The 57,671-nt window shown below is 43.0% G+C and carries 44 protein-coding genes and 1 pseudogene (2 of these 45 only partly in view); 27 read left to right on the forward strand and 18 right to left on the reverse strand.

Going from position 1 to position 57,671, the window contains the following annotated elements:
• The 9 genes from JMW90_RS00850 to mtnP form a co-directional block, all read left to right on the forward strand.
• Positions 1–542: the 3' end of an IucA/IucC family protein gene (locus JMW90_RS00850; protein ID WP_201561228.1), read on the forward strand. Its footprint begins 1,558 nt before the window's first position; the window shows 542 of its 2,100 coding nt (coding positions 1,559–2,100); the start codon falls outside the window, past its left edge; the stop codon is at positions 540–542.
• Entirely contained in the window at positions 539–1,804 is a 1,266-nt protein-coding gene (locus JMW90_RS00855) for a type III PLP-dependent enzyme (protein WP_201561229.1), read from the forward strand. Before JMW90_RS00850 ends, JMW90_RS00855 begins: the two co-directional genes overlap by 4 nt.
• Before the next feature lie 401 nt (positions 1,805–2,205).
• Entirely contained in the window at positions 2,206–3,513 is a 1,308-nt protein-coding gene (gene urtA / locus JMW90_RS00860; protein WP_201561296.1) for an urea ABC transporter substrate-binding protein, read from the forward strand.
• A gap of 132 nt (positions 3,514–3,645) precedes the next feature.
• Complete coding sequence (gene urtB, locus JMW90_RS00865) at positions 3,646–5,448, forward strand: urea ABC transporter permease subunit UrtB (RefSeq protein ID WP_201561230.1); 1,803 nt, start codon at positions 3,646–3,648, stop codon at positions 5,446–5,448.
• A 10-nt stretch (positions 5,449–5,458) separates the two neighbouring features.
• Positions 5,459–6,529: an urea ABC transporter permease subunit UrtC gene (gene urtC / locus JMW90_RS00870; protein WP_201561231.1), complete on the forward strand. Its 1,071-nt coding sequence runs from the start codon at positions 5,459–5,461 to the stop codon at positions 6,527–6,529.
• A complete protein-coding gene (urtD, locus tag JMW90_RS00875; RefSeq protein WP_201561232.1) occupies positions 6,529–7,449 on the forward strand; it encodes an urea ABC transporter ATP-binding protein UrtD in 921 nt (306 codons plus the stop codon). The genes urtC and urtD overlap by 1 nt, the downstream gene beginning before the upstream one ends.
• Positions 7,450–7,514: 65 nt before the next feature.
• Positions 7,515–8,213, forward strand: coding sequence for an urea ABC transporter ATP-binding subunit UrtE (gene urtE, locus JMW90_RS00880; protein ID WP_201561233.1), 699 nt, complete (start codon positions 7,515–7,517; stop codon positions 8,211–8,213).
• A 233-nt stretch (positions 8,214–8,446) separates the two neighbouring features.
• A complete protein-coding gene (locus tag JMW90_RS00885; RefSeq protein WP_201561234.1) occupies positions 8,447–8,920 on the forward strand; it encodes a GFA family protein in 474 nt (157 codons plus the stop codon).
• 186 nt (positions 8,921–9,106) lie between these two features.
• Positions 9,107–10,000, forward strand: a complete 894-nt coding sequence (mtnP, locus tag JMW90_RS00890) for an S-methyl-5'-thioadenosine phosphorylase (protein ID WP_201561235.1) — start codon at positions 9,107–9,109, stop codon at positions 9,998–10,000.
• A gap of 131 nt (positions 10,001–10,131) precedes the next feature.
• Here mtnP and JMW90_RS00895 read toward each other — a convergent pair whose 3' ends face one another.
• The 5 genes from JMW90_RS00895 to arsS all read right to left on the reverse strand — a co-directional run bounded on the left by JMW90_RS00895 (position 10,132) and on the right by arsS (position 14,846).
• Positions 10,132–11,199, reverse strand: a complete 1,068-nt coding sequence (locus tag JMW90_RS00895) for a methyltransferase domain-containing protein (RefSeq protein WP_201561236.1) — start codon at positions 11,197–11,199, stop codon at positions 10,132–10,134.
• Between the two features lie 244 nt (positions 11,200–11,443).
• Complete coding sequence (locus JMW90_RS00900; RefSeq protein WP_227691809.1) at positions 11,444–12,082, reverse strand: TIGR04282 family arsenosugar biosynthesis glycosyltransferase; 639 nt, start codon at positions 12,080–12,082, stop codon at positions 11,444–11,446.
• Positions 12,083–12,168: 86 nt separating this feature from the next.
• The gene (locus tag JMW90_RS00905) at positions 12,169–12,927 is read right to left on the reverse strand and encodes a TIGR04283 family arsenosugar biosynthesis glycosyltransferase (RefSeq protein WP_201561237.1); all 759 of its coding nucleotides are present in this window, start codon (positions 12,925–12,927) and stop codon (positions 12,169–12,171) included.
• Positions 12,928–12,944: 17 nt separating this feature from the next.
• On the reverse strand, positions 12,945–13,784 hold the full coding sequence (locus tag JMW90_RS00910; RefSeq protein ID WP_201561238.1) for a DUF547 domain-containing protein: 840 nt from the start codon (positions 13,782–13,784) through the stop codon (positions 12,945–12,947).
• Between the two features lie 93 nt (positions 13,785–13,877).
• Complete coding sequence (gene arsS, locus JMW90_RS00915; RefSeq protein ID WP_201561239.1) at positions 13,878–14,846, reverse strand: arsenosugar biosynthesis radical SAM (seleno)protein ArsS; 969 nt, start codon at positions 14,844–14,846, stop codon at positions 13,878–13,880.
• 704 nt (positions 14,847–15,550) lie between these two features.
• On the opposite strand from arsS, the pseudogene JMW90_RS00920 reads away from it, so the two are divergent.
• From JMW90_RS00920 to JMW90_RS00935, 4 genes and pseudogenes are all read left to right on the forward strand, one after another.
• A pseudogene (locus JMW90_RS00920) lies at positions 15,551–17,002 on the forward strand (DUF4331 domain-containing protein).
• Positions 17,003–17,029: 27 nt separating this feature from the next.
• Positions 17,030–17,311, forward strand: a complete 282-nt coding sequence (locus JMW90_RS00925) for a hypothetical protein (RefSeq protein ID WP_201561240.1) — start codon at positions 17,030–17,032, stop codon at positions 17,309–17,311.
• Between the two features lie 89 nt (positions 17,312–17,400).
• Entirely contained in the window at positions 17,401–18,597 is a 1,197-nt protein-coding gene (locus JMW90_RS00930; RefSeq protein WP_201561241.1) for a tetratricopeptide repeat protein, read from the forward strand.
• Positions 18,594–19,739, forward strand: a complete 1,146-nt coding sequence (locus tag JMW90_RS00935) for a HupE/UreJ family protein (RefSeq protein ID WP_201561242.1) — start codon at positions 18,594–18,596, stop codon at positions 19,737–19,739. Before JMW90_RS00930 ends, JMW90_RS00935 begins: the two co-directional genes overlap by 4 nt.
• Positions 19,740–19,913: 174 nt before the next feature.
• Here the strand turns inward: JMW90_RS00935 and JMW90_RS00940 are convergent, their stop codons facing one another.
• Positions 19,914–20,921 (reverse strand): TonB family protein, encoded by a 1,008-nt coding sequence (locus JMW90_RS00940; RefSeq protein ID WP_227691810.1) that lies wholly within the window; start codon positions 20,919–20,921, stop codon positions 19,914–19,916.
• Positions 20,922–21,177: 256 nt separating this feature from the next.
• Positions 21,178–22,173, reverse strand: coding sequence for a phosphatase PAP2 family protein (locus JMW90_RS00945; protein ID WP_201561244.1), 996 nt, complete (start codon positions 22,171–22,173; stop codon positions 21,178–21,180).
• A 181-nt stretch (positions 22,174–22,354) separates the two neighbouring features.
• Between JMW90_RS00945 and JMW90_RS00950 the strand changes: the two genes are divergently transcribed.
• From JMW90_RS00950 to JMW90_RS00970, 5 genes are all read left to right on the forward strand, one after another.
• Entirely contained in the window at positions 22,355–24,070 is a 1,716-nt protein-coding gene (locus tag JMW90_RS00950) for a phosphoethanolamine transferase (RefSeq protein ID WP_201561245.1), read from the forward strand.
• A gap of 44 nt (positions 24,071–24,114) precedes the next feature.
• Positions 24,115–24,801: a response regulator transcription factor gene (locus JMW90_RS00955; protein ID WP_201561246.1), complete on the forward strand. Its 687-nt coding sequence runs from the start codon at positions 24,115–24,117 to the stop codon at positions 24,799–24,801.
• Between the two features lie 100 nt (positions 24,802–24,901).
• The gene (locus JMW90_RS00960) at positions 24,902–26,209 is read left to right on the forward strand and encodes a sensor histidine kinase (RefSeq protein WP_201561247.1); all 1,308 of its coding nucleotides are present in this window, start codon (positions 24,902–24,904) and stop codon (positions 26,207–26,209) included.
• 181 nt (positions 26,210–26,390) lie between these two features.
• A complete protein-coding gene (locus tag JMW90_RS00965) occupies positions 26,391–26,834 on the forward strand; it encodes a diacylglycerol kinase (RefSeq protein WP_201561248.1) in 444 nt (147 codons plus the stop codon).
• A gap of 47 nt (positions 26,835–26,881) precedes the next feature.
• On the forward strand, positions 26,882–27,601 hold the full coding sequence (locus JMW90_RS00970; protein ID WP_201561249.1) for a PAP2 family lipid A phosphatase: 720 nt from the start codon (positions 26,882–26,884) through the stop codon (positions 27,599–27,601).
• Between the two features lie 594 nt (positions 27,602–28,195).
• Here the strand turns inward: JMW90_RS00970 and JMW90_RS00975 are convergent.
• The 6 genes from JMW90_RS00975 to JMW90_RS01000 form a co-directional block, all read right to left on the reverse strand.
• On the reverse strand, positions 28,196–29,227 hold the full coding sequence (locus JMW90_RS00975; RefSeq protein WP_201561250.1) for a porin: 1,032 nt from the start codon (positions 29,225–29,227) through the stop codon (positions 28,196–28,198).
• Between the two features lie 116 nt (positions 29,228–29,343).
• Positions 29,344–29,814, reverse strand: coding sequence for an acyl-CoA thioesterase (locus JMW90_RS00980; protein WP_201561251.1), 471 nt, complete (start codon positions 29,812–29,814; stop codon positions 29,344–29,346).
• Between the two features lie 96 nt (positions 29,815–29,910).
• On the reverse strand, positions 29,911–31,623 hold the full coding sequence (locus JMW90_RS00985; RefSeq protein ID WP_201561252.1) for a fatty acid--CoA ligase: 1,713 nt from the start codon (positions 31,621–31,623) through the stop codon (positions 29,911–29,913).
• Positions 31,624–31,730: 107 nt separating this feature from the next.
• Positions 31,731–32,933, reverse strand: coding sequence for a 3-oxoadipyl-CoA thiolase (locus JMW90_RS00990; RefSeq protein ID WP_201561253.1), 1,203 nt, complete (start codon positions 32,931–32,933; stop codon positions 31,731–31,733).
• A gap of 84 nt (positions 32,934–33,017) precedes the next feature.
• Complete coding sequence (locus tag JMW90_RS00995; protein ID WP_201561254.1) at positions 33,018–34,604, reverse strand: 3-hydroxyacyl-CoA dehydrogenase; 1,587 nt, start codon at positions 34,602–34,604, stop codon at positions 33,018–33,020.
• 66 nt (positions 34,605–34,670) lie between these two features.
• Positions 34,671–35,447 (reverse strand): enoyl-CoA hydratase, encoded by a 777-nt coding sequence (locus tag JMW90_RS01000; RefSeq protein ID WP_201561255.1) that lies wholly within the window; start codon positions 35,445–35,447, stop codon positions 34,671–34,673.
• A 329-nt stretch (positions 35,448–35,776) separates the two neighbouring features.
• On the opposite strand from JMW90_RS01000, the gene JMW90_RS01005 reads away from it, so the two are divergent.
• From JMW90_RS01005 to JMW90_RS01020, 4 genes are all read left to right on the forward strand, one after another.
• Positions 35,777–36,931 (forward strand): acyl-CoA dehydrogenase family protein, encoded by a 1,155-nt coding sequence (locus JMW90_RS01005; protein ID WP_201561256.1) that lies wholly within the window; start codon positions 35,777–35,779, stop codon positions 36,929–36,931.
• Between the two features lie 109 nt (positions 36,932–37,040).
• Complete coding sequence (locus tag JMW90_RS01010; protein WP_201561257.1) at positions 37,041–38,306, forward strand: MFS transporter; 1,266 nt, start codon at positions 37,041–37,043, stop codon at positions 38,304–38,306.
• Between the two features lie 349 nt (positions 38,307–38,655).
• Complete coding sequence (locus JMW90_RS01015) at positions 38,656–39,501, forward strand: IclR family transcriptional regulator (protein WP_201561258.1); 846 nt, start codon at positions 38,656–38,658, stop codon at positions 39,499–39,501.
• 454 nt (positions 39,502–39,955) lie between these two features.
• The gene (locus JMW90_RS01020; RefSeq protein WP_201561259.1) at positions 39,956–41,632 is read left to right on the forward strand and encodes an RCC1 domain-containing protein; all 1,677 of its coding nucleotides are present in this window, start codon (positions 39,956–39,958) and stop codon (positions 41,630–41,632) included.
• Between the two features lie 268 nt (positions 41,633–41,900).
• Here JMW90_RS01020 and JMW90_RS01025 read toward each other — a convergent pair whose 3' ends face one another.
• Both JMW90_RS01025 and JMW90_RS01030 read right to left on the reverse strand, forming a co-directional pair.
• The gene (locus tag JMW90_RS01025) at positions 41,901–42,863 is read right to left on the reverse strand and encodes an IS30 family transposase (RefSeq protein WP_201561260.1); all 963 of its coding nucleotides are present in this window, start codon (positions 42,861–42,863) and stop codon (positions 41,901–41,903) included.
• Between the two features lie 161 nt (positions 42,864–43,024).
• Complete coding sequence (locus JMW90_RS01030) at positions 43,025–43,951, reverse strand: bestrophin family protein (protein ID WP_201561261.1); 927 nt, start codon at positions 43,949–43,951, stop codon at positions 43,025–43,027.
• Between the two features lie 308 nt (positions 43,952–44,259).
• Here JMW90_RS01030 and JMW90_RS01035 point away from each other — a divergent pair, with 308 nt between their 5' ends.
• Positions 44,260–44,964: a hypothetical protein gene (locus tag JMW90_RS01035; protein ID WP_201561262.1), complete on the forward strand. Its 705-nt coding sequence runs from the start codon at positions 44,260–44,262 to the stop codon at positions 44,962–44,964.
• 68 nt (positions 44,965–45,032) lie between these two features.
• Entirely contained in the window at positions 45,033–45,164 is a 132-nt protein-coding gene (locus JMW90_RS13865; RefSeq protein ID WP_265089207.1) for a hypothetical protein, read from the forward strand.
• A gap of 47 nt (positions 45,165–45,211) precedes the next feature.
• On the opposite strand, the gene JMW90_RS01040 is transcribed toward JMW90_RS13865, so the two are convergent.
• Complete coding sequence (locus JMW90_RS01040; RefSeq protein WP_201561263.1) at positions 45,212–46,762, reverse strand: acetyl-CoA hydrolase/transferase family protein; 1,551 nt, start codon at positions 46,760–46,762, stop codon at positions 45,212–45,214.
• A 427-nt stretch (positions 46,763–47,189) separates the two neighbouring features.
• Here JMW90_RS01040 and JMW90_RS01045 point away from each other — a divergent pair, with 427 nt between their 5' ends.
• Positions 47,190–48,053 carry a universal stress protein gene (locus JMW90_RS01045; RefSeq protein WP_201561264.1) on the forward strand — a complete coding sequence of 288 codons (864 nt, stop codon included), beginning with the start codon at positions 47,190–47,192 and terminating at the stop codon, positions 48,051–48,053.
• A gap of 256 nt (positions 48,054–48,309) precedes the next feature.
• Here the strand turns inward: JMW90_RS01045 and JMW90_RS01050 are convergent, their stop codons facing one another.
• Both JMW90_RS01050 and JMW90_RS01055 read right to left on the reverse strand, forming a co-directional pair.
• Positions 48,310–52,470 (reverse strand): YadA-like family protein, encoded by a 4,161-nt coding sequence (locus JMW90_RS01050; protein WP_201561265.1) that lies wholly within the window; start codon positions 52,468–52,470, stop codon positions 48,310–48,312.
• 494 nt (positions 52,471–52,964) lie between these two features.
• Positions 52,965–53,237 (reverse strand): hypothetical protein, encoded by a 273-nt coding sequence (locus JMW90_RS01055; RefSeq protein WP_201561266.1) that lies wholly within the window; start codon positions 53,235–53,237, stop codon positions 52,965–52,967.
• A gap of 168 nt (positions 53,238–53,405) precedes the next feature.
• Here JMW90_RS01055 and ggt point away from each other — a divergent pair, with 168 nt between their 5' ends.
• Positions 53,406–55,358 carry a gamma-glutamyltransferase gene (gene ggt / locus JMW90_RS01060; protein WP_201561267.1) on the forward strand — a complete coding sequence of 651 codons (1,953 nt, stop codon included), beginning with the start codon at positions 53,406–53,408 and terminating at the stop codon, positions 55,356–55,358.
• Positions 55,359–55,676: 318 nt separating this feature from the next.
• A protein-coding gene (gene dnaE / locus JMW90_RS01065) for a DNA polymerase III subunit alpha (RefSeq protein ID WP_201561268.1) crosses the window boundary here: on the forward strand, positions 55,677–57,671 show its 5' portion. It continues 1,749 nt past the right edge of the window; only the first 1,995 of its 3,744 coding nucleotides appear in the window; it begins with the start codon at positions 55,677–55,679; the stop codon falls past the right edge of the window.

The following is a 57,671-nucleotide window of genomic DNA, read 5'->3' on the forward strand; positions in this document are numbered from 1 at the left end:
TTGGTTTCAATCAGGGACTGCCTTCGTGTGTTTGGGTTCGTGATCTTGAAGGGACCAAACTTGTGGATACCCTGTGGTCACTTGACAAGGCTACTGGCTTATCTGCGCGTAGCAAACAATCGATCCTCTACTCCAAAGAAGAGGGATGGTCACGCATTGCCTATTGCGTTTTTGTTAATAATCTAAGTGAAGCTATCTTTTATTTATGTCGAGGCTCAAGCTCAGCGGAGGCTTTGGAGAGTCTACTCTGGCAGACTGTCAAAAATATATTGATTAACTGGCAGCTAGTATATGGCGCTCAGCCTGAGATTCAGGCGCTAATAGAGGGTGGCAGTATGCCCAGTAAAACCAATTATAAAACCCGATTACTAAAGCTTGCTGATAAATATTCCGCCTACGTCATGATTCCGTGCCCATGGCAACCTTCTGCACTCAAGCCTAATAAAGGCAGTAATCATAGCTTAACTACTCATAGCTTAACCACTCATAGCTTAACCACTCATAGCTCATCTAAGTCAAACTCAAAGGAATGCCTAAAATGATGACAGACGCATCGATAGAACCCTCAATCGAGACATTAGATAAGCACCCGCTTCCTCCAAAAATTATTGATTGCATTCATGAATTTGGTGCTCAACCGTCACCACTCTGTGCGTATATTTATGACTTAAACGCTCTAGAAGAACGAATAAAGACGATGACACGTTGTTTACCAGATCGTACAGAGTTGTTTTATGCCATCAAGGCCAACGCAGAGCCTGAGATATTAGCAGTTTTAGCGGACCATGTAGATGGCTTTGAAGCTGCTTCTGGTGGCGAGCTTAATTGGCTACAAACCCATCAACCTAACAACCCTATTATCTTCGGTGGACCAGGAAAGCTTATAGAAGACCTTAACCAAGCCATTCAGCAACAAATCGATACCATCCATGTAGAAAGTCTGGTCGAGCTGTCTAGAATTCAAACCCTCAGTCACTCCTTGCAGCTTCCCGTACGTGTATTTTTGAGGATGAACATCAATATCGGTGATATCGGTAGCAGTAAATTGGTCATGGGCGGCAAGCCTACACCGTTCGGATTGGATGAAAGCAGTCTTAGCCAAGCATTGGATATTATTGACTCAAGCCCACTCATTCATTTATGCGGGTTTCATTTTCATTTAATGTCGCACCAGCTCTCTGTAGAGCGCCATTTGCTGTTAATGCAGCGATATATTGACATGGTCAAGAAGTGGCAGCACGACTACTCATCATTGCCGTCGTCACTGACCATCAATGTCGGTGGTGGTCTAGGTATTCACTATGATTATAATCCGCAACATTTTGATTGGGAAAAGTTCTGCCAACAGCTTTCAATGATTGTAGAGGCCAATCCTGAGTTCAATTTAAGGTTTGAGATTGGACGTTTTATCACAGCGCCTTGTGGTTACTATGTGATGGAGGTATTGGACATCAAACAAAATCTTGGCGAGACATTCGTGATTGGTCATGGCGGTACTCACCATTTTAGAACACCCGCCGCGCAGCAGCACAACCATCCCTTCTTCATCGTACCTTGCAGCACGATAAAAACCATAGAAACTGAACATCAAGAAAGCCTGACAGATAAAGCGGCCATCACTAACACCAATGCCACTATTGTCGGTCAACTGTGCACACCTAAAGACGTGCTGGCACAAAACCAATGGATTGAAGAGCTGCGTATTGGAGACTACCTTGTCTTCACTCTAGCCGGCGCTTACGCTTGGAATATCTCCCATCAGAACTTCTTAATGCATGAGCCACCCAAAATGGTTTTTTTATAAAAAAGTAAGGCTGATTTGATTTATAAAGAAAAAGTATTCATTTTTGGTGCTGTATTGCCCCCTGCCGTCAAATCCGTTCACACTTTTTAACCTTAATAGCACATTGCTTTCCCTCTAATCGTTTTTTATGCACAGCTTTAGCTCTTTAAACCAGATACTTATGGTGCATAAAAAACCATAAAGCCATGATGGTGCATAAATAAGAATAATATTCTCCAATTCAGAACAATTTTGGTGCAAATTCTTATACTTTAGGTTGGCACAAATATTGATGTATTAAGGGTAGTTAGGAATGGGCTGTTCATTCAGCCCAATCAGGCTGCTACTTTATCTTTTTGGAGAAATATATGTCTTTGTTGCCCACTCTTATCACTGCTACTCCTATCAATACAAGCTATCGTATCGACTCAAAATTGACATCACGTTTATCTGTATTAGCAGTCGCCATTGTAGGAAGTTTGAGTCTTATTGGTTGTCAAAAACCTGCTGAAAACAATACTGAAACCAACTCTACAGCAACAAAAACTGAAACAACTGAGACTGCGACACCTGCGGCAAATGGCGATACGATCAAAGTGGGTATCTTGCATTCTTTGTCTGGAACGATGGCTATCTCTGAAACGTCATTAAAAGATACTGCCCTCATGACCATTGATGAAATTAATGCCAATGGCGGCGTGTTGGGTAAGCAGCTAGAGCCCGTCGTTGTAGACCCCGCTTCTGATTGGCCGTTATTCGCTGAAAAAGCTCGTCAGCTATTAACCCAAGACAAAGTTGATGTGATATTTGGTGGCTGGACATCGGTGTCACGTAAGTCAGTGCTGCCTGTCGTTGAAGAGTTAAATGGCCTCATGTTCTACCCTGTGCAGTACGAGGGTCAAGAGCAGTCAGAAAACATTTTTTACACTGGTGCGGCGCCTAACCAGCAAGCCATTCCTGCCGTTGAATACTTGATGAGTCCAGAAGGCGGTAGTGCAGAACGCTTTGTACTGCTTGGGACAGACTATGTCTACCCCCGTACTACCAATCAGATTTTACGGGCTTTCTTAAAGTCTAAAGGCGTCGCTGAAAAAGACATCATGGAAGAATATACTCCATTTGGCTTTAGCAACTATCAGACTATCGTAGGTGATATCAAGAACTTCTCTACTGGTAAAAAAACGGCGGTTATCTCTACCATTAATGGGGATTCAAACGTGCCATTTTATCGTGAGCTTGCCAACCAAGGTATTAAAGCCTCTGATATTCCAGTCATGGCATTCTCAGTAGGAGAAGAAGAGCTTCGTGGTATCGATACCAGCTTGCTACAAGGGCATTTGGCGGCATGGAATTACTTTATGTCAGTTAAGAATCCAGCAAATAGTGCCTTCACCAAAAAGTATAAGAAATATGCGCTAGATCATAAGCTACCGAATGCTGAAAAGGTTGTGACCAACGATCCTATGGAAGCCACTTACGTCGGTATCAATATGTGGAAACAAGCGGTTGAAAAAGCAGGTACTACTGATGTCGATAAAGTGCGTATTAGTATGGGAGGTCAGACTTTTGACGCGCCATCAGGATATACCTTGAAAATGGATGAAGAAAATCATCACTTATGGAAGCCTGTCATGATCGGTCAAATCCGCGCCGATGGTCAGTTCGATGTGATCAGCAAAACGCCAAAAGTCATTCGTGCTGAGCCATGGAGTCAGTATATTCCTAAATAAGTTTATGGTCACCTAAACCTTAAACCTTAGTCCCTTAATGATATCAATACCAGCAACCCTTTAGCGCCTCTACTGATAAAACATTTTTTTAGTAGAGGTTAGAGGAGTGTTGACTGCAAAAAAGGAATTATCATGTCACATTATCCTTCCTATTATAAAAGTGACGCGCCAGCCAATTATTCTAATAAGACTTTTATCATTACCCTATTATCTTTAGCACTATTACTGATTACTACCACATCGTCTGTTTATGCTCACGAGACGCTAATAGCACACAGTCATGACGAGGCAATATCCATCAATACTGTGGCTGCGACATCCAATGCTGTTAATGATAAGACTTTGCTTGCTCAAGACGATAGCTTGCTTGCTCAAAACAAGCAGTCTCTAACTACGCCAGCTGATCTGACGATAAGTAAAGGGGATGCTATTGAACAATTTGTCGCCGCAGACTTTGGCAAGCGCCAAACCATGCTCAATCAGTGGCCAGGATCGGTTGAGAGTCTAGATACTTTGGTTGAGCTGATAAAAAATGATGAGCTCTACCAAGGTAATGGTGGGCAAACTTACCTACTTAATAGCGAAGATGAGCTATTTACTTACCCTGCTAAGCAGCTAACCACCGAGTGGCCCAGCGACTTGGCGCAAGTGACTTTGACCAATGCGCTACGCTCAGCTTTGGTGTTTGGACAAGCCAAAGTTAAGCTTGAATCAGACGATCCTAAGCAACGTGTGCAGGCAGTTGCTATTTTAGCAGACAATATCGAACAGCTAGATCCAGCACTCATTAGCGCTGCCGCTACGCATGAGGAAGACGACGACGTCAAAACGGCGTTGAGTACTTTACAAGCAAGAATTGATTTTAGAGATGGCGACGTCGCTAAGCAAATTGCAGCGCTTACCGTGCTTGCCGATAGCGATAGCCCGCAAGTCTTAGTTGATATCAAACGGGCATTGGCGGCAGATGATATCGATCCTATGCTCAAATCTGCCCTGTTAGACGCTGAGGATAGTATTGAGCAGCGCATTACCATCAGTACTTGGATAGGACATCTCTTTACTGGTATGAGTACCGCCAGTATCTTGTTATTAGCAGCGCTTGGTCTTGCCATCACTTTTGGACTACTGGGTGTCATCAATATGGCGCACGGTGAGCTGATTATGATTGGTGCTTACGCCACTTATATGGTGCAAAATCTATTTCAAGCGTATTTTCCCGGTATGGCAGGTTGGTATCTGGTTGCCGCTATACCCGTCGCTTTTTTAGTCAGTGCCATTATCGGCATGATTATCGAACGGATCGTTATTCGACCGCTTTATGGCCGTGAGCTTGAAACCTTACTGGCCACCTTCGGTGTCAGTCTGATTCTTATGCAGTTGGTAAGGATGATATTTGGCGCGCAAAACGTTGAAGTCAGCAATGTCGACTGGTTAAGCGGTGCCTATCAAGTGTCCTCCAGCCTTGTACTCCCTTTCAACCGTATCGCTATTATCGGCTTTACTATCATTATTCTTATGCTACTGGTGTACTTACTTAAAAAGACTCGCTTCGGGCTATTTGTGCGCGCTGTGACTCAAAACCGGCAAATGGCGCGCGCGGTTGGTATCTCATCTGCCCGTATCGATATGTTAGCTTTTGGTCTTGGTTCAGGACTAGCAGGTCTCGCAGGCTGTGCGTTAGCGCAAGTAGGCAACGTCGGACCCGACTTAGGTCAAACTTATATTATTGATGCGTTCTTAGTCGTCGTGGTTGGCGGTGTTGGGCAAGTATGGGGCGCGGTATTGGCATCTTTAGGTCTTGGTGTCAGTGGTACGGTGCTTGAGATTGGCATTGGTGCTGTGATGGCTAAGATTGTATTACTGGTTCTTGTGATTTTGTTTATTCAAAAACGTCCACAAGGTTTGTTCGCCCTCAAAGGCCGTTTTGTGGATTAAGGAGAACCTAATGCGTTTGACTCAATTATTATCTGATTCCCCACGTAATGCCATTTTGATTGGTTTATGTTTTTTAGTGCTACTGATATTGCCTTGGTTACATCTACTACCTGAAACCTCTAGTTTTCACCTGTCTGCTTACTGGATAACGCTCATCGGTAAAATAATGGCACTGGCTATGGTAGCACTGGCGCTAGATCTCGTCTGGGGCTACGTTGGTATCTTAAGCTTAGGACATGGTCTTTATTTTGCTTTGGGCGGTTATGCCTTTGGTATGTACTTGACACGTGAAACGGCTGGCGCTGGTATCCCAGACTTTATGCGCTTCTTGAGTTGGACCGAGCTGCCGTGGTATTGGGCAGGCACTCAACACTTTTGGTGGGCGATGGCTCTAGTGGTGTTAGTTCCCGGTCTGGTCGCTTTTATCTTTGGCTATTTTGCTTTTCGCTCAAAAATCAAAGGGGTCTATTTTTCGATTATCACTCAAGCCATGACCTACGCTGCCGCCGTACTGTTTTTCCGTAACGAAACAGGCTTCGGTGGTAACAATGGCTTCACAGGTTTTACCACGCTATTGGGCTATGACATCACTGCTGCTTCAACGAGGGCTGTGCTGTGCTTTACGACCGCTTTGGCGTTGTTACTGTCATATCTTGGCCTACGCTATCTGATGAGCCAGCCTTATGGGCGCGTGCTCGGTGCCATCCGTGATAGTGAAAATCGCTTGCAATATCTAGGCTATCGCACGCTTTGGTACAAGCTTTCTGCTTGGGTGTTGTCTGCAGTCATTGCTGGTATCGCTGGTGCCCTATATGTACCGCAAGTTGGCATCATTAACCCAGGTGAGATGAACCCTGTCAACTCTATCGAGATGGCAGTATGGGTAGCTGCCGGAGGAAGAGGGTCACTCATTGGGGCTATCGTAGGCGCAGGTGCCGTGAATGTTATTAAAACTTACTTTACGGTGGCCTACCCTGAGTTTTGGTTGCTTATTCTAGGTGGACTATTCGTGGTCGTTACTATATTTCTACCTAACGGGATCATTGGCGTACTCGATCGTTTTAAGAAGGAAAAAGAATAATGTCAAAAGTACCTAATAAAACTGACCGTAGTATCAATACCCCAGCTAGGACTCTTAAATCTGCTAACAGCGTAGCGACTGCAGAAACCACGCCTACCCGACCAGTCACTACTTTGGCTGAAGACTATGGAGATAGTGCTGGCTTAGCGCATCCTGTTCCCAAATCAGGTCCAGATATGAGACATGGTATTGCGCTCTATTTGGAAGACGTCAGCGTCTGGTTTGACTCGTTCCGGGCACTTAATGACTTATCTTTATACATTGAGACGGGCGAGCTACGCTGCATCATCGGTCCTAATGGTGCAGGCAAGACCACTTTGATGGATGTTATCACTGGTAAAACGCGTCCAACTAAAGGTAGTGCGTTTTTTGGTCAAGTACATAATTTAGCCAAGCTGTCTACCGAGGAAATAGCTGAAGCAGGCATTGGTCGTAAGTTTCAAAAACCAACGGTATTTGAAAAATTTACCGTCCTTGATAACTTAATGCTAGCGGCCCCCAAAGATAAGCGGGTATCAAAAAGCTGGTTTACTAAAATTGATGCTGACACAAAAAACACACTTGACTCAACGCTACAGCAGATTCGCTTAAAAGACATGATTAACAAGCCAGCCGGGCTACTATCTCATGGTCAAAAACAGTGGCTAGAGATTGGGATGTTACTGATGCAAAGACCAAAGCTTATCTTACTTGACGAGCCTGTAGCAGGCATGACCGATGCCGAAACTGAACATACCGCTGAGTTATGTCTACGCCTCAAAAAGAATCATACTTTAATAGTGGTTGAGCATGACATGACCTTTATTGATGCCATCAGTGAGAAAGTGACGGTTTTGGCAAATGGCGCTATTCTGGCTGAAGGGACGTTGAGCGAAGTACAGAACAATGAGGCCGTTATTGAGACCTATTTAGGTCGATGATACATTCAGGTCGATAATAAATAGTAGCTCTTAAACTTGACTTAAAAAAGAATAAAGGTATCTATATGTTAGAAGTCAATGCCATAAATCAATATTACGGTGGCAGTCACATCTTACGTGATGTCACCCTCGCCGCCCCGGTAGGAGAATGTAGCGTGGTACTGGGTCGTAATGGCGTCGGTAAAACTACCTTACTTAAATGCTTGATGGGTATCCTACCCATCAAATCAGGTGAAATTTTATTAAACGGTAAGGATATTAGTAAGATGACGCCTGAGCAGCGTGTACGCGCAGGACTCGCTTATGTACCGCAAGGACGCGATATCTTTTCCACCTTAACCGTTGAAGAAAACATTCTAATTGGCATGGCAAAGTTCTCTCAACGTAAAGCAAGTAAAGTACCCAAACACTTATATGATATATTTCCAGTGCTTGATGAGATGAAACATCGGCGCGGCGGCGATCTATCAGGCGGTCAACAGCAGCAGTTAGCTATTGCGCGTGCGCTTGCTTCTGAACCATCTGTGCTGGTACTCGATGAGCCTACCGAAGGCATTCAGCCGTCAATTATTAAAGACATCGGTAGAGTCATTCGTAGTCTTGCCGATAAAGGCGATATGGCCATCGTTTTGGTTGAGCAATTTTATGAGTTTGCAGAAGAGCTTGCCGATAACTATACCGTGCTCTCTCGTGGACAAGTCGTTGCTCATGGAGCAGGATGTGACATGGCAAAAAACAACATTCAAGAATTGGTGGCAATCTAATTAGCCGCTACTAAACCAGTATCCTCATTTTGAAAATGAGGATACTGGTTTAGTTGATTTAGCTCATAACGTTTTTAAAGGCGCTGGACTATAAGTTACCACGTTTATCTCTGTGTTCTCTTTAGCATAGATCATATTCGACCATGATACTGAAAGCGACTACACTAGTACGCTAAGATAGTGCTATATTTTTAAACCATTAATATCGACACCCTATTATTAAGGACTGATCAATGAGCAAAGCATTTACCCCACAAGAAGGCTCTTGCTCCTGTTATAGCAATACTTATACAATCAACAACAAGCCCATTGGACGCTTTATCTGCCACTGTACTATTTGCCAAGCGTTCACCGGCCAAGCGTATAATGATGTGACGATTTTACTTAAGCCCGATGTGAGTGCGCTGAACCTTGTCAGAACCAAATTTCGCCGTTGGAAACTCCCGCCAAATATTAGCCGCGGGCTTTGTACCCGCTGCAACAAACCCAGTATAGAAACAGCATTGGGCGGCAATCTCATATTAATACCTACAACAAATTATCCCAATGTGGCTGCACTACCTAAGCCTACCATGCATCTGTTTTATAATCGCCGCACCAGCGATATAGAGGATGATTTGCCCAAGTACAATGGCTTTGTACAAAGTCAGGCGATGATCGTTAAAGCACTTGCCCAAGGTATGTATAAGAGAGTCAGTAAACGCTAGCCGTATAGTCAGTCCTCAGTAAAAGAAATACAAATGTTAAAAAGCACTACTGGGGTTAATTATTCGCAGCCCTTGTCTGCGTAAGCACAGCAAGAAAAATTCACCCCAGTAGTGCAGTACTCTTTTAAAAGTGGATCAACTATATTAACGTTGACAACTTCTACTCATTATCATTTGGAACCAAATATGACTTCAATTGCAGTAGAAAATACCGCAAAAAATGCCGCCGATATCGCTATTATCGGTGGTAGCGGTCTGTATCAAATGCAAGCTCTAACCAATAAGCGAAGCATTAAAGTTGCCACGCCTTATGGTGACCCCTCTGATGATATCGTGCTCGGCGAACTTGATGGCGTCACAGTTGCATTCTTAACGCGGCATTGTCAAGGACACAGGTTAAGCCCATCTGAGGTGCCTTATCGTGCCAATATCTATGCCTTAAAAACCTTAGGCGTACGCTATGTCATCTCAGTATCAGCGGTCGGCTCATTGCAAGAGGCATTAAAACCACTAGATATGGTCATCCCTGATCAAATGATTGATATGACTAAGCAGCGAGTCAGTACCTTCTTTGGAGATGGTGCCGTCGCCCATGTGTCAATGGCCGACCCTTTATGCTCTGAGGTGGCAGATATCTTAGTGCGAGCTTATGACAACGCAAATATTGCAGATGGGCAGTGCCACGCAAAAGCGACCTATGTGTGTATCGAGGGACCACAGTTTTCAACTCGTGCAGAATCACACTGGTATCGGCAGATGCAAGCGGACATCATCGGTATGACCAATATGCCAGAAGCCAAACTCGCTCGCGAAGCCAGCATCGCCTATGCCACATTGGCGCTAGTGACAGATTTTGATTGTTGGCATCCAAATGAGGAAGCCGTCAGTGCAGATTACGCCATACAAAATCTAATGAAAAACGCAGACAACGCGCAGCAAGTGATTAAGCAAGCCGTGGCATTAATTGCATCAGAACAGCCTAACTCCATTGCCCATAATGCGTTGTCCCAAGCATTAGTCACGCCAATTGCAGCAATGGATGAGCAAACCAAGACACGGCTTGCGGCATTACTTCCATAAACATTGTAACCTTAGGCTTTGTAACGTTTTTACATACAAAAGCGGCCATCAAATGATTTGATGGCCGCTTTTATTTTTAACTAATGGCTTTTTTAACAACCCTTTTTCTCAAAATCGTAGCAATCTTATTTTTAGCAACAGCTTCCTGAGTTAACAGACAGCGCCGCGTTCGAGTCAGATATTATATTCGCTGGATGACCAAATGGCAGGATATCGCCACAGCCTGCAAAAATACCATAGTGCCGACTATCATCGCCAATAAAATCAAAATGCTTAGCAAAGCGTGACTCTTTTAGCATACGAAAAGTATTACCGCAGACAGCGAAGACGCGGCCCGTCTCAATCGCATGATGCTTATCTAGATTAAAATGATGCGGTAGCTGGTCAATGGTTCCGTGATAAATGACTGCTTGACCGTGGTCTTCACAAGCATCTTCCAGCGTGGCAATCTTAAACAGTCGATAAGTGGCGGAAAAAAACTGAATATCACCAATCTTAGCGGCAAGTAGTGGATCAGTGATTTCAAGCGGACGATCCTCAACCAAACGCGGGTCCAAAAAGTCAGCATGTCGCGCTAGGCGCTCAAAATCCTTCCAGTATAAAGCACCGCTTAAACACTCCCCATAAAGCACAGGATCATTGACTAAATGCTGCGGGATACGGCGGTCTGCATAAACGTCAGAAAAGTAAAACTCACCGCCAGGCTTGAGCAAACGCTGCACACTGGCCATCACTGCTGCTTTATCGGGTGATAGGTTAATGACACAATTTGAGACAATGATATCGAAGCTATTGGGGTCTAGATTTAGCTCATCTAGTTTTTCGATGTAACCCTTAAGAAAAGTCACATTGTCGTAGCCGAATTTATTGACATGATACGCTTGATGCTCCCTTGCAATGGCCAATTGTTCATCCGTCATATCGACACCAACCACATGGCCTGTACGTCCAACCAATTGGGCTAATGCATAGACATCACGGCCCGAACCGCAGCCCAAATCTAGGATACGGCAGCCTTCAAGTAGCGCTGGACAGACCAATCCACAACCATAATATCGACTTAGAACTTCGTCGTGAATATTCGCTAACAAAGGCTTCAACCAACTTGGCATATTACTCACATCACAGCATGCTGACGTTTTTAAATCCTCAGTACTTTGTAGCTGCTTACCATAATACTCTTGAACGACCTCATGCATAATACTTTCCTTGTTAATAATAAAACGGCTTAAGCACCCTTACTCAGCATCCTATATAGTTAAAATATCTCAAAAACGCTACAATGCTGCTGATATAAATTTTTTGCAGCCTCTGTCGGCTAGCTACAGCAAGCAAGAAAAATGAATATCAGCAGTACTTGATGTATTGATATTACTTTTCCCTGACTATATCGGGGTCATTCTAAAGATAAGAAATATGAGTCATATTTGAAGAACAAGTTAATCAATAGCCTATTTTTGCAAGCCAGCCTACCGGCAGATGTTTTAAATCTGCAGGCTCATCAATATCATGCAATGGGTCTAGTAACGCCAGCGTCCAACCCATTGCTTTAATACGTTGTCGAGTTACCGCTGCTACGCTGGCAGTACTCCACTCGATATTCGAAAACAAACTGGTATGAGCTCGCTTAAATCCTAAGAGCACGTAACCGCCATCTAAGGCAGGAATCATGACCGTATCAGACTGCTCTAATTTCTGAGCGGCATCTTGAATGTATAATGGCGTTAAACTCGGACAATCCGTACCAATCAATATGACCTGTTTAAACTTGTCTAAACCTTGCTGGCTGGCCGTTAACATGCGTAACCCTAAGTCACTATCTGCTTGCGCTGACCACTGCAATGACTCGGGTAAATTAAGCGTCTGCCAACATGGATCATTTGGTGCTGGACTCACACACAGCTCAACGTTAAATCCAGTCGCTAATGCCTGCTCAACGCTATGCAATAACAGCTGTTTTGCCATCAGTGATGCGCCCTCAAGACCGATTGCGGGTTGTAAACGGGTTTTTGCCATGCCGCGCGCGGGAAACTTGGCAAAGATAATAATAAGCGTGTCTGTTTGCATGGCATCTTGTGACATAAGTATTTGAATTTCTATTATTACAAGTTGAAATGGTTTGAGCCCATTCTAGGACTCTTTGTAGCTAAAATAACAACCGATAGCTACTAAGCCTTATAATAACGCTGCTTAATATTATCAGCAGAGACGCCGCGCCAGTAATCAAAACGCAGATGCCACATCAAACCTATCGTGCGCCAAGTGCCATACTGTTGCCAGCGCCGTGCCGAAGTTATCACCTTGCTTCGTAGACAAGCGGGCTTACCAATAGCTTTAAGACGTTTGCAAAGCTCAATATCTTCCATAAGCGCCTGCTGAGGAAAGCCATTCATCTGCTCAAAAAGTGTTTTTTTGATAAATATCGCTTGATCACCCGTTGCAATTCCATTGAATCTGGAACGCCAATTGATCATCTGACTGACTACCTTGAGCATCCATTCAGGACTGTCTAAACAGACATCAAAACGTCCCCACGCGGCTCGCCTAACGGCTAATGTAATATCAGTAATAGCGTGGTTCGGCAGCTGTGTATCAGCATGCAAAAACAACAACACATCACCCGTGGCTAACTCAGCACCTGCATTCATTTGCAGCGCCCGTCCAGCAGCGGACTCTATGATTTGCCAATCAATAGCCTGACAGTTAACAGCTGATTGACTAGCGATAGCTGATTGACTGTTATCTATCAAACTTTCAGTCAGTTTTTGAGCGATAACAACTGAGCTATCGGTTGAACCGCCATCGACCAATATGACTTCATAAGGTGCTGGGTTCAGATAAGCCAGATGACCAATCAATCGCGGTAAATTATCCGCTTCATTTAATACTGGTACTACGATAGAGAGTTTGATTGGCACAGCAGTCATTTTTATTAATGCCCAATTTATTTTTTATTTAAGCGCCAATTATAATTGGTGTAACTGACTTTTATTTTACCCTGCTCTAATGCCTTCACTTGAGCGCTATTCATTGCTAATGCTTGGCTATAACGTCCCAAAAATCCTGCAACGTCATTAGTACCGCGCCAACCCATCGTAAAATCTTCTTTATACCACTTAAAAATTGGCGATACCTCAAGCATATTGCCTTTCAAGCGATTACGGCTGCTGTCTGCCAAAAACTTACTGGTCACTTGCTCTAACTGCTTGTCTAAGCGCTTTCCAGTAAAGGCATCGTCTTGGAGCGCAGGACAGCCAATGCTTGCGCAATTAACCGCAAAGTGAATGCGTGGGTCGTTGTAACGCTTGGAGCCGCGAATCAGATTGTGTTCAATATCATCCAGCGAGCGCGTTTTACCCAGCAGTGGAATGAAATTCTGCTTCCAAGGTGAGCTTAATACGGATCCAATATCTTTGATCGATTTGATATTTGGATATTCGGTGAGCACCAACTCTACCGTACCTGCGTTATAGACATTAATTAAAAAGGCCAGTTGCTCATCTTTATTCCAACGATTGAATTCAGCTTGAGTGACCTTGCTAGTGGCGCTCAGATAGCTTGCCAGCTTGCTTTTATCTGCTTGCATGCCAGCATAATCCACTACCGATGCCTTGCCAGCATTGGTCATGACCACATGTTTGTCTAGCAATGCATCCCAACTGCTGTGATTAAAATCTGCATAGGCCGCTGCACTTGACAACAAGACAGTGGTGGCAATAGTCATCTTGACGACTAAGTTCTTGACGACTAAGTTCTTGACGACTAAGTTATTAAATAATGACATGGTAGTAACTCCGCTTAGATAGATAGGTTCTTGCCTATACTAATCTCACTTATTCCAGTTTTATCTAATCTACTCTCATATACTTTAATAAAGCTATATAGCTGACTCTTCTAAAATACCGCCGCAGCTACTGCCCTGTCCTGCTGTACAACCATAGCAATGGTCTGCAATGGCAATATCATCACCAGCAGGGTTTTGCGTCAATAGATCTCGTAGATGACGGCGGGCTTTGTTTGGTACCGGAATCTCAAGCTGCTGGTTAAAATCGCAATCAAATAACTCTCCCAGCCAGTTCACACTGATAGTCGAGCGACACATCACTTCGGTTAAGTTGGAGGCCACATAATTGGCTTTGAGCAAATCCATATAGGGATGGAATTCATGCTTAGCTAATAACACCGCACCGAAGCGCTGAATCGGCATATTGGTTAAGGCAAACAGCTGATTAAACTCAATACCGAAGTGCGCTTTCAACTCACGCTTATAGTCGGCTTCTAACTGCTGCTGATTGGGCGGTAGCGTCGCCCCTTGCGGGTTATACACAAGGTTCAATGTCAAATTCGAACCAGGTTTGCCATAACCTAAGGCATTGAGCTTGTGCAGTCCTAGAATACTGTCATCAAATGCCCCTTTGCCGCGTTGTTTGTCTACATTTTCTAACGAGTAACAAGGAAGAGAGGCGACAACCTCAACTTCATTGTCCGCCAAAAACTGCGCCATATCCTCATAGCCTTCCACCATCAGAATCGTCAGATTACAGCGGTCAATCACTTTGACACCCAATGCTCGTGCTGCTTTGACCAAGTACTTAAAGTCTTCATGCATCTCAGGCGCGCCACCGGTCAAATCCAGTGTATCGATATTTTGCGCTTGTAGAACCTTTGGAATCAGCTCAACCAATGCGCGTGACATCATCTCTGTACGGTATGGACTGGCTGCAACGTGGCAATGTACACAGGACATATTGCATAAATAGCCCATATTCACTTGTAGGGTTTTAAGCTCTCGCCTTTTAATAGTAGGAAAATCAGTATCTTCGAGTAATTCAATGGTAGATTTCATAGAGGTATAGAATCCAGTTGTTAGCCTACTTGATTATACAGGGACATCACTAAAATTTTGGTATAGACAGTGTTTGTCTTATAAATCTGCTGCTTATATAAAGCTAATCTAATTAATCATACCTTATTTTTTCTTATTTATTGCCAGTAATATTAGATTATTGAACATTCAGAGTTTCAATCAGAAATGAGCGAAAGCTGAATCTTCCATATTTTCGTAACTTTAATTGCCTTAAAAGTGTTATCAATTCGCTACTCAATCCTTCACTTTCTTTGTTGGCTTATAAGTTCATTAGCCTTCACTTTTCTTACGCTAATATCCCATTTATTTCCCTTATGTTTTTGAGTAAATACCTTTATAAGTGATTTAAAAACGCTTTTGTAACAGAAAAACAACACTTATCCCAATAAATCCGATGAACGTTACGATAAACCCGATGAGTGCCATAATAAAATTCTTGCTTAAGCATATAGTTTCGTTTAACTTATTCAGAGGATAGTTTAGATATATTTATATATGGATTATATATAATAAAAATTTAAATTGTCTCAGGAACTTCTCAGAAATATTTCAAAATCAACCATTTAGTAATGCAACATCCAAGTATATACCGTCTATATATTTATGATTTAATTACCCCTTAGCCCTCAAGTTTTTCTACAAGGATTCGTATGAAATACACTATACACGCTCTATTAGCAGCGATGGCTTTATGCGCAAGTGCAAGCGCTGTAGCCTCTAGTCACCGTGAAGCGCCGTCAATTACCAAAACGCCTAAAGTCGATGCCACTGACCTCTATATGTTTAACAGCTATGAGAGTGGCCGAGCAGATTACGTCACCATTATTGCTAACTATTTACCACTGCAAGATGCCTAAGGTGGACCTAACTATTTTTCGTTAGATGATGATGCTCTATATGAGATCCACATTGATAACAACGGTGATGCGGTCGAAGACGTCACTTTCCAATTTGACTTTAAACAAACACTAAATAGTATCGAGATTGATTCAGACGGCAATGCATCAACGCCAAAAGTTGCGATACCCTTATCTAACGCGGGTGATGCCTCAAACCCAGCTAACGTGCAAACCAGTGAAAGCTATGGTGTGACGATGGTTAAAGGTGATCGCCGCAGCGGCGCGCGTACACCACTGGGGAATTTTAACAAGCCATTTGATTACATCGGCACCAAGTCTTTTGCAGACTATCCAGGCTATGCAAAAGGTTTTATTAAACCTTTGAGCTTAGGCAGCTGTGGAACTGGCCGAGTATTTGTCGGTCAACGTGCTGAGAGCTTTGCTATTGACTTAGGCAAAGTATTCGATCTGATTAACCTAAATCCATTAGGTCCACGTGATGGCGGGACGAACGTGTTAGCAGATAAGAATATTACCTCTATTGCAATGGAGATTCCTAAAGCTTGTCTCGTTAATGCAGCACATGTAGATTTAGGTGATAATAAAAAAGGTGTCGATCCTGTGATTGGCGCTTGGACGACTGCCAGTGTCCGTCAGGCTACTTTAATCAATCCTTCACCTGCTTCTGGTATCAGTACCACTGCTAAGAAAGGTGGTGCATGGACTCAAGTATCAAGATTGGGTATGCCGCTGGTCAATGAGGTCGTCATTGGTCTTAAAGACAAAGACAAATTCAACGCCTCAGAGCCAAAAGATGACGTGGCTAACTTTAAGAACTATGTGTTCTATCCTACGCTACCTGCCTTGATTCAAAAACTGTATCCAAGTGCACCAGCACCTACTAACTTCCCGCGTCAAGATTTAGTGACTGCGTTCTTAACGGGTGTTCCTACTATCAACAAACCGGCTAACAAAGCTTTAGTACCAGCCGATATGTTACGCTTAAATACCACGACACCTACTGTAGTAGCGGCAAGTCAAAATGACTTAGGTGTGATCGGTGGTGATACCGCAGGTTTCCCAAATGGTAGACGACCTGATGATGATGTAACTGATGTATCGTTAAGAGTAGCGATGGGCGTCCTATGTCATGCCGGACTACCTCCAGAAGCTACTTGTGTCCCTGCTGATGCGAAAGCCGGTACAGCGCCATTTACTGACGGAGTCGTGAAATCTGCGACTGCTTTTGACTCAGTCTTTCCTTATCTACAGACCCCTCATGCAGGCAGTCGATAAGCTGAACCTAACCTAAGGAGAAATACCATGCGCTATGTACTTTTAGCGATATTGGTTACCGGATCGGCTGCTCTTTCTGGCTGCTTTAGTGATAACGATAACAAGAATTTTGAGACAGGAAATCAAGGCAATCCCAATGTAGCAACAGATCAAGCGAATGCAAATCTAGCAGTCAAGAGAGTCTCTGCTGTGATCGACGCTAGTAAGGATGTCAACACCGATGAACCGCAAGTTATTGATCGGATTATGCTTCCCGAAGCCAATCTAGCAGAGCCTGTTGCAATAACGGGCGCCAATTCTTCACTGTAGTTTGATATGAAGTTTTGATGTGAATTAAATAGAGCACCTGATCATGCGAATTTTCAGGTGCTTCTTTAGGTTTTAAATGGAGATATTTTATGCACTGGATTAAGCAGCCTATTGGATTGCTAGCATTATTACTCATAACCAGCCAACTGCTTTACGCCGCTCCTTTTGTTCCGGCAAACGACCAACAAATTCTTGAGACTCTGCCCTCCGACTCACCGCCGCCGCGCTACCTCAGCTCAGACAGTTTTGCGTCTGGTGCGAGTACTGTCAGCCCCGAACAAACCAGCCAGCTTCTAGAGCGTGCTTACTTACAGGGCGACCCGCGTGCACTAGGTCAAGCCCGAGCACAGCTAGATCAGATGACAGATCAAAGCGTAGAAACCGTCATGCTCCGAGCGCGAGCACTGCAATCGAATCATCAGTTTTCTGAAGCGAAAGAACTCCTGAAGCAAATACTCAGTAAAGATGCGACCAATCCAGATGCTTTATTGACGCTTTCTTCCTTGTTAGTGGTTCAAGGTCAGTTCGAAGATGCCATGAGCTACTGCAAAAAACTCACCGATCCTTCACTGCGCGTCTATCAATTGGCTTGTGTGGCGCAAATCCAAAGTATGACCGGTCAACTTACCGAGGCGAAGCAGAAACTGAATGGGCTCGCGGCTATTGCTCCTGGGCTTGACCCGTCGACCGCCCGCTGGATTTACCTGATGCAGGCAGACGCAGCACTACGCAGTAAAGATGTCCCACTTGCGACTCAAGTGTTTAGTGTAATGGATACCCAAACTGTACCTGCATTGATGGCACGTGCAGATTGGCTGCTAGAGCGTCAAGAGTATCAAGAAGTGCGTCAGTTACTTCAAGACCACACAGACAAAGATTCACTGCTGCTACGACTCATTTCTGCTCAAATTAAACTGGGTGACCCTAAAGCTCAGCAAAATTTAGCGCTCATAAAAGAACGTATTGAGGTATGGAAGCTACGCCAAGAAATTGCCCATATTCGTGATCAAGCCACTTATGCCATGCTCGCCAACCAGACCGACTCAGCACTGAAGTTGGCTCGTGAGAACTGGCAAGATCAGCGCGAAACGGCGGACATCTTGCTCTATGCGACAGCAGCAATCGAGGCCGGTAGCAAAAAAGACATTAAGCTACTACAGCAATTTATGACAGACACGCAATTTGAATATCCAGCACTTGAGCGTGATCTTCGCTTAGGTAAACTTAGTGACTCAAGCACCCAAGCCCTAAGCACGCAAACCTCAAGCAAGGAGACGCCTTTATGAGCGAACTCATCAAGCTCACTTGGAGTCATACCTATCGTTACCTAGTACTATTTTTGCTAGCGATGAGTTGCACGGCGCTACAAGCACACGTATCTAGTACGGCCTACTTAAACCTAGAGCCGAACGGCTCTGAGGGTGCAGCAGATGTCTCGTATAACGCTGAGTATGAATTGGCGCTTCGAGATTTGGCTTTGCTAGTAGATATAGACCCCAATCAAGACAATCAGGTCAGTTGGGCAGAGGTTAAATCACAGAAAGCGCTGATAGAGCAACTAATCGCTGCCCAAGTAACATTAGAAGCGGGTGCCCAATCTTGCAAAATAACAAATTTTGCACCATTAGCGATCAATACGCGCGGTGGGTTTAATTACTTATATACAAACTTTGAGCTGGGCTGTGCTGCCCCTATATCAGGGCTCGACTATCAAGTTTTAGCAGGTGTCGATGCCAACCACCGCTTGATTCTGACGCAAGCTGATGATAACTTACCGGTTCAAGTATTGACCGTAGGTAAGAATCCGTTAGGTTCAAGCGCAGACTCCAGCTTACTATCCACTTCTATAAACTTTTTGAAAAGTGGCGTACATCACTTACTGATCGGCTGGGATCATCTGTTGTTTTTGTTCGTACTTCTGATTCCTGCAGTTTACATACGTAAGCAAAAACAATTGGTTGCTGTCGCCAAACCGAGATCTGCACTACTTGAAGTCTTTTGGATTGCAACCTCATTCACGCTAGCGCATTCCATTACCTTAACCTTAGCAGCGCTTGGAGTCATTATTATTCCAGCGTGGTTTATCGAATCCTTGATTGCCCTATCGATTGCCTTTGCAGCGCTAAACAATTTAGTGCCCATGCTGCGAGTGCGAGCCGTCTATCTGGCCTTTTTTTTCGGACTGATTCACGGTTTTGGTTTTGCCAATGTACTCGTGGATTTACCACTAGCAACCAGTGAGCGCGTGCTAGCCTTGTTAAGCTTTAACGTCGGCATCGAGCTAGGACAGCTCTTGTTCATTCTGGTAGTATTTCCGATAGCGCTGTTGCTACGTCACACGCGTTTTTATAAATCGGTTATATTTTATGCCGGCTCTCTTGTCAGTATTGCTATTGCGTTGTGGTGGTTTTTTGAACGGATAACGTGATTAAAAATTAAAATGCACGACTGATCTTTATCATAAACACACCTCAAATCATTAGAAAAAGGGCTAAGATCACTGATCTTAGCCCCATCTTTTGATACTTCCTCAAACCGCAATTGCAATTGCGCGTTTAAATTTTCATCACATTTTTATTTTCATCTGACTATATTACGTAGATTAAGGACGCTCATATATTAATGACATCGGTACAACACCATTAACGAGTCGCTTATTTTGTTGGAAGGGTTTAAGTTGTCCTGCTCTGACTTGGGTCATGGCTGCGATATCGATAATATTATTGCCCGATGATTCGAGCAACTGCACATCCGTAATGTAGCCATTTTTATCGACATAAAGCGCTAATAGTACGGTGAAAACATCGCCAGATTGACCAGTCACTTCACGCCAGATTGCCGACGGTAGGTCTGTTATAGGTTTCTGATCAAGCCAACTTGCTTGCTCCTCCAGAAAACTGACTGGCTCATCATCGAGATTGAGTTGTTTTTGTTTCTCATTAGCTTTGCCAGCCTGTGCTTGCAACAGCTCTTGCCCCGCGCGCTTTCTACCTTCTTGCCACTGACGAGCTTGATCTCGATTGAACTGTGCTGTCACCGATCTGATCAACGAAGCTATATCTATCTCATCTTCAGCCTTAACCTTGACTGTTTTTCTCGTCTCTTTTATGACCAGCCCTTGCGTTGACATATTTGTTGATTCAGGACTGACCTGTTCTGTCATCGCTTGAACCAATGCAAGAATATCTTGTTCTTCAGCCATTTCCTTAGTCATCTCTTCAGATTCTTTGGCGGCATTCTTTTGTACTAAGACTGGCGATTGAGTTTGTTTTTTAATCTTAGTCTTTTCTGGATTTGACTGCTTATTTATTGGATCAGATAGTTGTTTTTTTGGTTCAGGATTTAGTGTTTTGACAGAATCTAATGCTTTACTAAAGGTCGGCTCTGGCACAGATTTCACTGGCTTAGCTTCTAACAGTTTATTCTCTAGTAATTCAGCGGATTTTTCCTCTAATTGCGGCAGTATCTGAGGAGCAGGATTGGGTTTTGTAAGGGTGTTTTCGGCACGGATTTTTTCAGAAGATGATGTTGATGTTGGCAATGTCACTAGCTCTAATTGGATTGCCTGAGGCTTAGCCGGCTTGATGTCAGGAATTTCTGGGTTATCCATAGATATCACAGCCCACACAGTAAGACCGTGTAATACAATCACAAAAATAGTTATCCCAGCACTGATAGAGCCGCTAAGACGGGTAAATGGATTTAGTATCATGATGATTTATTAAGCAGCCTATTAGAAATAGCAGTTGGATAATTATCCATCAACAATAACAAATATTTGCCTATAAGCGTCAGATTATATAGTAATTTTTATGGAGTGCTGAAGCAGCTTATTCTGCTTATAATGGTGAATGCATCGAGCTTACCTAGAGTAACAATGGAAACTGATAAAATTCTGCATATATCGAGGTGCCAATTAGTACACATATAACACTGAGCCAGACCAGACGAAAATGCGTAACCGACCAAACTATCTGCCAATCAATTTTGTTACGCGCCCTTAGCCACTCTGTCATACTAATCGCTACCATTAGCCACAATGCCCCCACCAAATAACCTCCGAGTACATCACTCAAATAATGCTCATTCAGCAAAATTCTGCTTAATCCTATCAGTAGAGAGAAAAAGATGGTGATCGCAGCTATGCGGACTTGCGTGGCAAAGCTGCGACTAAAACGAATAGCCATGTAAGCAAGAAACCCATATAACGCGACCGTAATCGTTGCATGGCCACTCGGAAAGGAATCTGTCTGCTCAAACAGTAAAATATCTACTGGTCGCGTGCGATGAAACAATAGTTTACTGAGGAAGGTAAATATAGTGCTTCCTAGCGTGGCTATCAATAACCCTACTAATATATAGCGTTGGCGAATTATCCAGCATAAAATAGAGACGAGCAATACGATTAAACAGGTCGTTGCAGTAGAGGCAAAGCTTGTCATCAGGATGAAAAACGTTACTATAGGCGACTCACTCAGCATACTCATCTGCTGTGACACAAAAAAGTCCATTGCCACGATAGTATCTGAAGTAACGACATCTTCCACCAAGCCAAAAAACAAAGCTAAGATATAACCCATGACTAGCAATAAGACTGTCAGAGGCAATCCATAAAAGTGCTGTATGTCAAGCCTTTGTGACAAAGCATCATACAGTTTTGGGTAGTTATTTCTTAATCGAATAAGGCGTTTGCTTTGACTCAAATACCGTCTAAGCGCCGTCCAAGATTTCAGTAGCTGATTCAGTACTGTCTGACCATAGCGAATGACCGCATACTGTAAAACCCATAAAAAAAACATCACCAATAGAATAAAGATTCCTAAGGCAAACAACTGCTGATTTTTTTGGATGAGCGTAATCATGAATGAGAGGTCTCTTTTTACAACCATTTTTGTAGATGATTTATGAATTTTTGGAGTATCAAATACACTCTGATCTTCGTTATCTATTATGCATTTAATCTAGGCTTCTTAACATCTTCTTAACAAGGTCATTGCTACCTTAGAGAATGAAATTCATCTCACTCTATTAAGAAGTCCGTGTATGTCAAAACACTTAATTGCTGATTCAGCCATTGTAGAAACCCATAATATTGGCCTTGCTAAAAATAATAAGGCAATCTACGCTAAAAGTAAATTTTATCATTGTGAGCTCAATCTTACTTATCTGATTATAGTGGTTACGCTCTACCTCGTTGCTACGGCAAATACCGGTTTCTTTAAGCAAGTGTTAATGATATATCCATTCGCGGATAACATTGGTTTTATCATTTCTCTTACTGGCTTATTGTTTGGACTGATGTGGTTGATATTTCAGCTGTTATGCTATCGACCGACAGCGAAAGTGGTACTGATTGCTATGGTGCTGATTGCAGCAGTATGTGGTTATTTCACTGATACGTATGGGACGATATTTGATAGTGGCATGCTGATCAATAGCTTACAGACCGACCAAGCAGAAGCGATGGGATTGATGGCACCAAGCTTTATGATTCGACTGTTGCTATTGGGTGTGCTACCTGCTTTTATTATCAGTAAGCTGCGGATAAAGCGCCTATCTATCGGTAAATCCATCTTGCAAAAGGCAATCACCTTGATAAGCTCTATTGCGATAATAGCAGTTTGCCTATTGCCATTTGGAGATCAATACGCCAGCTTTTTTCGCCAGCATAAGATAGTGCGTAGTTATACCAACCCCATTACCCCTATTTATTCTGTTATCAAGCTCGGTACTGACTATGTCGATGAGTTGCGTCGCCCTGATACTTTGATACTGCATGCGACAGATGCAAAACATACAGTAGCCAGTAGTACAGCAAAACCTAAGCTGATGGTATTCGTAGTCGGTGAAACGGTTCGCGCTGACCATATTGGCTTAAATGGCTATAAACGCGATACGATGCCGCTACTTGCGAGCCAGCCAGATATCTATAGCTTCAAGCATGCGACCTCTTGCGGCACATCAACCGCTTATTCAGTACCTTGCATGTTTAGCTATGCTAACAGAAAAGACTACGACATAGACACGGCTGAATACAATGAAAACGTACTTGACACCCTTCATAAACAAGGCGTTAATGTCATCTGGCGAGACAACAATTCTAGCTCTAAAGGCGTGGCAGATCGCGTCATTGTTGAGGACTATAAAATACCTGAGGTAAACCCTAATTGTGATAGTGAGTGTCGAGACATAGGTATGCTTGACGGTTTTGATGCTTTAGTTAAGTCGGACACAGAGGTTAAAGCAGCGGCGAAGCCAAAAGACACACTGATTGTATTACATCAAATGGGCAATCACGGTCCTGCCTATTACCAACGCTATCCCAAAGCATTTGAAGAATATAAGCCTGTCTGTATGACCAACGAGTTATCTAAGTGTGATGCTCAATCCGTCATAAATGGTTATGACAATGCAATTCGCTATACCGATTACTTTTTAAATGCCGTCATAGACACGCTAAAACCCTACGAGCAAGACTATGATGTGGTGATGGTATATATGAGTGATCATGGAGAAAGTCTGGGTGAAAACAATGTATATTTACATGGTCTGCCATACGGTATTGCGCCGAATGCTCAAAAACAGGTGCCAGTGATTATCTGGTCACCTAATGGCAATAGTATCAATGCTAAAAGTCTGTCTGATATGACCAATGAGCCAGTATCACATGATTTTATTACCCCAACCCTGCTAAGCTTCTTTAATATTACGACTAAAGAAGTTCAGTCAGAGCCAACCTTTTTCAAAACTGTTCATTAATCTTTTTAACCAAAGCACTGCTAGCATTTATACTCGAGACATCTATGTACAAGATACTTATTATTGAAGACAATCCTGATATCGTGGCAAATATTTATGCTTTCTTTGAACCAAAGGGTTTTGAATTGGACAATGCTCATAATGGACTGAGTGGTTTGGCACTGGCAGCAAACAATCGCTACGACGTGATACTACTCGACGTGATGCTTCCGGGTATGGATGGCACCAAACTGTGCAAAACGCTCAGAGAAGAGCTGCATGATAAGACGCCCGTATTGATGCTGACTGCACGCGATACTATTTTGGACAAAGTGGCAGGTTTTGATAGCGGTGCCGATGATTATCTTATCAAGCCTTTCTCATTGGTCGAATTAGAAGCACGTATCAAAGCCTTGATACGCCGCCATCAAGACGAGCATTTTCAGCACAGTATACAAGTCGGCGCATTGTCTCTTAACGCAGCTGAACATAGTATCAAGCGAGATGACAAGCCCTTAAAGCTAACCCCAACGGGATTCAAAATCTTACAAACCTTGATGAGTGCCTCGCCACGAGTGGTTAGTAAAAATGAGCTTGAGGAAAAAGTATGGGGACAGGATGTGCCAAGCAGTGATGCGCTTCGTACACATTTGCACAGTGTGCGTGCGCAAGTTGATAAACCCTTCGATAGAGCCATGATAGTAACCATGGCTGGTGTTGGTTACCAAATTATTGACCCAGATAAAGTGTAAAACGTCATAATACGATTTAAAGATTAACATCTATTATAAGCATTCGTCTCTATATTTTTTCTTGCTCTATCTACTGCCTTACACTAAATAAGTACCTGCCATGTTCACTATAGACTCAATCGCTAATAAGTTTCGAATCTCCTACTTTTTATTTGCCTTGCTGCTATGTACAACGTTCGTCAGTATTTTTATGTATGCTGAGATGCGAATCGAACAGGATTTAGTGAAAGGGCGTCTTCTACAACAGCTACAACTCAGTCAAGAAAAAGAAGGTGAGCGGGCTATTTATACAGCCAATCCGGGTATCAAAATTTATCGTTATGACAGTGCACCTGAGAATTTAAAAGCGATAGTGAACGAAACCGTTCAAGAGATACCTGTAACCGTGAATAATCAAGCCGGCAAAACCAAAGCGAACCTTCATTTTTTTGCTCATCAACAAAACGCGCAACAGTATATTTTGACCTACTTAGAAGATACCAAGATGGTGATGGCAAACTATCCTGTTTTAACCATCTTCGAAAACTTAGAGGATATATTTGCGGATGCACTAAAAATTGCGGTTATCTTGAGTTTGCTCATTGCAGCGTTATTCTCTCATTTATCCTCTAAGCAAATCATCAAGCCTTTATTAGATTTAAAGCAAGCAGTGGAAACCGATCATCAAAACTTAACTGAATTAACCCACCTACCCTCAGAAGTTGGGGTATTAGCACGAGCTATCGATGAAAAAAATCACAAGCTAGAGCAGTATCTAAAACGCGAGCAGCTGTTTACCGGTGACGTCAGTCATGAACTTCGCACACCGTTAACCATTATCATGGGCGCATCTGAGGTATTAGCCTCACAACTTGAAGACAACAGTCACTTGCGCGAATTTGCCAACCGTATTAGCACGACCGCCAAAGAAACCTCTGAAATCATCAGTGCCTTACTGCTCTTATCGCGCGCGCCCGAACAGTTAGATACACCGCAAACCTCTATCAATGATATCGCTCTAAATGAAGTATCACGCTTACAATATTTGCTGCGCCATAAACCGGTAAGTTGCAAAGTAGTCGCTGAGCAAGATTATGTGGCTTATGTGCGACCTGAACTGCTAAAAATGGCATTGGGAAATTTAATAAAAAATGCCTTTCAGTACACTGATGATGGTGAAGTCATCGTAACCATCGATAGTGAAAAAATCACAGTCTCTGATACCGGTCTTGGTATTCCCGAGATTATGATGCCGCTGCTATATGAGAGATTTGAGCGTCTAAATGATATGAAGACAGGCGATCAGGTAGAAGGAACGGGTTTGGGTCTGAGCATCGTACAACGTATCATGACTCATATGGACTGGAAGCTTACCCATCAAGCCCATGCTACAGGCGGTAGTACGTTTAGTATTTATTATAAAAAATAGCCTATATAGGTCTTTACTGTATTTTATGAACCAACCAATCAATACTGTCTTAACGCTTTCTTAATATTCACCGTCTTATAATATATTTAGGAATACAATAGGCTAATTTTTGTTTAATTATTTTTTTGACTATGCAAAATATCTAGCGTAACTCAATATTAATGAGTATTAAGAATTTAATATGAATACAGTCAACTCTGAATCAAAAACCCAAACGACAGCTCCTCAGCTACTTACCCCCAATAGTTATGCCAGTATTGCTAAAGGCAACAAAGGTCTCTCTCGTATTGCTAAAGCCACGGGCTACTCTATAGATGGCTTTAAAGCGGCTTACAAGTTTGAGGCGGCTTTTAGACAAGTATTTTGGCTGAATAGTGTGTTGTTCATTGCAATCATTCTTATCCCTTTTGATATCAGCATAAAAATGATGCTTATCATCACCTCTTTCTTATCCCTTATCGTCGAGCTGTTTAATACCGGTATTGAAGCCAGTGTTGACCATACCTCAACGAACCAGCATCCACTCGCCAAAATAGCCAAAGATGTGGGTTCTGCAGCGCAGTTTTTGGCGTTATTGCTTTTGTTTGTCTTATGGCTAATGGCGTTATGGAAACTTTTATATTGAGTAAGACTTGGACACTGACGACTTAATGTATTTTAAAAGGTGACTCAATGACGCTAGCAAAAAACTCAACGGATTGGATGTGGCTCAAGCTGCTGTGCTTAACCATTATTGCGACACTGGCGTTTGAGCACAGCCAATTTGATGTTCGTATTAGTAAACTTTTCTATGCAAATGGACATTGGCTTATTGAAAAAGGCGCACAGCCTTATGCGTTTATTTTTTATGATTTTCCCAAATTATTGCTAATATTATTAGGGATTTGTTTGATCACATTATTAATTTGGCGCTATTGGCAACGTCGATACGCTCATACTGTGAATGCTAACGTGTTTTTTATCAGACCAATCGCAGCATTATCTAGCCGAGAGGTAGGTTATTTATTAATCACTATAATTATGGTGCCTACAATCATCGCAACGCTAAAGAGCTTTACCCATGTCAGCTGCCCAAATAATTTATCTTTATTTAGTGGTGATTTGCCTTATCTTAATCTCTGGCAAAGCATACTCACTAAAACGCCGGCGAAGTGCTTTCCAGCGGCGCATGCCAGTGCAGGATTCTCTTTATATGGATTGGTGTTTTTGCCAACACTACAAAAATATTGCTATAAAATATTTGTCATAGTCACGAGCTTAGGTTGGACGATGGGGATATATAAGATGGCATTTGGCGACCATTTTTTCAGTCATACCTTAGTATCGATGTTATTGTCGTTAACGATAGCCTGTGCGCTCGCAAGCCTTTTTTTCAAAAAACCTTTAAAATAATAAACTTAGACGCCTTATAAGTTACCTTGTAAAGTGTCTAAGTTTATTTTGTGCGCTGGCTTGTAATATATAGTGCGTTTATTACAAAAGTGTTATAGCGCTATTGGTATGAATTTTACGCAGCCTCTGGGAACGCAGCACGCCAGTAAAATTTATACCAATAGCGCGTTTAAATTTTCATAACATTTGTATTTCTTTTATTTAGCACTGACTATGATAATTTAGCATTGTCATTGTCATTGTCATTGTCTAGTAAGCCATATAAGAGACCTTTGAGCAATCATAAGTGACAAGCTTTATGTGCCTTTTACGCAACCTGTTATATAAGCACTAACTATAGTCAGAGAAAAGTAATATCGATACATCCAGTACTGCTGATATTAATTTTTCTTGCTTGCTGTAGCTAGCCGACAGAGGCTGCAAAAAATTTATACCAGCAGTACTGTAGCGTTTTTGAAATATTTTAACTATACATAATCACAATCTATACGACATATAATTTTAAACAAAATACTATTTGGCTACTTGGCTTAGAAACTATTCGGCTTAGAAACTATTCGGCTTAGAAACTATTCGGCTTAGAAACTATTCGGCTTAGAAACTATATTTGGCCATGATTTCGACTTGCTGCCCTTTTTTTACACGTGATAAGGTTTTGTCACTCCGATCCCGCCACTCAATACCAAAATCCAAATCTGGTAAATAATTATAGACAAGGTTGACGCTTTTTACATTGACAGAAGTATCAGCCGCATCATCTACATTAATCTCACCATAACGCATGTTACTAAGAAGTTTTTCTGAAAATTTATGCCTATATCCTACCGTAAAGCCCGTTTGCGACACAAGTTCGCCGTTTTCAGCATCACAATCTGCAGCTCCAGTTGCCCCGAGCATTTTTCCGACACATACTGTGGAATAGACGCCCATCCCTTCACCGTTGAATACGCTCGCATGTAATGAATCGTTACCCAGTTTGAGTTTACCGGCCAAAGAAACGCCGACACCGACATCTGAATCATCTCCATTTTTAGCCTCACGCGCAGTGACTGCTAAGTTATAGCTAAGATCGGATATGTTATTTTTATAGCTCACCACCATATCAGGCAGGTTAGCTTCCTCATAAACAGGTTGTTGAGCCGTCAAACGAAGCCCTTTATGGGTATAATGAACGGTCAAATCTGGACGAATATCAGCGCCACCACCAGAGATGGTTCCCAAACCCGTACCTCGAAAGTCGAGCTGTTCAGTTAAAAGTGGGAAGACCGCTAAAAACTGACCATTCCATGTCTTACCTACGGTCAAATCATCGACCTGAACATAAGCATGACGAAGCCGTAAGTCTGAACCACCATTTGCGGCATTACCATAAAAATCCCCTTCGATAAAACCTGTTAATTTTTTATCATCTACCTTCTTAGTGGTTTTCAGATTAATCCGAGATTGCCGTGCATTTCCTTTGAACTCAGACTCGCCTTCATCTGGAGAATAAAATATACCTTCCGCTTTAACATAACCACCGATACTTAAAGTGGTATCTCCATTTGTGACAAGTTCTATGGCCTGTGCCTGTACACATGCCCCAAGAACCGCCAAACCAAAAGACAACTTTTTGATATAAAGCATGATTTATACATTCCTTGTATTGTTTGAAAATCCCTTTAAATTGCTATCGCTACTGTATTTTTTCACTTCATAAATACCAGCACTATCTCCCTGTATTAAAAAACTTGCCTCATACTTTATTTAACCCTTTCAAAAGCGGTAATCGCGGCTTTTTTTGTGTCATCAATATTTTTCTTTTGTCCGCTAGCTTTATCAAGATATACCAACACTGATTCACCGCTAGCGACAATAGTTTTCATAGCGGTACTATAATAGGTATATTCATGAATCAAGCTGGCATTACCAATTTTCTTGACTCGAACCCCAATCCATAAGGTGTCAGGATAGATTACTGGTTTGAAATATTGACAGGATGATGCTGCCATGACTGAAAAAGTATTTTCATTAAATAGATTTAATTGACTGTTATAGTGAATACGAGCGTTTTGGGCATAAGTGTAATAGACCACATTATTGACATGCCCAAAAGAATCCATATCGCCCCACTCTACTTGTTGAGAGTAAATAACCGCAAAACCATGCATAGGATGGTTATTGTCTCTGTTGAGCGTCTCTTCTACTTCCGGTAATACAGCTAAAGCTTTCATAGTTGTCTCGTCTAGGCACGCCAATGAACATACCTGTTCAAATTATCAGTAAGCTCAAGTGGCTATTTTTTGCAGTTACCAATAGGATTTTTTGGATTAAATCAATTTTTCTTCGTACATAATGCGCATTTTTTTCTTATCAAGCTTACCCACACTGGTTTTCGGCATTTCTACTAAAAACCTTATTTCACTGGGGACGCCATACTTTGGTAAGTAGCCTTTTTCAACCGCTTGATGACCCAACGCTAAAATATCCTCCGCTTTTATATCGACATACTCAGGTTTCAGGACTACTAACGCTAGAGGACGTTCGCCCCATTTTTCATCCGCTACGCCAATGACCGCCACTTCAGCGACGCAAGGGTGAAACGATAAAATATTCTCGACTTCAAGCGAGGATACCCATTCGCCACCTGACTTGATGACGTCTTTGAGCCTATCCGTAATTTTTAGAGTACCATCAGCGGTAATACAGGCAATATCCTGGGTATGCATCCAGCCACCGCGCCACAACTCATCGCCTGCATCTGGATTCTTAAAATAACTTTGGGTCAGCCAAGGCGCTCGAACAACGAGTTCGCCGGTCGACTCACCATCCATTGGTAAGGCTTTGCCATTCTCATCCCAAATCTCCATCGATACCAGCATAATGGGTGAGCCAGAAAGACAACGATAATTGATCTGCTCGGTCGTTGTCATAGTACTTGTCTGATCACCAAATGCCACTCTGGCAAGGACAGGACAGGACTCTGACATCCCAAAACCCGAGATAAACTCTATGCCACTTTCAAGGGCGGCTTCAGCTAGAGCTTCGTTTAATTTGGAGCCACCTACTGACAACTTAAGACCATTAAACTTGCGTCCTCGGGTGGCCATTTCTTTAATTAACATCTGTAAAATGGTTGGGACACCATGCGAGAGGGTCACCTTGTGCTGTTCAATCAAGTCAACCAATACTTCGGATACATAGCGCCCTGGATACACTTGTTTGAGCCCGATCATGGTTGCCCCATACGGCCAGCACCATGCATGTACATGGAATAATGGTGTCATCGGCATATAGACATCATTGTAGCGAGCACCTTGACCTTCGGCACTGAGTGCAGAGGCCAGCGTACTCGATAGCGTCTGTAATACAATTTGCCTGTGGGTAAAGAACACCCCTTTTGGGTCTCCCGTTGTACCACTGGTATAAAATGTGGTGGCGATGGTGTTTTCATCAAAATCGGGAAAATCAAACTCATCACTGACCGTGTCTAGCATTGCCTCATACTCACCTTCGGCGTAATCTGGCATGCTAGCTTGCTGAGTTTTTATAGTGTCTTCACCATACTCAGTGTCTTCATCATACTGAGTGTCATCTAGCCAAATAATTTTCTCAATAGAAGGGGCTTCGTGACGGTAGTTTTTAGCCATTGGCTCAAATTCAGCATTTAATAACAAAGCTTTTGGCTTGGAATGGTTGATGGTATACAGCACTTTATCTTCAGCCAAGCGTACATTGACCGTTTGCAAAATCATGCCAGACATCGGCACGGCAAAGTACGCTTCAAGGTAACGATGACTGTCCCAATCCATAACAGCAACCACATCACCTGCTTGCAAACCCATATTTTTAAGCACGTTTGCCAAGCGATTCACGCGCTTGAAAAATTCAGCATACGTATAAGTAACTTTGTCTGCATAACTAATGGTTTGATCTTTAGAGGCGATTTTTGCACGGTTTAGTAACTGTTTGATAATCAAAGGAAAACCATAGGCTTCTTCAGCTTGCTGGTAGTCCTGATGTTGATTAAGTATCGTCGTCATTATTGTCATCCTTGATATTAAAAAAATATGGCGAGGGTATATAGTCAATTCAATTCAAAATAGGCTAACGTTGTCACTCTTTTATACTGAATTGACTATAAAAAGGGCTAGACTCGTTCAATCACCATGGCAAGCCCTTGCCCAATGCCAATGCATAAACTGACCACTGCATATTTTTCGCCCGTACGCTGCAGTTCTCGAGCGGTACTTAAAGCCAGTCTAGCGCCTGATGCGCCAAGTGGATGTCCAACGGCAATAGCACCGCCATTAGGGTTGACGCGTTTGTCATCGAAATCAATATCCAAACCTTTTAGACAGCCAAGTACTTGCGAGGCAAACGCTTCATTAATCTCAATGATGGACATATCATCAAGGGTAAGATCAGCACGTTTCAAGGCCAGTTTAATAGCCTCAACAGGTCCTACGCCCATAATACTCGGCTCAACACCCATAGCACCAGATGACAGAATCTTAGCAATAGGCTTAAAGCCTAGCTTTTCCTCTGCTCGCTTTGACCCAATAATTAAAGCAGCTGCGCCATCATTGATACCTGACGCATTGCCTGCTGTGACGACACCGTCATTATTTAAAGGTTTAAGCTTTTGTAGCGCTTCGACCGTGGAGCTGGCGCGAGGATGCTCATCATCCGATATCGCTTTTTCTGGTAGTTTTTTACCTTGCGATACCATAATTGGTGTTATTTCATCGTCAAAGAACCCAGCTTGTTTTGCCGCTTGGTATTTAGCTTGCGAGGCCGCTGCGAATTTATCCGCCTCTTCACGAGTAATGCCGTATTTGCGAGCGACATTATCGCCCGTTTGTGGCATGGTATCGCTGCCAAACTGTTTTTCGATGATAGGATTGGGGAAGCGACTGCCAATGGTTGTATCGAACACTTTAAATTCACGACTAAAAGGCTGCTCGGTTTTAGCAAATACGAAAGGCGCGCGGGTCATTGACTCGACGCCACCTGCTAAAATTACGTCACCCTCATTACAAGTAATGCTGTGAGCAGCATCGATGATGGTCGATAACCCTGAGGCGCATAGACGATTGACGGTTTGACCGGGTGTTTTGACATCTAACCCTGCTAGCAACGCAGCATTACGGGCGATATTGCGAGAGTCTTCACCAGCTTGATTGGTATTACCGATCAGCACTTCATCAAAAATATCGTTCGGTAATTGGTGTTTTTCGACCAGAGTCTTCATCACCGTGGCGATTAAGTCATCAGGGCGTACAGTAGCTAATGCGCCGCCATGGCGACCAAAAGGGCTTCTTAATCCGTCATAAATATAAGCATCTAACATAACTTTTCCTTGTTGTGTTTTGAGAGTTTGTCTTATTAAAATATAGGGTTTAGCAAAATTGCTAGGTTGTTGGTATTATTGGTATTAATATTTATTTGGCTGAGTAAATAGTGAAATACCTAGCGTGGCGCGGCGTTGCAACCACGGGCTTGGGCGATAACGTTGATCACCTGTTAACCCATAAATACGCTCTAAGATAAGTAAGATTCTCTGAGCCCCAAGCTTATCTCCCCATGAGATAGGACCATACGGATAACCAAGTCCAAGCTTGACGGCATTATCGATATCTTCAGGAGAGGCAATACCTTGCATCGCAATATCACAGCCTAGATTAATGACCATCGCCATGACACGCTGCGCCACAAAGCCAGTGCTTTCAGTAATCAGTGTGGCATCGACAGCAGCATTTGAGCCTTCATCCGAGCTTTTACCGAACTTATTATTTTTACCAAATAACGCATAAGCTTGCGCCACAAAGTTATCTTGAGTGACAATACTTGGCATCAAAGTTCGATGCTTAGATAAGTCAGTCAGCATATCAATGGCGACTGCTTGGTTAGGATTGACTTGATAACGAATAGCAGCATTGGTGGTATCCTCGCCATAGATTGCCAGCAATATCAAACTATCAGGGTTTGGCTTATCGTTATCGTCGATAGTGATGTCGCCTGCATTTAGATAGTCAACCAGCTGTTGCTTATCTTCTGCTAGATCTGCACCAATCCAAACTGAGATGTTCGAGGTATCGAAATCTGTCTTATAAGGTGGTTGTTGATTGGTATTTGATGTCTCTTTTTGACCGTTTTGTTTTTTATTATCTGTGTATTGATAAAAACCTTCACCAACTTTACGACCGAGCTTTTTTCCCATTAACATCTGACGCGTTAACGGATGGGGACGATAGCGAGGCTCAAAGTAATATTGATTATAGATTGACTCCATAACGGGATGCGACACATCGATACCCGTGAGATCAAGCAGCTCAAACGGTCCCATGCGAAAGCCTGCGCCGTCACGTAAAATACGATCGATGTCCTCGAAACTAGCAACCCCTTCGCCTAATATTTTTAGAGCCTCTGTGCCATAAGCTCTGCCACCATGATTGACAATAAAACCTGGAGTATCTTTTGCTACCACCCCCAAATGCCCCATGCGTTTGGCTAACTCTTTAAGCGTCTCTACCACTGAAGCTTTGGTAGAGAGACCAGGGATAACTTCAACGATTTTCATTAGCGGCACTGGATTGAAAAAGTGAAATCCCGCCACGCGCTCTGGATGTGCGCAATTAGAGGCGATCGCCGTCACCGCTAGCGATGAGGTATTGGTTGCCAAAATCGTCTCGGCAGAGACAATACTTTCTAACTGTTTAAACAGCTGCTGTTTTATATCCAAGTTTTCTATAATGGCTTCGATGACTATCTCAGCTTCTACAATTTTGCTTAAATCTTCAATCACTATCAGATTGGTCAAAGTTGACTGTAGCTGCTCATCGGTAAATTTGCCTTTGGCGGTGAGTTTTTCGAGCATGACTTGCAGGGATTGGCGTCCTTGCTCAGCGGCACCTACTTTCGCATCAAATAACAGTACTTTAATCCCAGCTTGAGCTGCGATTTGGGCGATACCCATTCCCATAATACCGGTGCCAATAATGGCCAATGTGTTCACGGTCATAATAATCCTTTATATGCTCTTGTTATATTCAGTTCAAAATAAAAGTGATACGATTGTAATAACGTGCTATTGCCCTTTGTATTCAGCAGTGCGTTTTTCCAAAAAGGCTTTTGCGCCTTCTTTTTGATCTTCAGTATCAAACAAGATCTGAAAGGCTTTACGCTCTAAAGCCAAGGCGGCTTGTAGTGGCATATCTACCCCAAGATTGGCGACCTCTTTAATTTGGGTCAAAGCAATAGGCGAGTAACCGGCTAGTTGCTCAGCAATCTCGATGGCGCGTTTGATAGTTACTTCATCTTCAACGACTTCAGAGACCAGCCCCATTTGATCGGCTTCATCAGCGCTGATCATATCGCCGGTTAATATCAGCTTCATGGCTTTATGTTTGCCAATCACACGAAATAGGCGCTGCGTACCCCCTGCTCCTGGCATCAATCCTATCTTGATCTCTGGTTGTCCAAACTTGGCAGACTTGCCAGCGACAATGATATCGGCGTGCATCGCAAGCTCACAGCCGCCGCCAAGCGCATAACCATTTACTGCTGCGATAATCGGCTTACGACAATTGGTGATGGCATCCCAATAGCGTTCGCTATGACGCAAGTACACATCGACTGTTTTCGCGGTTAAAAAATCATTGATATCAGCACCGGCCGCGAACACCTTATCACCACCTGTCAGCACAATAGCCTTGGTGTTCACGTCATCGTTTAATTTGATGAAAATCTCTGCCATTTGTTCGCGTAGTTCAGTATTTAAAGCATTGCGAACTTTGGGACGATTGAGTCTTATCACACTAACGCCGTTTTTTTCTTGCTCACAAATAATGATTTGCTCTTCCATGATGCTGTCCCTTAATCAGTGTCCTTAGGTAATCAGTGTCCTTAGGTAAAGTACTGCAACTCCTAAAACACATTAAAATTACGATAATTAATACCGCATAGCGATATCTAAGACCAATATATACTGTTTATTTTCCTTTGTGAAGGGTAAAGCGCAGTTAAATTTAGAAATAAGCAGACTATTTGAACTTTATTTTTTTAAAAAATACCGCATTGCGGTTATTTAAACCAAAAGTATTGTAATTTCATAAACTATCAATTATGCTGTTTGTTCAAGGCAATCATCAAGCCGCTCTCAATTTGAATATTACTTAAACAAGGAAGAATCACATGATCAGAGATAAGGACGTTCTTAACCAAATCACCGACACTATCCGCCAATTTGTGAATAACCAATTGATACCAATGGAACATTGGGTAGCAGAAAACGACCGTCTTCCAGACGATATTATTAGTCAAATGCGCGAGTTGGGGCTGTTTGGACTGACTATTCCCGAAGAGTATGGCGGGCTTGGCGTTACGATGGAAGAAGAGGTCACACTAGCATTTGAATTAGGGCGCACATCCCCTGCGTTTCGCTCACTAATAGGCACAAACAACGGTATCGGCTCATCTGGTCTAGTCATCGATGGTACTGAAGCGCAAAAACAGAAATATCTACCAAGACTTGCCAGCGGTGAAATCATCGGCTCATTTTGTTTGACCGAGCCGGATTCTGGCTCAGATGCTGCTTCATTAAAGACCACTGCCATCAAAGATGGTGATACCTATGTTATTAACGGTACTAAACGCTATATTACCAACGCCCCTGAAGCCGGCGTATTTACCGTAATGGCACGTACTGACCCACAAAATAAAAGATCGGGTGGCATTTCAGCCTTTATCGTTGAGAGCGATACCCCTGGTATTACTTTGGGTAAAATTGACAAAAAAATGGGCCAAAAAGGCGCTCATACCTGTGATGTTATCTTTGATAACTGTGTCGTGCCTGCTGATGCTTTGATTGGTGGTGTTGAAGGGGTAGGTTTCAAAACCGCGATGAAAGTCCTTGATAAAGGACGCTTACATATTGCTGCAGCAAGTACCGGAGCCGCTACTCGTATGTTAGATGACGCTCTGCACTACGCCGTTGAGCGTAAGCAGTTTGGGCAGCCTATTGCCAATTTTCAGCTTATTCAAGCCATGCTTGCTGATTCAAAAGCAGAAATCTATGCGGCCAAATCTATGGTATTAGACGCCTCACGCCTGCGCGATGAAGGTAAAGATGTCGTCACTGAGTCATCTTGTGCCAAGATGTTTGCCACCGAAATGTGTGGCCGTGTTGCGGATAGAGCGGTACAAATTCATGGCGGTGCGGGTTATATTGCGGATTATGGTATTGAGCGTTTTTATCGTGATGTGCGCTTATACCGTTTATATGAAGGCACGACCCAGATTCAGCAAATTATTATCGCCCGCAATATGATCAAAGAAGTCAGTGAATAGTTGTTTGTTTGATGAGCACGGCAATATCGGTATTTGCTAGGACGCAAGTACCGTCATAAAGACACTACTAAGACAGTTTTTTATTCTCACAACGATAAGGATATGTATTGTGAAAAGTGCGACTATAACTTCAAATCCAAGCTTAAGCCCTACCCAGCAGCAACCATGGAAACTGGCTTTCTTTTTTTGTTTTCTAGTCTTATTATGTGATGGGGCTGATATTGGTATTCTTGCCTTTACGCTTTCAAGTCTAAAACAAGAGTTTGGATTGACCAATGTACAAGCAGGTGCTTTAGGCAGTTGGTCATTATTTGGCATGGCAATCGGTGGGTTCTTTGGCGGTTGGGCTTGTGACCGTTTTGGACGAGTCAGGGTGATTGTGATTGCGACAGCAGTCTTCTCTGTGCTATCTGGTTTTAGTGGATTTGTGCAAAGCTATGAGCAGTTTATAGCATTACGGTTTACCGCTTGTTTGGGTCTTGGTAGCTTATATATTGCGACTAATACTTTGATGTCTGAGATGGTACCTACCAAACATCGAACGACTGTACTTGCAGCGTTGATGACAGGGTTTACCTTAGGGTCTTTGGTTATTACTAGTATTTCAGCTTGGATTATTCCCAGTTATGGTTGGCGAACTCTGTATCTTTTAACCTTTGTACCTATTATTCTCTCGATAGCGATGTATTTTCTTATATCTGAGCCGCAGTCTTGGAAAGAGTCACGTGCCCTTAAACTTAGTGGCGCAAAGAACCCACTCCAAAAACCTGAAAACCCTTATAAAGCCATATTTGAAAACCCAAAGCATCGCATCATGTTTATCTTGTGGTCTATGAGTTCAGGTCTTTTATTATTCGGTTATTTTGGCGTCAGCAATTGGTTACCTTCTTATCTAGAAACTGAATTGGGTATTAAGTTTAAGGAGATGGCACTATATATGGCGGGTACTTATTTGACGATGATGTTTGCTAAAGTAGTGGCAGGTCTAGTGGCTGATAAGATAGGTCGTAAAATAGTATTTGCCTTCGGTACGATGGGTACCGCATTATTTATACCCATATTGGTCTATATGCATACGCCAGAAAACATCGGTTGGTTAATGATAACCTTTGGTTTCTTATATGGTATTCCTTATGCGATTAACGCCACCTATTTGACAGAAAGCTTTCCGACCGCTATTCGAGGGACTGCCATTGGTGGTGCATTCAATATCGGACGACTTGGCTCAGTTATTGCACCGGTCGCCATTGGTTATATGGCCATGCAAAACTCTATCGGCGCAGGTTTGTTATTGATGGCAGGCGCATACTTCTTATGTGGTCTTATTCCAACGTTGTTCATCAAAGAACAACAGTATGACCCACAAAAGGCATAATACTATTCGATATATACCGCATAGCGAAATAGATTATAATAGCTGTGTTAAGCATTAAAATGCACCTTTAAGAATGCATCTTTAAGATAGTATTGTTGAAGGTGCAGACTATTATTAGAGTCCAGTAATTTTTTTATTGTTAACGACGATAACATCTGTGTTTACCATTATATTTGTATGACAGTCGGTCCTAAATAAAAGAAATACAAATGTTATAAGGTACTACTGGGGTTAATTTTTCTTGCTTGCTGTACCTACCCAGACAGTGGCTACAAATAATCAATCCCAGTAGCTCTGTACCCTTTTAGAAGTGGGTTAACTATAACTTAATTGAGAATAAAAATAATATATGACAACTAAGACCCTTGCAGATGAAGGCTTTGGCAATCAAGCACATATTGAATTACTAGAGCCCATTGCAGAGATGAGAGATCAGAATGACAGGCAATTTGTCACGGCTTTGGCTCGAGGGTTAGAGCTGCTTCGCTGCTTTACCCCGCAGCGTCCTTATCTTGGCAATCAAGACTTAAGTCAATTAACAGGACTTCCTAAAGGAACCATCACTCGCCTTACCTATACCTTAGTCAAGCTTGGCTACTTAAAGCAATCAACAAACAGTAGTAAATATCAACTGTCTGCAGGTGTACTGGGTTTCGGCTATACGATGATGGCAAACATCTCTATCAATAACCTAGTAACACCTTACATGGAAGCGTTAGCAGACTATGCCAATAGTGCCGTTGCCATGGCAACTCGCGATCGACTAACGATGGTATATTTGAATGTCGTGCAAGGTAATGGCGCCACGACTATGCGCCGTAATGTCGGATCATATCTACCCATTCACTTAAGTTCGATGGGACGAGCCTGTTTAGCCAGTATGCCGCAGGCTGAGCAAGAGTTCATCCTTGATGCCATTCGCACCAAGTATAAAGAGGACTGGATAAAGATTAGACGAGGGCTAGATAAAGCTTTTAAAGATTATGACGATTATGGCTATTGTTTTTCAATTAGCGAATGGCAAAAAGATGTCAATGCGGTTGCCACTGCTTTAATGCACCCTACTGAGGGCTTATTGACTTTCAATTGTGGCGCGCCAAATTTTATTTTAGGCCGTACAAAATTAGAGGAAGATGTTGCCCCTCGCCTATTACATATGAAAAATAGTATTGAAAGCAATCTTTATATTAGCTAATGCATAGTCTCCATCATAGAGGTTGCATAATTATTAACATTCGCATTAACATTTTAAATAGTTATGCGATTTGACTATTAACTTAATAATATAGAAATAGATCAACAACGCAGCGATACGAATATCGCGTATGCCATACTTCCAGATAGCCAATTGGTCGCCCTCCTTAACACCATATCATCAGATACAAATAACACCTGCTTCACTATAGCCGCACAAAAGACGCTAATAGCAAATACCGATACGCATAATCCCATATGTCCGCCACCGCTATTACATCGGCTAATTTTCCCCATCCCACACCTTGTTCGAAATATTACTATTTCAATTTACATATTGATAATAGTTATCGTTTGTAATATTATTCGTATAAATTATTACCGCTATTTTACTAAGTGCGCTATTTTGGCACTGCTATGCATTTTCTATTTATTGACCACTTATTGAGACATTTATGCGTCTATCCCCGCTCACTCAAGCAGTGGCTTTAATGACCGCGACCTTATTATTGACGGCTTGTGGCGACGATGCTGATACGACAATCGCCATTATTGATGGGACGCCGCCATTATTGACAACGGATAGCAACTTTGCGAGTGGCTATAGCGCGGTTGCCGCCATATTTGTCTCAGGTCGAGTACAAGATAGCGGTGGCATAAAGTCTGTGACTTATACCTTGAACGGTAAAACGTCTCAACCATTAGACATTGATACAAACGGGTATTTTAACGATCGTATCTTATTAGACTTAGGCGAAAACAGCATTGCCTTAGCCGCTACTGACAATGCTGGTAATATCATGCGCTCAACCAAAAATATTTATTTGGGTGATACGGTGGCCGCCGGAGGATCACATACCGCCGCCCTGCATGAGGGGCAGCTCTATGGCTGGGGTCGTAACAACTATGGGCAAACAGGCACCACGTATACCTCCACATTCACTGATAATATGAGACATCCAGAGCTACCCATGCTCATGGATAGTGCGCCAAAAAACCTACTGTCTATTAAATTCAATCAAAATCACTCACTTGCTATCGATGATAAAGGTCAAGTTTATAGCTGGGGCAATGATACTTATGGGCAGTTAGGACGTGGTCAGTCAAATCGTCATCCTTGTGTTAAAGCGGCTGATTGTCGTCTTGATATCGGCGCAATTGCCGGTATAGATAATGCAGTCATGCTAGCGGCTGGTTATAATCATAATTTGGTACTGACCAAAGATGGCAGCGTTTGGGCATTTGGCGCTAATGCTCAAGGACAGCTTGGCAACAACACCGCTATAGACAGCAGCATACCTGTCAAAGTAGATTTTTCGGCAGCAGAGGGTGTCAGTCATATCGTGCAAGTAGTCGCAAGTAGCAGTAGCTCGTATGCCTTAGATGATAATGGTCAAGTATGGGGCTGGGGAAGCGACGCAAGCGCCAATCTAGGCCGTGGTCAAGCCTGTAATGAAGCCAATCATTGCCTCAATATTACTAATAAACCGCTACGTATCAACGTCATTGCAAAAGATTTGGCTGACCACACTACTCAAGGGGTAGAAAAAGAAATAGTTACCCAGCTTGCGGCTGGCAAAGATCATGTTTTAGCGCTGACCAATAAAGAGTCTGTCTATGGTTGGGGTCTAAATGCTAGCAGCCAAATAGGCTACAACGGGATTGGCTTTAGAGATACTGCAAACGCTTGGACAAGCACTATAACTGTGCCAAGCAAATTGCCTTGGTTTACTGGTAAAGACGTACGCCGTGTCTACGCCAATGGCAATGCCAGCTATGTACTGTTGGACAATGTTGCCTCAAACATCAGTAATAGCCCCGCATCAGATGGCATCCTTTATGCTTGGGGTATGTTTGGTGAAACAGACGGCAGAGGCAAAACAAGTTATGAGAATTTAGATGAACCAACAGATAAGCTGACCAGCTTAAAAAACATCGATAATATGGCGATGGGTACAATGCATCTGATTGCACATGAAAAACCACTCAATCAAAACAATGGCATACCTTTTAAAAATGGCAATCTGTTTACGTGGGGCTGGAGCTTTGAGGGTTCATTAGGCAATGAAAACACCTCGCATACTTGGATGTATAACTACCCTATCCCTGTAAAATTCCCCAGTCAGCTATAGTCAGGGAAAAGTAATATCGATACATCAAGTACTGCTGATATTAATTTTCCTTGCTTGCTGTGCCTACGCAGACAGAGGCTGCAAAAAATTCATACCAGCAGTACTGTAGCGTTTTTGAGATATTTTAACTTATAGGCAACCGTCCCTTAGCGGCGCTCATAAAAGCGATACACAATGTGACCTGCCACTCAAAAAGAAACCTTACTGAGCTTTTTAAAAGGTATTTAAGGCCAATAAGCAATCAAAGTAAAATGAATAACACTTGGATTCAACATCGAAGTGCAACGCACCCGAAGCTAGATTTTACCTCAAGAGGCGTTCTAAACCCTAGCACCTTTCTAGGTCGATTATTTAAACTATCTTCAATCGACTGAACTAAGTGCCTGCATAGGTTATCTAGACGCATCGACTTAGGTAGAAACTGACGAATTAAACCATTGGTATTCTCATTCGTTCCACGCTCCCAAGAATGATAAGGCTGAGCAAAGTAAATATCAGCCTTCAACGCGGTTGCCATCGTTTCATGGTCAGAAAACTCTTTACCGTTGTCAAAGGTGATGCTTAACGCCTGCTCACCTTTTAACATACCAATACAAGCTTGTGTGACGGCTACTGCCTTACGATTGGGTAGCGCTTTGATCTTAGTCTCTCGAGTTGTTCTATCTACTAAAGTAACAATAACACCTTGATGTCCATGACCAACCACCGTATCTCCTTCGTAATCGCCCATACGACTGCGCGTATCAATGATACTAGGACGCTCAGTGATATCACAGCGGTTCGCTATCTTTCCACGCCTATCATGACCTTGCAGACGGCGTTTCCTATAGCGCTTTTGACATCTGAGGGCGTTGTGTAAGTTACCCCCTGCCTTTTTGTCAGTATAGATGTGTTGATATATCGATTCATGGCTTGGGACCTCTTGCCAACCCAGCATTCTCAGTCGCCCTGTGATTTGCTCAGGTGAGTAGTGCTTGCTGAGTAGATGATCAATATAACACCAGCCAAAGCGGCTGATCTGTGCGCTATTCACAACTTTGCGCGCGTTTGCCAAACGATGGGCTTGTTTGGGGCGATAACCCCTTTGTCCTAGGTTTCGCCTTATCTCTCGACTCACCGTTGATTTATGACAGCCGATAATTCTAGCTATTTCACTCATGCCTTTTTTAGCTTGCAATAGCGCTGATATTTGATATCTTTGCTCTTGGGTAAGATGTGTATAGTGTCTCATAACGTTCTGATATGTAGGAGTTGAAGTTTGAAATGCAACACGGCACATCTTACTCTTCAACTCATTCTTTTAAAACGTTGCACTTCTTATTTGAATCTAGGACATAAAAAAGACCGCTGCAATCGTTATTAAGAGCGGTCTTTTATTATCTTACCCATTGTTTATGGCAAGTAGCCCTTTATAGGACTGATATCAGCTGGCAGATCAGTTTCACCCAGAGCTTCTAACAAATTGATTTCAATCGTGCGCGATAAAGCCGTTAATGGCAATTGATTGTCCGCCACGCCAAATGGTGATTCTAGCTCCTCACTCAAGGCATCTAGCCCAAAAAAGGTATAGGCAATCACCCCGCAGATGAAGGGCGTCACCCAGCCCAAAGAAGACACCAACCCAAACGGCAGCATAAAGCAATAAAGATAAGTCGTACGATGCACAAGCAAGGTATAAGCAAATGGCAGTGGCGTATTATGAATACGCTCACACGCTGCCAGTACCACTGTCATAGAATTCAGGCGCTCATCCATATTTTGCACCATCTGCTCTGATAGCAGATGCTGCTGTCGGCAATATCCAAGCTCCTTACCCATCAAGCGCATCAGATAATCGGGCAGATTTTTCGCTTGCCGCAGCTTGCTATGATATTTCGGCTCAACAAAACGCTCTACATCCTCCCAAGGCGACGTCTCTCGCAGTCGATGACGCACTGCATGACTAAAAGCAATACTCAGATGAATCAGACGGCGCTGGGTATCTCGCCCTATCGCGTTGTCTTCATTGATATAAGAGAGCGCTTGACGGCACAGGCTGCGCGCATCATAAACCAATTGCCCCCATAGTCCCCTTGCTTCCCACCAGCGCTGATAACTGGCATTGTTACGAAAGCCCAAAAACAACGATAAGGCAATCCCAAGCAAAGTAAAAGGCGCGACACTATAAGAAGAAAAAGAGCTTGGAAAGCCATGCTGAATGTTGGTGATAAGCGCACTGATAAGACCAATCAGCAGGATTTGAGGATATATCTTGGGAATAATTGAGCCGCGCAAGGTAAAGAATAGTTTGATGGCGCTTGGGTTTTGCTTGACGATCATATTAACTTCCTAACGCTGATACTTTTTGCAGGGCGCAATGATAACAGATTTGCCATAATGAGGTATAAAAAGAGGGTCATATGATGAGCATCATAGACGCGCTTATCATTAAGCCGTAAATAAATATCCATGATAAAAATACGCCACTATTTTTAGCAGCTTGTTATGCGATAGATGTCTAACAAATCAATGGTTGTTATAGTGATGTAATGATAGCAGGGACAAAGGCATATAGCAGATGCCATCGCTCAAAAATTCGATTATAGTAGATATTGATATGACCATATAATCAAAATAAGGAATAGATGATGAAAAAATTAGGATTATGCGCCGCAGTGGCACTAAGTTTGAGTGCATGTGCTGGCGGTATGAACGGTGGCACCATTGGCAATAACAACCAAAACACTATCGTCACTCAATACCCTGTTGAAACAGCCATGCTCAATATTTATACCAAAGCCCGCAGTCAAAGCTTGGTGGCGACTGTCGGCAATCAAACTGCCTCAGCAGACATTACCGTCACCCCAAAAGGCAACATGGTATTTAATAATAAGCAAGTACAAGCTGCCGAAGTAAACACTATTAATAAAGTAAATAATCAAATCACTGATCAATCTGTTGCCATCAACTACTTTACGTTAAATCCGTTGGTCTTCCACGGTTATACTGATAGCTCAGGCAAATATTCATTAGCGACCCAGAGCACGACGCTTCCTAAGCTGGCAACCGTTGGCTCCTCTAGTCAATTGATTGCAGAGGACGTATACGCCGATAGAAGTATGCGCAGAAAGATAGGTAGCTACAGACAAGGCTGGTCATTGACCAGAGACACCAATAACACCGCGTGGTTTTGTATCGACACCTCAGCCAATCTACTCGTCGCAAATGATCCCAATGGCATCTCATCAGAATGCTATAAAATCAATGCGCGCGGTGATATCTTAGATAGTAAAGTGACGATTAGCCAACCGACAAACAACGGTACAAAAGCGATTGTATTTACCAGCCGTTAAATAATTCGTCACTAAATCACTTAACGTTGCACAAAAAAGCGCCCCTTATCTAATTTAAGGGGCGTTTTTTGGAATTTATTTATGCTGCTATAGTCAATCCGCTAGAAATCAAACACAGTGCTACTGAAATAAGTTTTGCGCCGCCTCTGTCTGCGCAGGCACAGCAAGCAAGAAAAATTCATACTCGTAGCGCATTATAATATTTGTACTTATTTTATTTAGGACTGAATATATAAGATCTATCGTTTTAAACAGCAAGTTTATAAGCAGCCTTTTTGATACGCATATCACCGGTTTCAACATAACGCTGATGCCATGATAAGGCTTCGTCCAAGATATGCGGCGTTTGCATACCAGCTGTGTCTGAGGCACGATCAAAATAATCTTGCAGCATTGGGCGATAATCAGGATGGGCACAGTTATCGATAATCGCCTTAGCCCGTTGGCGCGGAGATAGACCACGCAAATCTGCCAATCCTTGCTCGGTGACAATGACCATCACATCATGCTCAGTATGGTCGTGATGCGATACCATCGGTGTGATACAAGAGATAGCGCCATCTTTTGCTACTGATGGCGATACAAAGAATGACGTATAAGCATTACGAGCGAAATCACCTGAACCGCCCAAGCCATTCATCATATTGGTGCCCATGACGTGGGTTGAGTTGACATTACCATAGAGGTCACACTCAATCATAGCATTGATAGCAAGCACTCCTAAGCGACGTGCCACTTCAGGATGGTTGGTGATTTCTTGTGGGCGCAATACGATACGCGCGCGCAACTCTTCAATATTGGCATTAAAACGCTCCAGCGCATCTGGGCTCAATGACAGTGCTGTGGCAGATGCCATGGTCATTTTGCCAGACATAATCAAATCTAGCATACCGTCTTGCAATACTTCAGTATAGCCAGTCAAATTCTCAAATGGGCTGTTTTGTAGTCCTGCCAATACGGCATTGGCTACGTTGCCCACACCCGATTGGATAGGCAATAAATTTTCTGGCATACGACCTTTTTTGACTTCATCATGAAAGAAATCAATGATGTGACTAGCGATTTTGTTTGAACACTCATCAGGGTCTGCAAACTTGCTGTTGCGGTCTGGCGAATTCGTTAAGACAACGGCAACCACTTTATCTAAGTCACAATGTAGATATGGCACACCAATACGTCCGCCTGGGGTCACAAGTGGAATCGGCTTGCGGTTTGGCGGCATACCGATATCATTATAGACATCATGCATACCCTCTAACATGAGGCTTTGCTGAGCATTCACTTCTAAGATGATTTTGTCTGCATTTTCTAACCAGGCATTATTGTTACCGATAGAGGTCGATGGAATCAGGCGACCATCTGGCAAAATACCCGACACTTCAACGACCGCTATATGCATCTTGCCATAGAAACCGATGGTGCTCTGCTGCGCCACATGCGATAAATGCATATCGAAATAATGCGCGGCGCCTGCGTTGATTTGCTTACGTAGTGCAGGCTCTGATTGATATGGCGTGCGCCACTTGATGCCATTCGCTTCTGCCAACACGCCATCACATTCGGTTGCGGTAGAGGCACCTGTCAATAAACCAATTTGAAAGTCTTCACCGCGAGCATGAGCCGCTTCCATATGTTTGGCAAGCGCGGCGGGTATCGCTTTTGGATAACCGGCACCTGTAAAGCCACTCATACCGACATTCATATCATTTTTGATGAACGCTGCTGCTTGATCAGCCGTCACGATTTTTTTGCTTAGACCGTCGTGAAGGACGCGACCTTCATGATTTAGTGATGTCATACCTTTTTTCCTAGTAACTTCCATATTAAAATCAAACGACTTCTCAATAAAGCGTTTGATACGAAATCAACAACAAAATGCATTGCTGCATATTAGCAACTTTCCCGCAAAAAACAAGTTGAATGACTTAAAGTTGCCTGTAGAGATTTTATCTATCTCATATAAACTAACATTAGTTCGTTTTTAATATTTTTTATATAACTGTAGTCAGTTCAAAATAAAAGCGATACGATTGTAATAACGTGCTATTGGTATCAATTTTTCTTGCTTGCTATGCCTACGCAGACAGAGGCTGCGAATAATTAACCCCAGTAGTGCTGTACTTCTTTAACAGTGGATCCACTATAACTTTGATATAAAAGCGGTTCGTTATTCACTGATTGACATAATTTTAGCAGCGAAAAAAATAAGCATTTAAGGATAAATGATGACAACTCAACAGCACGTTTTGGCTTGTATTGACGGCTCAGCAGTGACAGAATCTGTTTGTGATTATGCAGCATGGTATGCAAAAAGGCTCGACATCTCAGTAGGATTACTACATGTGAGTGATGTGGCCGCTTCTATCAGAAGAGACTTGTCAGGAGCGATTGGTATCAATAGCCGTCAATTCTTGCTGGATGAATTGTCTCAGCTTGATGAGCAAAGAGCGAAGGTAGTAAACAGCTATAGCAATGCCTTGGTACAAGACGCCAAAAGCCATATCCAAAGTCAATTTGATGACGTGAATGTCTATATTTATCAGCGCCGTGGCAAGCTATTGCCGGCTATCGAGTATTTTAAAGCGCAAAGTCATGCCATCGTTATGGGACGCCGCGGTGAAGACCATAAGCATAGCCGCATCAACATCGGCAGCCAAATCGAGACAGTTGCACGGGCATCAAGCATACCGGTGCTCATTTGTTCAGAAAAATTCAAAGAACCTCACTCATACATGGTAGCTTTTGACGCTAGTAAAACCGCCAATAATGCCATCACTATGTTGGCAAAAAGCAATTTATTAAAAGGCATGCAAGGTCATATCGTAATGATCGGTAACGATAATGAAAGCGCCAAAAAAAGCCTTGCCGATGCCCGCGCGCAGATGGCAGCAGCAGGTTTTTTGGTAGAGACGCATCATTTGCAGCAGCTTGATGCGGTTAATGGATTATTAACTTTTCAAATGGAGCACGAAATCGATATCATTGTGGTGGGTGCTTATGGCAGCTCAAAATTACAGCATCTGTTTCTTGGCAGCACTACAACAGAGATTATCGCCAGTACGCTATCACCAGTTATTTTGGTGCGCTAATATAGTCAAAATACTCTAAAAACGCTACGGTGCTGCGGGTATAAATTTTTTGCAGCCTCTGTCTGCGTGGGCATAGCAAGCAAGAAAAATGAATATCAGCAGTACTTGATGTATCGATATTACTTTTCCCTGACTATATGTTTGGTGGGTTTCCATATTTTTATGACTTGATAAGTATCCATTAAAAAAGCAAGACATCTGATGCCTTGCTTTTTTTATCTGACTGACAATTGTAACCATCATTTGGCTTAGGTATTTAGTCAAAGTGGAAACCTGCACCTATGGCTGCACCTACATTGCCTTGAGTATCTGCAGTACCGTTTAACTTCATAACCCAACGTCCATCAGTGGACAGTTTCGAGAAGCCGATTGCGACGGCACTCTCACCATTATACGTTGCGATACCACCGCCTATCATGGACTTACCGATGATATAGGCTTGAGGCAATGAAGACATCGCCATGGCTGCTGAGATACCCGCGTTGGCGTCGTCCTCAACTTCATCAACTCTATAACCCAGCTCATTGATGCTGTTACCTAAACCTCTACTAACAGCGTCTAATTGCCCGAAGTTCACAGCGTCTCTAGGTTGCATACCGTCCGCGACATTGGTTATCTTAGTGCCAGCAGCATTGATACCGGCTGCCGTCATACTAGGGGCCGTTTCGCCATTGCCTGCATATATACCGGTTTTGGTGATACTAGGACCCCCTGCAATAGTGACACCACTGCTACTGACGGTTGTATCACCAGTCGTCACGCTGTCGACATTGATGTTGCCGTTTAAGTCAAACTTAATGCTACTGCCTGCTGATGTCGTGGTGATATTATTGCCACCTTTAAAGATAAGCACGCTCTCATCGCCTATTGGTTTGTTGATGTTAGCGCCACTGTCTGCACCAAAGTTGAGACCAGCATCGAGCTTGTCCGTATTAGATTTGATGTTTGTGGTATTGGTGGCAATATTCGTGGTGTTCGTTACAATATTTCTCGTATTGGTTGCAATGTTTATCGTATTGGTTTCTATATTTGTGGTATTGACTTGAACATTTTCATTGATTTCAATCGTACCTTGTCTGATAGAACCAATCGCACCATCAATACTACCCTCGCCTGTCCCACCGATATTACTGTTGGTAAACGTACCATCTACAGGATTGTAGACCGTATTACCACCAATGATACTGCTTATGCCACTGCCTTGCGCATAAAGCTGACTGCCGTTGATAGCGTCTTGACTACTAGCCGACACACTACCGTTTCTAACATTGGTGATTTTTTTGTCAGCAACATCGATACCACTTTTAGTGACACTAGGACCGCCTACAATAGTGAGACCGTTACTATTTATAGTGGTGTCACCTGTTGTTAGACTATCAACAGTAAGGTCTGGATTTAAATCGAAACTAAGGTCATTAGCGCCTGCAGGTATAGCCGCCGCGCGCAGGCCTGTACTGGAGTCGAGGGTAGCCGCATTACTGATTAACGTTCTAGACACTTTGATGTTACCATCTCTGCTATTCATATCAACGCTACCCCCCTGTTTTACCATAGTGGCAATGTCACCTTGAGCCGTAATTCCCCAACCTTGGTCTAAGGCAATAGTCACTTCTCTTAACTGCCCGACGTTTACCGCATCACTATTTAGTGTGCCTGTACCAACGTTGCGAATGATGTTACCACCATTATCAAGACCACTGCTGCTAAGAATAACGGTTCTACCTGGCTCGTTGCCGACAAAGGTAAAGCCAGTGTTATTCATAAAGGCATTACCAGTGGTAACGGAGGTTACATCCAAAGCATCAGCTAGCTGAACTTCCAACTTGCCATTGTTAGCTACTGTGCGGATATTTTTTGCAGATGCTGTTTTAGAAGCATCTAAGGTACCCACGATTTCAAGTTTCTGTCCAAGATCCTTATGGATATCATCACCAAGGTTGCCGGCAAAATCCAAACCTTTAGTCGCGATATCACCAACCGCACCTTTAACATCACCGATGTTTGCCGCGTTGGTGAGTGTTTCGCCGCCGCTGGCCACATTCGTGATTTGATTGCCACCGTTATTCAGACCATTGTTGGTAAGAACTACTTGACCGTTGTCACCACGATATAACGTAATACCAGCATTATTAACTTGAGTATTTCCAGTGGTGACGCTACCAGTTTCACCAAGGTTAATATCTTTAGCCAGTCTGACGGTTAAAGTATCATCACCATTAGCCGTGACGCTAATATTTTTCGTTGCTGGATCAGCATTGATAGTATCGCCACCTTTAACAATGAGTTTTTGACCAAGCTTACGGTTAACATCTGTACCGCTGTCTCCGCCAAAGTTTAAGCCTTTATCAATGGCAGTGTTAGTCAGATTTAACTGTCCAACATTAACGGCGTCCATATCTTCTGTACCAGCTTTGACATTCGTGATTTGATTGCCACCGTTGTTCAGACCACTATTGCTTAGCGTAACCGTTTGGTTAATACCACCTGTTAAAGTGATACCGCTAGTATTCATGACAGTGTTACCTGTCGTGACACTATTGATACCAGTTAAGTCTTTGGCCAAAGCAACTTTAATACTGCCGCTTTCGTCGGTCAACAGGATATTGTCACCTTTAAGGAAGTTGGCAGTATTGTTTGCCTTTGTGATAGTTTTGACAGCAGTGCCATCAATCTGAGTCACAACAGACTGTAGAGCACTATCTGCACTACTCAAGCTAGTTTTGGTCGCAGTGCTTAGATCAAATTCATAATCTGTAACGTTACCGCCTACATTAGTTTCACCGACTGTTACCGCAGATGAACCTGCTGATGCAGTCGTGCCATTAGCATTAACCGTGTAGATGTCTTGTCCATTAGAACCCGTTGTTTTATTAACACTGGATACGTTAGTACCTTTAACAACCTCAGTTCTAGAACCAGCAGCAGCACCTTTAACATCACCGATGTTTGCCGCGTTGGTGAGTGTGTCGCCGCCGCTAAGAACGTTTGTGATTTGATTGCCGCCGTTGTTCAGACCGGCGCTCGTTAAAGTGACAATTCTGTTTGGATTGTTAGGATGGTTAGCATTGATGATCCTGATACCTGAGTTATCAACCAAAGTATTACCCATGGTGACACTACCAACATTGGTTAAGTTCAGAGCATTATTCAAGGCGATTTTAATTTTTCCACCTTCTTCTAAGGTCGTAATATTACTGTTAGAGCCAATAATCTCAACGACTTCGCCCAGTTTTTTTCTAACCTCTCCGCCATCGGCTGCTTTGATGCCAAAGCCTAGTTCAGTGACGCCGTCGACAGCACCTTTAATGTCGCCAATGTTTGCAGCATTGGTTTCATTCGTCGCTACTGTTAGGGCACCGCCACTAGCTACGTTTTTAAGTTGGACGGGAACAGTTGCTTGAACACCACCTAGTGTAACAACGTCTCTGGTTAGAGCATTGTCATACTGTACTGAGTTATCTGCTCTGCCTAAGCTGTCTTTGCTTGCTTGGCTTAGATCAAATTTATAATCTGTAACGTTACCGCCTACATTAGTTTCACCGACTGTTACCGCAGATGAACCTGCTGATGCAGTCGTGCCATTAGCATTAACCGTGTAGATGTCTTGTCCGTTAGAACCCGTTGTTTTATTAACACTGGATACGTTAGTACCTTTAACAACCTCAGTTCTAGAACCAGCAGCTGCACCTTTAACATCACCGATGTTTGCCGCGTTGGTGAGTGTGTCGCCGCCGCTAAGAACGTTTGTGATTTGATTGCCGCCGTTGTTCAGACCGGCGCTCGTTAAAGTGACAATTCTGTTTGGATTGTTAGGATGGTTAGCATTGATGATCCTGATACCTGAGTTATCAACCAAAGTATTACCCATGGTGACACTACCAGCAGCGTCAAGGTCAATATCTTTAGCAAGCTTGATTGTTAAGGTATCGCCTTCTGCGAAAACACCGATGTTTGCATTATCGGATAAATTGTTTGCTTCAGTCTCACCACCTAAAATATTAAGTGTTTCACCCTCTCTGAGTGCAATAGGATCACCAAAATCGCCTTCAAAATTTAGAATTATTGGATCATCTGGGTTAGAAGGTTTTTTCTTGTGACTATTGTTTCCATTGACATGAGTATGGGTGCCATGACTGCCATGGCTGTGACTATAAGTTCCGTCATGGTGATTCGAGGTGCCACTAGTTGAATTATCGGTTATAGCGTTTGCCTGCAAACCGAAACCAGCAGCCAACATCCCTAGTATGATGGCGCTCAATCGTAATGTGTTAACAGTCGATAAACTAGGAGTTGTATTGATGGTAGCGTTTGAGCTCACGCTAGATTTTGATGATTTGCCACGCGCTTTGGCATATTCAGCAACCGCCATAAAGCAGTTTAATGACGCGTTCCATATGACTTTATAATTCCTGTTCATAACGTATACTCCCTTACAGATTTGTCAGATTTAAAAAATCGAAGTTAAAATCCATGTTTTAGAGAGTTGATGTAACAAAAGAAAACAGTTATGAGGTCATAGGATGAGAATTTAGGGATAAAAAATTACTTATATTATTACTTGAGAAATAAAACGTCTTTTTTTGTAAAATCATTATTACTCTCTGTATATTATTATCAATGAATATACAGAGAGTCTCAATACCGTTCATCGGTAATTTAATACCGTTCATCATATATATTCTAATTAATGAATATACATTTATGAAATACGTTCTCATTTGAGGTTATTCTCATTTAACAGGTGATATTACTTTTATTACGCGTCCCATTATGTCATCTTAGCGACTATGGACAGTGCTCTGATCTCTATGCGCTATCACTACTTCATGAACGATTGCCAACCCCAATCCATAGCTGACTGTTTCGCGATAACGCGCAGTATCAAGCCTAACAAAGGGCTAAAAATACGCTCTAGATTCTTGTCTGCCGCACCGCCAGCTCAAATCTGTTATCAATGTCAGCAATGGCTTTATGAGGCGGTATCGGTTTTAAAATATCATCAAGGCTAAAAGGTTTATCATTTGAGCACTCATTATCAACGTTATCCTTGTCAAAGGAATAAGCCCTATAAGGGTTGTTATTGACGCGCTCTTTATCGCTAGAGTCACGATAATCAGATGCTTTATTGTCAATACTACTATTCACACAATCTTGGACATTAGGCGTTACAGATGACTGAGTCATTCAAATCTCTATTACCCTATGACTGGCTTTTTTATCTTAAAATCAAAGATATTAAAGCCCTGTCTACTACTGGTGATTTTCGTTACTATATAAACTTCCTGATTGAACTTATGGGTTAATCCTATATTTTAGCCCCACTTTTCTCACGCTCGTAAAAAGGACTTTGCAATGTCAATGCCATTTTCTTATTCTCATCAGACCCAAGTGCCCGCTCATAAAACTTTAAAATCTGCCGCTTTAATTATTAGCAGCACACTATTATTCTCTGTATCTACTTATGCGGCAGACACAAACCCCTCTGTCGCACCAAAAATCATCAATCCAACCTCGATTAATACCAATGCAATTAATCTAGCGGTTATGACAGAAAATCCTACGCTGTTGTCTGAGACGCAGCGCGTGACACGAGCGAAAACCAACACACTCACGCCCAAGACCAATCAAACCAAGGCTAATCAAGCCAAAACTGATCAAGCCATCTATTCTGTCGACGCTATCCACCACCCTGTTTGGGCAAAGAACGGCATGGTCGCTACCCAAGAAGCGCTCGCTTCTGATATCGGACTAAAGATTTTAAAAGATGGCGGTAATGCCGTTGATGCTGCTGTAGCAGTTGGCTTTGCGTTAGCTGTGACGTTGCCGAGGGCAGGTAATATCGGTGGTGGTGGATTTATGATGGTATATGATGCCAAACAAGGTAAAACCGTGGCGCTCGATTATCGTGAAAAAGCGCCCAGTAGCGCCTCGCGCGATATGTATCTTGATGAGGATGACAATGCCGTCAGTGATTTATCTCGTTATCATGGCTTAGCCGTAGGCGTACCGGGTACAGTCGCAGGCTTACTCAAAGCGTTAGAGGATCATGGCACCATGAGCCGCGGGCAAGTAATGGCACCAGCGATTGCACTGGCTGAAAACGGAATTGAAGTCACTGCTGGATTATCAGAGTCCCTAGAAGCGTTAAGCGATCGTCTGCAAAAATGGCCAAGCACCAAAAAGATATTCTTTAAAGCCGATGGCAGCGCTTATCAGCCGGGTGAGCGCTTAAAACAACCGGAGCTTGCCCATTCGCTAAAGCTGATTGCTACCAAAGGTAATGATGGATTTTATAAAGGAGAAACGGCTCGCAAGCTTGTAAAAGCAGTCAATGAAGCAGGCGGTAAAATGAGCTTGCAGGACTTAGCCAATTATCAAGCCATTGCTCGCGTGCCGGTCAAAGGCGATTATCGTGGTTATGAGATTGTCTCAATGCCACCGCCGTCTTCTGGCGGTATTCATATTGTGCAGATTTTAAATATTTTGGAAGGTTATCCGCTAAAAGACTATGGTCAAAACAGCGCACAAACCATTCATTTAATGAGCGAGGCGATGCAACTGGCTTATGCCGATCGTTCTGAGTATTTGGGTGATTCTGATTTTATCGATGTACCCGCCAGCGGTTTAACTGCCCAGCCTTATGCTGATAAGCTGCGCGCCTTAATCAACCCAAATAAAGCCACACCAGCAGCAACCATCAAGGCAAATAACCCTCTGCCGTACGAGAGCGATCAAACCACACACTTCTCCATTGTCGATAAAGATGGCAATGCAGTAGCCAATACTTATACGCTAAATTTCTCTTATGGTACTGGTCTTGTCGCTGAAGGTACGGGGATATTGCTCAATAACGAGATGGATGATTTTTCTGCCAAGCCTGGTGTGCCAAATGGTTATGGTTTAATCGGCGGCGATGCCAATGCGGTTGAAGCCAATAAACGCCCGTTATCTTCTATGAGTCCAACAATCGTCTTTAAAGACAGCAAACCTTATATCGTCACGGGCAGTCCGGGTGGTAGCCGCATTATTACGACCGTTACCCAAATTATTTCAAACGTCATTGACCATGATATGAATATCGCTGAAGCCACGCATGCGCCGCGTATTCATGACCAATGGCTGCCGGATGAGATTCGTATCGAAAAAGCATTGAATGTAGATACCATTAAAAAGCTCGAGTCCATGGGGCATAAGGTCAGTCAGCAGTCAGCCATGGGCTCAACACAGTCGATTATGATTACACCAAATGGTGTATACGGCTCTTCAGATCCACGTATTGTCGATGCGGCGGTGGTTGGATATTGATATTAGAAGTATTAAGTTAAATAATTAAGTTAAACAATATCGCTCTCTATCCGTCATAGTGTAGAGGGCTTTTTAATATAATTTTTTATCTCGTTTTTATATTACCCAAATAACTTACCTATGTGTCTCAAAGAGATTAAACCAACCGAATCAGTGGCTGCCTGCGCCAAATAATGCTATTATTAACGACCAAATTTAAACCTTAAAAATACAAACTTTAGCATTTTACTACGCCCTAAAAAAACATAAAGTATTGATAATAAAAAATTTATCATCATACAACTCATTCCTTCTCGATCGCATCCGTAAGAGTCTTCTATGGCATTTGTACATCTTGGCATCCACAGCGAATATTCTATTACCGATTCTATCGTCCGTATTAAGCCGCTTATCAAAGCGGCGGCGGCGGACAATCAAAGCGCCCTTGCCTTGACCGATTTATCAAACCTTTATGCCACGGTAAAGTTTTACCGTGCTTGCTTAGGTGCGGGTATCAAGCCCATCATCGGTAGTGAAGTCATCATGGAAAATGAGGACACGCGTTTGACCTTATTAGCGATGGATAACGAGGGTTATCAAAACATCACTCGCATCGTGTCGCTTGGCTTTACCGAAGGTCGCGCTGACCCTGTCAACCATGGTACGCCTGTCATCAAACGCAGCCATATTTTAGAGCACGCGGCAGGCGTCATTGTCTTATTCACTGAAAAATCTGATGTCGGTCAAGCGTTGGTTGGCTCCATGCCAGAAAAAGCCGATGAGCTGATTACAGAGTGGCAAACAGCATTTAATGATCGCTTGTATTTTGCGATTAAGCGCACCAATCGTACGGGTGAAGACGCCTTTATTAAAGCGGCTATTCACTCAGGCGCTAAGCATCATATTGCTATCATTGCCCATAATGATGTGCGGTTTTTAGAGCAAGATGATTTTGATGCCCATGAAGCGCGCGTTTGTATTGCTGGCTCTTATGTACTTGCCGACCAAAATCGCCCGCAGACTTACTCCGATGAGCAGTACCTGAAAACTCAGGCACAAATGCAACAGTTATTTGCTGATATTCCGCAGGTTATTGACAATACTTTGCACTTAGCAACGCGCTGTAATGTGACATTGACGCTCGGTATTAACGTACTACCAGAGTTTCCAGTACCTGAAGGCGAGACCACTGAATCGTTTTTTCGCTTAGAATCGCAGCGCGGGCTTGAAAATCGCTTAGACAAACTTTTCCCAGTTGACGCGCGCAGTGATAATTGGAGTGATATCCGCCAAAGATACGATGAGCGCTTAGAGTATGAGCTAAAAGTTATCCTATCGATGGGTTTCCCCGGTTACTTCCTTATCGTGATGGACTTTATCCGCTGGGCAAAAGCCAATGGCGTACCAGTCGGTCCCGGTCGTGGTTCTGGTGCAGGCTCGCTCGTCGCTTATGCGCTCAATATCACCGACCTCGACCCTATTCATTACGACTTACTATTTGAGCGCTTTTTAAACCCTGAACGGGTGTCCATGCCCGATTTCGATATTGACTTTTGTATTGAAGGTCGCGACCGCGTCATTGATTATGTGGCACAAACCTATGGTCGAGAAGCGGTATCGCAAATTATCACCTTTGGTACCATGGCAGCAAAAGCAGTGGTACGTGATGTGGCGCGCGCACAGAGTAAATCCTACTTCCTTGCCAGCAAGATGTCGAAACTTATTCCCAAAACACCGGGTATCACACTCAGTCAAGCGCTCGAGCAAGAGCCACAGCTCAAAGACTTACTCTCCAATCCTGATAACATGGATTATGAAGATGCCATCGAAGTGTGGGAAATGGCCATTAAGCTGGAGGGTATTTGCCGGAACGTCGGTAAACATGCAGGCGGTGTGTTGATTGCGCCGCACAGAATTACCGATTTTAGCGCCATCTATTGTGATGATGAAGGTCACCGCGTCAGTCAATTTGATAAAGATGATGTTGAAGCAGTTGGTCTGGTCAAGTTCGATTTCTTGGGTCTGCGTAACTTAACGGTCATTAGTGCAGCCGTTGAAAACATTAATAAGCGCCGCGTTAAAGAAGGCAAAGAGGCGTTGGTATTAGAAGACTTGCCCCTTGATGACGCGAAAGCCTATAAGCTCTTGCAAGATGCCAAAACCACCGCCGTCTTTCAGCTAGAAAGTATGGGCATGAAAAAGTATCTCGCTAAGTTGCAGCCGACCAACATCGAAGACGTGATTGCTATGTGTGCGCTCTATCGTCCCGGTCCGCTTGATGCCGGCATGGTTGAGATGTATATCGACCGTAAGCATGGGCGCGAAGAAGTTATT

The sequence above is a fragment of the Psychrobacter glacincola genome, from assembly GCF_904846215.1.
In the GTDB taxonomy this organism is placed as follows: domain Bacteria; phylum Pseudomonadota; class Gammaproteobacteria; order Pseudomonadales; family Moraxellaceae; genus Psychrobacter; species Psychrobacter glacincola.

Coding starts and splice junctions, on each gene's coding strand:
- JMW90_RS00855 (WP_201561229.1), top strand. CDS start 539: ATGATGACAGACGCATCGATAGAACCCTCAATCGAGACATTAGATAAG.
- urtB (WP_201561230.1), top strand. CDS start 3,646: ATGTCACATTATCCTTCCTATTATAAAAGTGACGCGCCAGCCAATTAT.
- urtC (WP_201561231.1), top strand. CDS start 5,459: ATGCGTTTGACTCAATTATTATCTGATTCCCCACGTAATGCCATTTTG.
- urtD (WP_201561232.1), top strand. CDS start 6,529: ATGTCAAAAGTACCTAATAAAACTGACCGTAGTATCAATACCCCAGCT.
- urtE (WP_201561233.1), top strand. CDS start 7,515: ATGTTAGAAGTCAATGCCATAAATCAATATTACGGTGGCAGTCACATC.
- JMW90_RS00885 (WP_201561234.1), top strand. CDS start 8,447: ATGAGCAAAGCATTTACCCCACAAGAAGGCTCTTGCTCCTGTTATAGC.
- mtnP (WP_201561235.1), top strand. CDS start 9,107: ATGACTTCAATTGCAGTAGAAAATACCGCAAAAAATGCCGCCGATATC.
- JMW90_RS00895 (WP_201561236.1), bottom strand. CDS start 11,199: ATGCATGAGGTCGTTCAAGAGTATTATGGTAAGCAGCTACAAAGTACT.
- JMW90_RS00900 (WP_227691809.1), bottom strand. CDS start 12,082: ATGTCACAAGATGCCATGCAAACAGACACGCTTATTATTATCTTTGCC.
- JMW90_RS00905 (WP_201561237.1), bottom strand. CDS start 12,927: ATGACTGCTGTGCCAATCAAACTCTCTATCGTAGTACCAGTATTAAAT.
- JMW90_RS00910 (WP_201561238.1), bottom strand. CDS start 13,784: ATGTCATTATTTAATAACTTAGTCGTCAAGAACTTAGTCGTCAAGAAC.
- arsS (WP_201561239.1), bottom strand. CDS start 14,846: ATGAAATCTACCATTGAATTACTCGAAGATACTGATTTTCCTACTATT.
- JMW90_RS00925 (WP_201561240.1), top strand. CDS start 17,030: ATGCGCTATGTACTTTTAGCGATATTGGTTACCGGATCGGCTGCTCTT.
- JMW90_RS00930 (WP_201561241.1), top strand. CDS start 17,401: ATGCACTGGATTAAGCAGCCTATTGGATTGCTAGCATTATTACTCATA.
- JMW90_RS00935 (WP_201561242.1), top strand. CDS start 18,594: ATGAGCGAACTCATCAAGCTCACTTGGAGTCATACCTATCGTTACCTA.
- JMW90_RS00940 (WP_227691810.1), bottom strand. CDS start 20,921: ATGGATAACCCAGAAATTCCTGACATCAAGCCGGCTAAGCCTCAGGCA.
- JMW90_RS00945 (WP_201561244.1), bottom strand. CDS start 22,173: ATGATTACGCTCATCCAAAAAAATCAGCAGTTGTTTGCCTTAGGAATC.
- JMW90_RS00950 (WP_201561245.1), top strand. CDS start 22,355: ATGTCAAAACACTTAATTGCTGATTCAGCCATTGTAGAAACCCATAAT.
- JMW90_RS00955 (WP_201561246.1), top strand. CDS start 24,115: ATGTACAAGATACTTATTATTGAAGACAATCCTGATATCGTGGCAAAT.
- JMW90_RS00960 (WP_201561247.1), top strand. CDS start 24,902: ATGTTCACTATAGACTCAATCGCTAATAAGTTTCGAATCTCCTACTTT.
- JMW90_RS00965 (WP_201561248.1), top strand. CDS start 26,391: ATGAATACAGTCAACTCTGAATCAAAAACCCAAACGACAGCTCCTCAG.
- JMW90_RS00970 (WP_201561249.1), top strand. CDS start 26,882: ATGACGCTAGCAAAAAACTCAACGGATTGGATGTGGCTCAAGCTGCTG.
- JMW90_RS00975 (WP_201561250.1), bottom strand. CDS start 29,227: ATGCTTTATATCAAAAAGTTGTCTTTTGGTTTGGCGGTTCTTGGGGCA.
- JMW90_RS00980 (WP_201561251.1), bottom strand. CDS start 29,814: ATGAAAGCTTTAGCTGTATTACCGGAAGTAGAAGAGACGCTCAACAGA.
- JMW90_RS00985 (WP_201561252.1), bottom strand. CDS start 31,623: ATGACGACGATACTTAATCAACATCAGGACTACCAGCAAGCTGAAGAA.
- JMW90_RS00990 (WP_201561253.1), bottom strand. CDS start 32,933: ATGTTAGATGCTTATATTTATGACGGATTAAGAAGCCCTTTTGGTCGC.
- JMW90_RS00995 (WP_201561254.1), bottom strand. CDS start 34,604: ATGACCGTGAACACATTGGCCATTATTGGCACCGGTATTATGGGAATG.
- JMW90_RS01000 (WP_201561255.1), bottom strand. CDS start 35,447: ATGGAAGAGCAAATCATTATTTGTGAGCAAGAAAAAAACGGCGTTAGT.
- JMW90_RS01005 (WP_201561256.1), top strand. CDS start 35,777: ATGATCAGAGATAAGGACGTTCTTAACCAAATCACCGACACTATCCGC.
- JMW90_RS01015 (WP_201561258.1), top strand. CDS start 38,656: ATGACAACTAAGACCCTTGCAGATGAAGGCTTTGGCAATCAAGCACAT.
- JMW90_RS01020 (WP_201561259.1), top strand. CDS start 39,956: ATGCGTCTATCCCCGCTCACTCAAGCAGTGGCTTTAATGACCGCGACC.
- JMW90_RS01025 (WP_201561260.1), bottom strand. CDS start 42,863: ATGAGACACTATACACATCTTACCCAAGAGCAAAGATATCAAATATCA.
- JMW90_RS01030 (WP_201561261.1), bottom strand. CDS start 43,951: ATGATCGTCAAGCAAAACCCAAGCGCCATCAAACTATTCTTTACCTTG.
- JMW90_RS01035 (WP_201561262.1), top strand. CDS start 44,260: ATGAAAAAATTAGGATTATGCGCCGCAGTGGCACTAAGTTTGAGTGCA.
- JMW90_RS01040 (WP_201561263.1), bottom strand. CDS start 46,762: ATGACATCACTAAATCATGAAGGTCGCGTCCTTCACGACGGTCTAAGC.
- JMW90_RS01045 (WP_201561264.1), top strand. CDS start 47,190: ATGACAACTCAACAGCACGTTTTGGCTTGTATTGACGGCTCAGCAGTG.
- JMW90_RS01050 (WP_201561265.1), bottom strand. CDS start 52,470: ATGAACAGGAATTATAAAGTCATATGGAACGCGTCATTAAACTGCTTT.
- JMW90_RS01055 (WP_201561266.1), bottom strand. CDS start 53,237: ATGACTCAGTCATCTGTAACGCCTAATGTCCAAGATTGTGTGAATAGT.
- ggt (WP_201561267.1), top strand. CDS start 53,406: ATGTCAATGCCATTTTCTTATTCTCATCAGACCCAAGTGCCCGCTCAT.